The following is a 55785-nucleotide window of genomic DNA, read 5'->3' on the forward strand; positions in this document are numbered from 1 at the left end:
TGCTGGATATGGGCTATGATTGGGTGGCGAAGAATCGATTATTTTGGGGTAAATCGGTGGACGATTGTGCCATTTAGGGCTTTTGGCCTATCTTTGTAAAAATTAAAATATCAAAAACTCTTTATGAAAGCATATATTTTCCCAGGTCAAGGTTCTCAGTTTCCAGGAATGGCAAAGGATCTTTACACGAATTTTCCAGTAGCGAAACAAATCATCGATGAGGCGGATGCCATCTTAGGCTTTTCTTTATCGTCTGTGATGTTCGAGGGGACGGATGAGGAATTGAAACAAACGAAAGTAACACAACCTGCGATCTATTTGCATTCTATTTTGATTCCCAAATTAGGGAAAGACTTCGCTCCCTCAATGGTTGCAGGTCACTCTTTAGGAGAATTTTCTGCGCTAGTTGCGGCAGGCGGCTTAAGCTGGCAAGATGGATTACGATTAGTGTACCAAAGAGCGCTAGCCATGCAAAAGGCTTGCGAAATCGAGCCAAGCACCATGGCTGCCGTTTTAGGTTTGCCCGATGCAACAATTGAAGAAATTTGCCAGGCTTACGGTCCATCCGTAGTCGCAGCAAACTATAACTGCCCTGGCCAAGTCGTGATCTCTGGATCAGTAGAAGGAATCGAAGCGGTAGGCGTTCAATTGAAAGAAGCAGGAGCGAAGCGCGTATTGCCATTGCCAGTAGGTGGAGCCTTCCACTCACCCTTTATGGAACCAGCACGTGTAGAATTAGCCGCGGCTATTGAAGCAACGGAAATCGTTCGCCCTATTTGCCCGATCTTCCAAAACGTGAATGCTAAACCATCACAAGACCCAGCTGAAATCAAAGCGAACTTAATCTCTCAATTAACGGGTGCCGTTCGTTGGACACAGTCAGTTGAAGCGATGGTAGGCGCAGGTGCGACAGAATTTATCGAATGTGGACCAGGCAAAGTATTGCAAGGACTTGTGCGCAAGATTCACGCGGAGGCGGTTGTTTCTTCTATGGAGTTAGCATAAGAATAATCGAATTTGATGCACTGATTGTGAGCGCTTAAGCGGAAAACGACGGAAATAATTCAATTATTTTTTCGGTAACGTTTGATAATTTGGGCTCAAGCCCTTACTTTTGCATCAGATTTTGGAATTGACCTATGGTGTAATGGTAACACACCAGTTTTTGGTTCTGGTTTTCTAGGTTCGAGTCCTGGTAGGTCAACAGAATTTTAAGAAGCGCATCGAAAGGTGCGCTTCTTTTGTTTCATGCCTAGATCATCTTCTTCATCTTCTCCAGTCCCGTCTTCGCCACCTTCAGTGGATCTTGTGACCAAAGTTCCTTGTTGAATAATTCCAACGAAAGAATAACCGGCTTTTCAGATGGTTTTAAGCGCTTAATGATTTCCTTGATGGGAGCTTCCCCATCGCCTGCATAGATGCGGTCGCCGTCCGTAATGGAGGTAGGTTTAATGGAAGTGACGTAGTCATTAACGTGGAAGACGTCAATCGAGTTTTCTCCCACTAGGTGGAGGCAGTCGATAGAGGATTCGCCTTTGTAGATATGGAATACGTCTAATAGCAGTTTGGCGTTGGGTTGACCAGCTTCGGCAGCTACGAAAAGGACGTCCGCGACACGGTTTAGGTTTTTTGAGTGTCCCCACATTTCCAGTTGTGGAGTGACACCAGTGCTGACCCCTAAGTCGAGGATGGCGCGGTAGCGTTCTGCCGCGCGACGAAGGTCGAGGCCGGCTTCTTTGGTGGCGCCCATGGGAGGAGCGGCGGTGCGGAAACAGCCTAATTGGGCTAGCATATCCATCTCGCGTTTCATTTGTTCCAAACCTTGTTTGCGCGTCGCCTCATCATCTACGATCCACTGGGCGAAGCCAATGGCGTTTTGGATTTTAATTCCTAGATCATCGATGCGCTTCTTCGCTTCTAAAAGGGTTCCGCCTGATTTCAAATAGGCCTCTAGCGTAGGTACCCAAATCTCACAATGTTGAAAGCCGGCCGCGGAGGCGACTTCGAGTTCTTTGATGAGTCCTAACTTTTGGCCCATAATCGTACTCATATTCAGTGAGAACTCGAATTTATGTGCTTTAGCAACAGGTGCTGCTGAGGCAGAGGAAGGCAAAAAGGCCGCCCCTGCAGCGGTTCCGGATGCAATCAATAAATCGCGGCGACTAATGTTTGTCATAGGTATAGGTTTATTTCGCCTAGCTTCTCATAGGAGAGAATCATTGAGCGAACATTATGGTAATTTATTTTCCAGTTGTGGGCCATGTGTCGCCAAATCGGTTCTCCCTCACGGGTCATCAGCGGCCACCATTCACCGGTATTTCGGTTAATCATTTTATCAAAAACGAAGCGATGCACTTGTTCATACGCTTTCATGAATTGCAAATCTTTCGTTAAAAGATAGGCATCCAGCATTCCAATGAGCATTTCGGCTTGTTGCCAAAATTCCTTCTCTACATCTGTAGGCCCTCCACTGTGCGAACCTTCCACAAAGACTCCGCCATGTTCCCAGTCGACGCCATTTTCCATCGAATGGTAGAAAGCCTTTTTGATGTTGTCCAAATAGGGTGTGGCATCAATCTTGCCCACGTTCAATGCGTGCAACAGCAACCAGCCAAATTCTGAGTTATGGCCGTAAGAGGTATTGTCGACGGCTGAGGCTTTTTGGCCTCCCTCCTGAAAACGATCCCAACCCCACACGATATCGAATTTTATCTGTGGTGCGACACTCCAGTCCGCCCAAAACTGAGGAATACCTGTCCCCGTCTTCGGGTCCATTATTTTATAAATCAAAATATCAATTGACTCCTGCAGCTTTCTGCGGTGTATCTCTTTCCCACTCGCCTCATACAAGGTCGTGAATGCCTCCATCAAATGCATATGAACATCTAAGGTTTTTCGATCCCCGCCCGGCGCACCTGGTCCCATGAGCGACCAATCTTCCGCAAAGAATTCCCAATAACCGCCGTAATGGGTATCTACCGCATATTTTTGGAGTAAATCGAAGACCTTCTCCGCGTATTCTAAACCCACCGGATCCCCCGTCGCCAGAGTATATTCGCTTAGGGAATAAATCGCAAAGCTATGGCCATATCCAATTTTCTGCTTATTCGTCGGTTCTCCCGCCCGGTTCACCATCCAATAGAACCCACCATTTTCAGCGTCCCACATGTTGTCCAGTAAAAACCGAACCCCATGCGCCGCCATCTCTTTCATGATTTCCCCTCCAAAACCGTGGCGATAGGCCTGCGAGTAGGTAAAGACGGAACGGGTCATCGCAATCAGCGACTTCTCGTCATCTCCTGCATCTTCACCAAACTCATTAAAATGCGTTATAAAACCACCTTGTTTTTGATCCACCGTCCGCTGAATCCAGAAGGGCAATAATGCTCCCTCGGTATATTCCTTGATTTCCGATCTAAGCGATTGAATGTCCATGGTGTAATTGTCTAATGGCGTCCGGACTCGCGGAGCCGGTTTCGCCGATTTGATGAATACTGATATGTACGGCCAAAGACGCCAATTCACAAGCTTCTTCCACCGTTGCCCCAGCTGCTCTTGCCGCAGAGAATCCTGCCACCACCATATCACCGGCTCCCACCGTATCGATAGAGCCTTTTATTGGGAAAGCAGGCTGGTGATGAAACTCCTGCTCGCTCGCGTAAATCATCCCTTTTTCACCTAAGGTGACTAACACAGGATTTTTTCGCAAGGTGGCCCATGCTTGGATGTTTTCGGGCGTAGCTGGCTTTTGAAGTATTTTTATAAACTCAGCCTCGTTCACCTTTAAGGGTAGGTTTTTCGCCTGGCGGCCTAGTGAACGTAAATCTGCTAGTGCATGTGTAAAGTTTAGCGCTTCGACGTGTTTTGCCTGCAAGAGTGGAGTGTTGAATTGCTCATTGATGATAATCCAGTCGAAAGAGGCTGATTGTAGGGTAGAGATTAACTCGCTGGTTTTATTCTGAAAATTCGAAGACCTCGTTCCAAAATCGATACGATTCAATTCCTCTTGTGTTTGCAGCGGTTTCGAATAGGTAGGGGTGTCGATATTCGTTTCTTTAATGTTTTTAGCATCAATCCCTAAAGCCGTCATCTGGTGCGCCATCTCTCTTCCAAAGAGATCATTTCCACGCACCCCGAAGGCCGAAACATGCGCGCCTAATACCGCTAGATTCTTCGCCACATTACCCGCGCCACCTAAATAAGCACGTGGCTGTGAAGCGAGATGCACTTCTTTTGCAGTTTCTATAGAATATTCACCAGTGGATGTTTGAATGTCAAAATAGAAGTCCAACGCAAAATCCCCCATCACCGCTATACGCAGCTGTTGGATTCGAGCCAAAATGGTCTCTAATCTTTCGGAGTTCATGTCGGATAGGTTTAGCTAAATTTTCATCGAAAAATAGGGATATTTTCTTTAATTTTGATCATCTATTCATTCTAATTCATTTTTGTTTTGGCACTAATCAAATCAATCTCTGGCATACGTGGTACTATCGGTGGAAAACCGGGCGAAGGTTTAAGTCCTATTGACGTCGTAACTTTTGCAGCGGCCTATGGCACCTGGTTAAAGAAAAAAGGACATCCTTCAAACTCTATCGTGTTAGGTCGTGATGCGCGTATCTCCGGAGAAATGGTCAGTTCCTTAGTGGCTAATACCTTAATCGGTTTAGGCTGGAATGTATTGGATATCGGTCTTTCTACGACCCCAACCGTTGAATTAGCGGTGCCGTGGACGAAAGCAGCAGGTGGAATTATCATCACCGCTAGCCACAATCCAGCGCAATGGAATGCCTTGAAATTATTGAATGATCGCGGAGAGTTTATTTCGGATCAGGATGGAAAAGACTTATTGACGATCGCCGAAAATCAAGATTTTGATTTCGCGGACGTGATGAAACTAGGTAAATTGACGCAAGATGATAGCTTTTTACAACAGCACGTGGATCACGTGTTAGGTTTGAGCTGGGTGAATCAACCCGTGATTGCGAAAGCGAACTTCCGTGTATTAGTCGATGCAGTGAATTCGACTGGAGGAATCGTAGTGCCTATGTTGTTGAAAGCCTTGGGGGTTCAACACGTGGATGTGATTTTTGGCGAGGCTACTGGTCATTTTGGCCATAACCCAGAACCACTTCCGGAGAATTTAACGGATATGATCTCCAAAATGAAAGGCGGAAACTACGATTTAGGTATCGTGGTGGATCCAGATGTGGATCGCCTTTGCTTTATTTCGGAGGATGGAACACCATTTGGTGAAGAATATACCTTAGTGGCGGTAGCTGAATATGTGCTTTCTGTGAAGCCTGGCAATACTGTATCCAACCTTTCTTCTACCCGCGCTTTAGCGGATGTAACCCGCAAAGCAGGTGGCGAATACTACGCGGCAGCGGTAGGAGAGGTGAATGTGGTGACTCAGATGAAAGCGGTAAACGCGATCATCGGTGGCGAAGGTAACGGAGGCGTGATCTTCCCTGAGTCGCATTACGGACGTGATTCCCTGGTGGGAATTGGATTGTTCTTGACGCATTTGGCAAACAAAGGCATTAAAGCATCTGAATTACGCGCGAGCTATCCGGCTTATGTGATTTCCAAAAACAAAATTGAATTATCTGCTGACCTGAACGTCGATTTAATCCTCGCGACGGTAGCTGAAAAATACAAGAATGAGCAGGTAAATACGATAGATGGCGTGAAAATTGACTTCCCAGATCGCTGGGTTCATTTGCGCAAATCGAATACGGAACCGATCATTCGCATTTACGCGGAGGCATCTTCGGAGGCTGATGCAGATACACTCGCTCAACAAATTATACACGTGATTGAAGAAATCGCGCAAGTTTAAATGTCAGAAAAAACACCTATTTACCTAGATAACGCGGCGACCACTCCGGTAGATCCGGCGGTTTGGGCTGAAATGCAGCCCTATTTCGAGAATTTCACCGCGAATCCCTCGTCGATTCACTCCCATGGGCGTCAAGCGAAAGTGGCCGTAGAAAAGGCGCGCAAAACGATCGCTACTTTACTTAACGCTTCGCCCTCTGAGATACTATTTACTTCTGGAGGAACGGAAGCAGATAATACCGTATTGCAATCGGCCGTTTTGCACGGTGGATGCAAAGTGATTATCACCTCCCCTTTAGAACACCACGCGGTTTTGCATACGGCGGAGGCCTGGGCGAAACTGGGTTTAGCTGAATTGAAATTAGTTCGCGTAAATCCGGATGGAGCGATTGATTTAGCGCATTTGGAAGAATTATTAGCCTCGTCTGATAAGGCGATTGTGAGTTTGATGCATGGGAACAATGAGATTGGTAATTTATTAGATTTACACGCAGTGGGAGACCTTTGCGAGCAATATGGAGCCTTATTTCATTCGGATACCGTCCAAACCATGGGCCACTACAAGCACGACGCCTCAGCCTTGAAAGTCCATTTTATGGTGGGCGCAGCGCATAAATTCCATGGCCCTAAAGGGATTGGTTTCTTGTATGCAAAGGCCGGAACGAAGTTCAGTCCGCTAATGCACGGTGGAGCGCAAGAGCGTAACCAGCGTGGAGGCACGGAAAACGTGTATGGGATGATTGGTATTGCTAAAGCCCTAGAAATGGCCTACTCCGCCATGGACGAGCATGCAACCTATATCAAAGGCTTAAAATCCTATTTCATCGAAGGTTTACAAAAACAATTCCCAGGTATTTCCTTTAATGGAGCCTCAGGGGATGTCGAAAATAGTTTGTATACGGTATTGAGCGTGCGTTTCCCATCAGTGGCAGACGGCGATATGTTGTTATTCCAATTAGATATAGAGAAGATTTCAGCTTCAGGTGGTAGCGCCTGTTCAAGCGGTACGTCTGTGGGTTCTCACGTATTGTCGGCCTTGAACCCGACAGCGACGGGTGCTGCCGTTCGTTTCTCGTTTAGCAAAAATAATACCCGAGCGGAGATCGATCGGGTATTAGAAGTATTGAAAAAAATCGTGGCCTAGTAGGCGCGAGCAAAGATCACTCTGCGGCTGGAAGGTGCTCCCGATAGGATGCATTTTCCAGCTTCTTCTTTTGCATCCAATGGAATACATCTGATAGTCGCTTTCGTTAATTCTTTGATTTTCTCTTCCGTCTCAGACGAACCATCCCAATGCGCAGAAAGGAATCCGCCGTCTTCAATTTTAGCGGTGAACTCGTCCCAGCTATTCACCTCGAACGTATTCGCTGTTCTGAAATCAAGTGCTTTTTGATAAATGCTTTTTTGGATGTCTTCCAAAGTGTCCACGATCACTTCTTCGATTCCCTCGAATGGCATACTCGTTTTCTCTCTTGTATCACGACGAGCTAATTCAATCGTCCCGTTTTCCATATCGCGGTTACCGATTGCTAAACGTACCGGAACTCCTTTTAACTCATATTCAGCGAATTTAAAGCCTGGGCTTTGATTGTCTGCGAAGTCAAACTTTACGGATACACCGCGGGATTTTAGCGCCTTCACTAAAGGATTGATGCGCGCTTTGATATTTTCTAATTGCTCTTCCCCTTTGTAGATCGGTACGATCACTACTTGAATAGGTGCTAATTTAGGAGGCAATACTAAACCTTGGTCATCTGAGTGCGCCATAATCAAGGCACCCATTAATCGGGTGGAAACACCCCAAGAGGTTCCCCACACATAATCCAATTGATTTTCCTTGTTGACAAATTTTACGTCGAAAGCTTTGGCAAAGTTTTGGCCTAAAAAGTGCGACGTTCCCGCCTGCAACGCCTTTCCATCCTGCATCATCGCTTCGATACAATAGGTTTCATCCGCTCCCGCAAAACGCTCATTCGCTGTTTTAATCCCTTTCAATACCGGCATCGCCATGAAAGTCTCTGCGAATTCTGCATACACTTCTAACATCTGCTCGGTCTCTTCGATTGCCTCTTGTTTCGTTGCATGTGCCGTGTGGCCTTCTTGCCACAAGAACTCTGCCGTACGTAAGAACAATCGCGTACGCATTTCCCAGCGCACCACGTTCGCCCATTGATTAATCAAAAGAGGCAAATCACGGTAGGATTGAATCCAGTTTTTATAAGTGGACCAAATCACCGTTTCCGACGTAGGTCTCACAATTAATTCTTCTTCTAGTTTTGCGTCTGGATCGACGATCACTCCGCCGCCATTCGGATCATTTTTTAGACGGTAGTGCGTTACGACGGCACATTCTTTAGCAAAACCCTCTACGTGTGAAGCCTCCTTCGAAAGGAACGATTTAGGGATGAAAAGGGGAAAATAGGCGTTCGTGTGGCCTGTTTCCTTAAACATATCATCTAATGCGCGCTGCATTTTTTCCCAAATGGAATAGCCATAAGGTTTAATGATCATGCAGCCTCTCACCGCAGAATTTTCGGCTAAATCTGCTCTCTTCACTAATTCGTTGTACCACTCAGAATAATTGTCTGCGCGGCTTGGTAGGGATTTACTCATAAATTATGTTAAAATCGTCATGTAATGTTCGTTTTTTCGTTTACTTTACGTTTGAAAAATGGAACGTTACAAAGATACGTTTTGTTAGGCTTTTAATTGACATCATCCGCTAAAAACCATGAAAAATCAATCCTTTGCTTACTTATTGCTTGTAGGATTTGGAATCCTTTCCAGCTGTGTGAATGTGACGAATAATTCGTATGCATCAGATGATTTATACGATGAAGCAAATCGTTCCGTTCAGATTGCCAAAGTTCAGGCCGCTAAAGCCGCTAAAGAAAAGAAATACCTCGATTTTCAAGATTTAGAGGAGGATGATGTAGAAGTGATTGAGGAAGAGGAAGGTCTAGCTCAACAATCAACCTCGCGAATTAATCCTAATTTATACGAATCAGCCTATCAACGTGGACTTTCAGATGGGTTATTTAATAGTCCTTATTTAGGATATGGCTACCGATATACACCATTCTCTTATTGGAGTCCTTCTTATTCCTTCTTCGGAAGTCCATTTAGAACATTTGGCTTAGGCATCGGGGTGTCCGCATTCAACCCATATTCATTTTACAGTCCGTTCAATGATCCGTTTAATCCGTTTTTTGATCCATTCTATCGCTCGTTCTACAGTCCTTTCTATGGTGCATTTTACAATCCTTATGGGTTTAATAATTTCTACAGAACGTATAATTACTATGGTCCTGGTGGAAATTACACAGGATATAGTGGGCAATACCAAACAGGAGATTTGAGAGAGCGTAAGAGCTTTGGGCCTCGTGAAGATCGTTCAACTAACCGAAATTCAGGTGGAAATTATACCAATTCTCCTCGCGGAGGGAATAATTCCTATAACACACAGGGAAACAATCTTCCACGTGTAAATACCCAACAAACGGAAGGTTCAGGTTCTAGCTCTCAACAATATGTGGCACCGCGCCGTAATTCAAATTACGAGTACCGTTCTGCTCCTGTAGATGGAGGTGCTCAACGTAATTATTCAACTTCTACACCATCCTACAGTAGTCCAAGCTCCGGTGGAGGATCTAGTTCCGGCGGTGGCGGAGGTGGTTCAAGTCGCGGTCCTCGTTAATTTACGATCATGAAAAAAGCTCTTTTCTTATTTTTCAGCGTACTTACGCTGAACACGGCTGTGGCCCAAATCTATACTTATCCCAGTTTAGCGAAACAGTTTTCCACTAGCTATTCCTTGGGCACGGCGCGTATGCAGGCCTTAGGTGGTGCGAATACGGCGTTAGGGGCTGACTTGAGTTCCATTACTGGAAACCCAGCTGGTCTAGGTTTGTATACTCGTTCTGAGGTAAATATGAGTTTGGCCTATACCGGGGTTCAAACCAAGTCGACCTATTTAAGTACTTCCAATGTGGCATCAGAAAATCAAATCCAAATGCCTACGCTAGGAATGGTTATTTCTAGTAATAACTTAAGTGGAGGGGATTGGCATGGATCATTGGGGTTTGGTTATTCTCGTCAAGCTATTTTTATTCAACCCATTCAAATTTCTGGTACAAATAACCGTAGTTCTTTGTTAGATAACTTTATCGAAAAGGCGAATGATAAAGGAGCCACAGGTGCGAGTTTAGATGACGAATATGATTCCTATTCTGGGACGGCTTCATCTGCTGAGGCTTTGGCCTATCAAACCTATCTAATCAATCCGAATGCTGCTTCTGGAGGTGCTCCATTTGAGCGTTTTCAGCCTTTATTACCCACAAATCAATATGGATCAGCTACTAACACGGGCGCATTAACATCCTGGGATTTTGCCTATGGCGCGTCCTATCGAGATAAGTTCTACTTAGGAGCGGGTTTGCATTTTTCTAAAATAACGGCCAGTTCTTCGACTACTTGGGAAGATGAATTTGTAGGGGCTAAAAATGTGGCAGGATTTCAATATGCAGAGACCTTATTAACTTCTGGATCTGGTATTGCCATCAGCTTAGGTGGAATTTATAAAGTCAATCCTTCGCTTCGTTTGTCTCTAGCTTTTAGAAGTCCAACTTATTATGACCAAATGAATGAGACATACGATGCACGTTTGTCCCCAAACGTCATTGGAATTCCGGCTATTGGTTCCACCGGAAATCCAATAACGATCACCAAGGTGAATCCGATGCGCTTAACGACAAATGAATTCACCTATCAATTATTAAGCCCAATGAAAGTTTCAGGTGGTTTCGCCTTTTTCTTTTTGAAGAAAGGATTCTTAACAGCGGATGTGGAATATGTGGGATACGGTGGAATGAAAGTTTATTCTGCAGAATTAGGTGGTTCAGCTAATCAAGCTTTTCAGTCGAAGTACAATGGTCAAATCTCCCGCAATTTTGAAGGTGCTTTGAATCTTAAAGTAGGATTTGAAATTCGTGTTTCTCCCTCTTTAAGTATTAGAAGTGGCGCGGCGATGTTTGGAAGTGGATATGCCCAAAGCTATGACACCATCGATCGCAATGCTTTTCAATTCTCTGGAGGAATTGGCTACCGTAAATCGAACTTCTACTTGGATTTAACAGCTATTCAGCGTACGCAAAAGGATGCTTATACGCCATATACCCTAAAAAATACAGCTGATTATAGTTCGGCTACGGTAGATCTAACGTCCACACAATTGATGCTGGGAGGAGGAATCTACTTCTAAACGGGTAAGTATTGGTCTAACAGCCAAAGTAGCTGGCTAACGGTGATTTCTCCGTCTACTTGAACATCAGCTTGCTGATAAAAAGGTAAGCGCTCCTCGAAGGTTTTTTTGATGGAGGCGATCACCACTTCTTCACTTTGGGTCTTATCTAACAAAGGACGGTTGTTACCTTGTGCTTTGTATAAACGCTTCGCTAAATCATTTACATCTACGTTTAGGAATACACTGACGCCATTTTGCTTAATGAAGTCCATATTGTCATGAAAGCAAGGTACCCCGCCACCCGTTGCAATCACCATCGATTGATCCGGTTGAAAACCTCGAAGGGTCTTTTTTTCTATTTCGCGGAAATGCGCCTCACCAAAATTCGAAAAAATCTCAGACACTGTCTTCTGTTCACGGGTCTCAATCAACTTATCCATGTCCATGAAGGAGTAACCAATATTCTTTGCTAATTCTTTCCCTAAGGTACTTTTACCCGAGGAGGGCATTCCTACTAAATAGATATTCTTCATTCTGGTTTTATTCTAGGCTTTGTTGAATCTCATCCGCGGAGGGTAGGGCATAGGAAGACCATTTTCCTTTGACCGTTCCATCTTTTACTAGCCACAATCCTGGACTAGAGCGAACGATTGTTTTGAGTATTTTCGTATCGGCAGAAAGCGCCGGGAACGCTAATTGGTATTTATGACGTAACGCGTTGACCTCCGCATCTGGTGAGGCTGAAACTAACCAAACGGTGATGTTTTTCAAACCTTTCGTTAGCTGTTCAATTTGCGGTAAAGCTCCCTCATTCATGTGGTGAATGTTTGGGATAATGACCATCAATTTCGCCCTTTTAAAGCTTTCTTGCGTATAATTAGTCGTATCTCCCTCAGCCCACAATTGATAATCAGTAATTAGTGGTCTAGCCTCTTTTTCATTCGTCGCCTGCATCGAGATGAATTGGGCTGTCGTGTCAGTAGGCATCTCGGTTAGAGATGTCTCAACACCTTTGATTTTGTACACGTAGGAGAATTTTAAAGGCTCCCGTTCTTTCATATTCGTGGGAATATGATCGCCTACCGCATACGGTAATCCATCGCTGATAGGGAGGTGGAAATAGCAGAAGGTACCTAGTGCAAAGCTAGCGATGGCTGTTATTGCTACCCATTTACCCGTTTTTCGATCTTCCGGTTTCTTTGCAATCAGTAAGATGGCCGTCAAGACAAGCAAGAAAATATCTTTTCCGAAAGACGTCCAGGGAGTTAATTTGATCGTTTCTCCAAAACATCCACAGTCCGTTACCTTGTTGAAATAGGCCGAATAGAAAGTCAGGAATCCAAAGAAAGCGAGGATTCCTACAAAGGCATATAAGGTCTGTTTGATGCGGTAATTTAGGGCAAGTGCTACCGCTAAAACGATTTCTAAGCTACTTAATAGGATGGATAGTATGAGCGCATAGGGAATCCAAAACTTCCAAAAGCCCGCCATAAACGCGAAGTCTACCGAGAATACCTCGAAGTATTCTTCTAGCTTTAGTTGGGTTCCGATTGGGTCGTTCAATTTAATGAGACCTGAGAAGATGAAAATCCCCACCAATAAAATCTTCGCGATTTTGGTCATTATTGCTGTTGTTGCTGCTGTTGCTCGCCTTTCAATGTGATCAAGCAGAACACGGCGTAATTAAGCATGTCTTGGTAATTAGCTTCCACGCCCTCTGAAACCAATGTTTTACCATCATTGTTTTCGATTTGTTTTGTACGGAAAATCTTCATCAGAATTAAATCCGTCATACTGCTGATGCGCATATCCCGCCAAGCCTCGCCGTAATCGTGGTTTTTATTGCGCAATAATTCTAAGGTGATTTCTACTTGCTCATCGTATATACGGCCTAGTTCCTCTGGTGCAAATTCCATTTGGTCAGATCCTTCAAGCGATTTTTGAATCAGCGCGATGATGCAATAGTTGATGATTCCAATGAATTCTCCTTCGATGCCATCCTCGATTTTTTGCGCACCTTTTTCTTGGATACTGCGAATGCGTTGAGCTTTGATGAAGATTTGGTCAGTTAAGCTAGGTAGTCGTAAAATTCTCCATGAAGTACCGTAATCTTTGTTTTTTTTATCAAACAAGGCTTTGCAGAATGAAATTACTTGGCGATATTCGATTTCGGTTTGGGAAGGCGTTGAGTCCCTATTCATAGATACAGTTTTTAGACGATGCTCACGTTTTTATAGCCTACAAAATTATTTAAATTATCCTAAATTCACTCGATTTGGACGCTCTTTTTTCCACAAGTCAAACAATCCGTTTAAATGGGCAATTGCTTGATTTTTCGAAGCCGCAAATCATGGGAATTTTAAACATCACCCCCGACTCCTTTTTTGAAGGTAGTCGTGTATCGTCTGTAGAATTAGCCTTGAAACAGGCATCTTCCATGATCGCTGCCGGTGCTTTGATTTTGGATATCGGCGGACATTCGACTAGGCCTGGAGCAGCACCAGTGAGTCCAGAGGAAGAAATAGATCGGGTTTGTCCTATAATTTCTGCTATTTCCGCGGCATATCCATCTGTTATAATTTCAATAGATACTTACCGTGTTGCGGTTGCGAAGGCAGCTATGGCGGCTGGTGCCCATCTGTTTAATGATATTGGTGCTGGTCAAATGGACGAAGGAGTGTTCGATTACATCGTTGAAAATCAAGTTCCCTATATTCTCAGTCATAGTGTAGGGCGTTTCGAGCAAGTGCACGAAGTGCCAAACTATCAAAATGTCGTGGCAGAAGTATTACACGATTTATTGCCCAAAGTCCAAGAGCTACGTTCGCGCGGCTTCAAGGATTTGATTGTGGATCCCGGTTTTGGATTCTCTAAATCATTGGATCATAATTATAAACTTTTGGCTCATCTCCGCTCATTCAAATTACTAGGCGCTCCCATCTTAGCAGGCTTGTCGCGTAAGACGATGATTTGGAAAGAATTAGGCATTTCTGCGGATGAGGCTTTGAATGGATCATCGGTATTGCATACGGTTGCCTTATTGCAAGGTGCTTCCATTTTGCGCGTGCACGATGTAAAGGAGGCCAAAGAAACCATACAATTAGTTCACAAACTTCAACAAAATGGCATATCCCATTTATTATAAAGGTGCTTGGCAAGATCCTGAACAGGTGACTGTGTCGGTTAAGGATGTCGGTTTCTTACGTGGTTTTGGCATCTTCGATTTCTTCCGTATTATGGATGGGCATCCCATCTTTATGTCCGATCATTTGGATCGTTTTTTGAGTTCGGCTTCGAAAATGGGTTTGTCACATAGTTACTCGAAGGAATCGCTGGCTGCGTTAATTAATGAGATCGCGGCGCTTTCCGTCGATCCTTGTCTAGGAGTGAAATTGGTTTTAACGGCCGGCTTCAGTTTAAATGGATTTGATCCGATAGGGGAATCTGAATTGTATATTTTTCCTGGGGTTTTCTCTTTTGCAGAGCCTACCGCCGGTATGCGTTTAATGAGTCGAGAATACAAGCGTGAAATGGCGGATATCAAATCACTGAATTATGCCTACGCTTTAAGGGAAATGCCAGCGGTTCGTGCCGCCGGAGGCGATGATTTGATTTACCATACTCCTGAGTTTGGTGTCTCAGAGTCCTCGCGGTCTAATTTGTTTTACGTCAAAGACGGAGTCATTCATACGCCTGCAGATCATATTTTAGAGGGTATTACCCGTAAAATGGTGATTGCCTTAGCTTCCTCGGTTTACGAAGTTCGAGTGGGTAAATGTACTTTAGCAGATTTTATGAACGCTGATGAAGTCTTCACCACCGGGAGTACAAAGCGCGTCTTGCCTATTTTCTCCATTGATGGAAAACAGATAGGAGATGGGAAAAGGGGTGAGGTGACGGAGAGGCTGTATCAGCTTTTGCTAGTAAATGAGAAATGATGGTAAATGGTAAGTGGTAAATGGTGAATGATCATTTACCATTCACCATTCATCATTCACCATTTATTTTGGCCTAAAAGCCTTCATATTCTCCTCCCTACACACTAAAAAAGGTCCACCAATTAGATCGATGCAATAAGGAATCGCTGGGAAAACAGCCTCTAAGCATTGTCTAATGGCTTTTGGTTTTCCTGGTAAATTCAAGATTAAGGTTTGGTTGCGAATGCCCGCTGTTTGACGGCTAAGGATCGCGGTAGGAACGTATTGCAAGCTTACAGAGCGCATTAATTCCCCGAAACCTGGCATCATCTTTTGACATACTGCCTCAGTTGCTTCAGGAGTGACATCGCGTAAAGCGGGGCCAGTTCCACCTGTTGTTACCAATAGGCAAACTTCCTCAGACATTTCGATCATCTTGGCCTCGAGTTGATCTTGTTCGTCAGGTACGACGGCGTATACTACCTCAAAATCGGATTCCAGGTATTCTTTTAATAATTCCACTACGGCCTTGCCTGGAATATCTTCGTAGATACCCGCGCTAGCCCGGTCAGACACATTAATTACGCCTATTTTGATCATTCTTTTTAGGTAATTTAAGTTTTTTCTCCATCGGGATCGGCTCGTCTAATAGATCACGAATGACGATGGATGCGACTACACCTCCAAAGGCAGCTGGTAAATAAGAGATAGTTCCGTAAGCAGACTTTTTGAAGTTGCTTCCGTCTGTTAGGATAAGCGATTCGTCTTTGACTTTTTCCAAAGAAAAAACGGTCTTAATCCCTTTGCCTACACCCATTTTACGAATGCGTTTGCGGACTAAAGAAGCTAAATAGCATTCACGGGTATCAAATAAATCAGCTGTTCTGATTTTAGTAGGATCCATTTTGCCCCCAGCCCCCATAGAGCTAGCGATTTTAAATCCTAGGTCGTAAGCCGTTTTTAGTAAAGTGACTTTAGGCGTTACAGAGTCGATACAGTCCATGACGTAATCGAATTTATTTGTCTCAAGCAAGTTCTTCGCTTCTTCTGGGCTTAAAAATTGCTCGATGGCCGTTAGTTCGAGTGCGGGGTTGATGGCTCGTAAGCGTTCGGCCATAATTTGGGCTTTGGAAACCCCATGGTTAGTCGCTAAAGCAGGTAATTGTCTATTGCGATTCGTTGGATCTACCACGTCTCCATCGACAATCGTCATTCGGCCTACGCCAGAACGTGCGATGAATTCTGCGGCAAAGGAGCCTACGCCCCCTAATCCGACTACTAAAACGTGTGATTTTTGTAATTTATCGATCCCTTCCGGTCCGATCAAGAGTTCAGAGCGGCTTAGCCAGCTTAGATCATTGTTTGGCATAATTAGGATATTTCTTCCTTGATTTGATAATTCGTCGTCTTATCTGAGTTCGTAATCAATAACTCCCCGATAAATCCCGCTAAAAAGAGCTGTACGCCCAATATGATAGCAACAAGTGCTAAAAAGAATAGTGGATTATCTGTGACGTTGCGGTACTTTAAATTATAAGCAATGTTATACAATTTAACACCGATTAGATAAATCGTTAAGCATGACCCCGTTAAAAAAGATAGGATACCGAGGCTTCCAAATAAGTGCATCGGGCGTTTCCCAAAAATCTGCACAAATGAAATCGATAATAGATCCAAGAAACCATACAGGAAGCGCTCTAAACCAAATTTAGTCACACCATACTTGCGCGCCTGGTGTTGAACTACCTTCTCGCCAATCTTCGTAAATCCGTTCCATTTCGCTTGAACGGGTATGTAGCGGTGCATTTCACCATACAGACGTAAGGTTTTCACCACCTCAATTTTATAAGCTTTTAAGCCGCAATTGAAGTCGTGCAAATGTACGCCAGACAATTTACGGGTTGCTGCATTGTATAATTTAGTGGGAATTGTCTTAGAAATAGGATCGAATCGCTTCTGCTTCCAGCCTGAAATGAGGTCGTAGTTTTCTTCAGTAATTAAGCGATACAATTCAGGAATTTCGTCTGGTGAATCCTGTAAATCAGCATCCATGGTGATCACTACTTGACCGGATGCCTTGCTGAATCCTTCGTGAAGAGCTGCCGATTTACCATAATTACGCGCAAAAGAGATAGCTAAAATCGTGCTGTATTGCGTGGATAATTGCTTTAAAACCTCCCAAGAATTGTCGTTGCTGCCATCGTTTACGAAGATCATCTCGTAAGAAAACGCATTTTCTTTCATCACTCGATCGATCCAAGAACATAGTTCTGGAAGCGATTCGGCTTCGTTATAAAGAGGTACTACGATGGATAGCTGTAACATACGAGCAAAAATACAAAATAATTATGAAGGAAAGATGATATAATAGGGTCTTAATAATTCGATGAATGCTGGGCTGTATTCGCCTAGGTCAGTTTTGATATTTATTCTCTTGTGATTAATGGGACTTTTTTCTCTCGAACCGCAGGCCATTACGCGTAATACGGGACTAGAGGGGTTGGAATGGATGGTTACTTTTTCATGGATGAAGAGCCCATTTGCCTGTAGCGATTGTTCGAATAAGGCCAAAACATCAGCCGGATACAGCACGGCAAATTCTCCCTCTTTAGTAAGTAATCGATCAATCGAGGCAGCTAAATCAGCCGGGCTCAAATGATCCGCGTGAATCGCCATATGTTTTGCTTCATCGGAAGCTGCGAGATGATTCGTGAAAAAGGGAGGGTTGGAGCAGATAAAGTCGAATTTTTCTTCAGGATTATAATTGCTGACATCTGTGAGGATTACCTGCAGGCGCTCTTTGAATGGACTATTATTGAAATTTTCAGCCGCCACATTGGCCACTTCTGGATGAATTTCGAGAGCTTTCACAGTACAGTTGCGATTTGTTTGTGTTAGCATTGAGGCTAGCAAGCCGCAACCCGTTCCAATATCAAGGCAATGGCCTCGTGCCTTCAGAGAAGACCAAGCGCCAAAAAGACAAGCCTCCGTACTAATCTTCAATCCCGGATTACCGTGATTTAGCGAAAATTGTTTGAACTCAAATGTGGATCTATTTTCGGCCATAATCTGCCGGATTTTCGCCCCAGTCCTCGGTTTCCCACTTCAGGACTTTGGTCGAATAATGATTGCTTTTTAACCAAGCGATAGCATTATCCACCATTTGGAATAATTCTTCAGTCCTGGCATTGCGCTCAAGGTTGGTTTTGATGGCTCGATTTCTAACCCAAGCAATGGCCGTTCTCGAATCTGAATACAAAGGGTAAGGACAATCTAATTTCTTTAGATACGCTAGGCCATGCACAATCGCTAAAAACTCACCTAAGTTAACGGTGCCTTTAGGGAAAGGACCACGCGCAAATAAGACTTCTTTTGTTTCAGTGTTTACTCCTTGGTATTCCAGTTTACCTGGATTTCCAGCGCAGGCGGCATCTACCGAGATGCTGGGTGTAATAATTTTAGCCGCGTTTAAACGAGGTGTTTTCGTCTTAGAAGCAGGAGATACGCTGGCCCAATAATTCTTTTTCGCCGCGCTTTCAGCTTCGGATTTGGACTCAAAAGATTTGTATTGTGCCCCCGCGAAGCCTTTGATATTCTTCTCGGTCTCCGCCCAGGAATCAAAGATTCCGGTTTGATGACCTGCCCAAATCACATAATATTTTTGTTTTTTGGCCATCTACATCAAACGTGATTTAAAGATTTTAATCGCGATTGCAATCAAAATTACCCCGAAAATCTTGCGCAAAATCTGCGTTCCTGCATTGCCTAATTTTTTCTCAATCCAGACACTAGAACGCAAAACGATGTAAATGAAAACGAGGTTAATGAAGATACTGATAATGATGTTTTCCTCTTCGAATTGTGACTTCAAGGAAATCAAAGTCGTCATCGTACCCGCTCCAGCGATGATAGGGAAGGCTAATGGTACGATGGAATGCGTATTAGTCTCGATTTCTTCACTCTTAAAGATGTTGCGCCCTAAGGTCATTTCCATACCGATCAAGAAAATGATCAAGGCTCCCGCCATTGCGAAGGAATTCGTGTCTACTCCCAATAAATGCAATATGAATTTGCCCGCATAAAAGAATCCCACCATAATTATGCCGGATGCTAAAGTCGCCTGTCCAGGATGGATGTCTCCATTCTTTTTGCGCAATTCGATGATGATAGGGATTGAACCTAAAATATCAATGACAGAAAAAAGAATTAAGGAAGCCGAGAGGATCTCTTTGGAGTTAAAGTTCATATTTTATGGTTTGGATGAGTGTTTCAATATCTTCAAACGTATGGCTAGGGAAGTTCGCGATGCGGAAACTAGTTTCTTTCCATTTTCCATAGCCTTTTCCTAGTTCTATGTCTTTAATTAGGCATAGCTGGTGTAATTGTTTAATCTTTTCAGGTGCTCCTGTTAACGCCAAAACCGTTGGTAAACGCAAGGCTGGGTTTTCAATTAAATAGCTAAACTCCGTTTCATTATCCCAGAAATCTGTCCATACTTTCATTTTTGCCAAAGTCGCACTATGCGTTTCTGATAGGGATGGCAGCTGCTGAGTCAATCGGTAAATTAGGTAAATGCTCAACACATTAGGTGTCATTTGCGTTTGAAACAAACGTCTGTTTTCTTCCAAAAACAAAACGTCATTATAATGCGTCGCACGATTTAATTCTTTTGCTCTAGCTAATGCCTTAGGAGAACAAATCAGCATACCCATTCCAGCTGGAATTCCAATGCATTTCTGTACCGATGCTAACCAAACATCAGCCTCATTCCATGGTAATTCGATGCCGCCCATCGAAGAAGTGGCATCCACAGCAATGAGAGCATCATCAGCTAGTTGATAATCTGCACGGCGTATTTGTTGACCGGTTCCGTTTGACGTTTCACTTTGGACTAAACATAGTGTGTCCCCTTGAATTGGTCCTATCTGAAGGCTTATTTCAGCAAGGCTTTGGTCTAGGGAGAATTCAATAGATTCCGCTACCGAAGAAGCATAATGGGCCCATTTTTTGCCAAAAGCACCATTATAGAGGTGGGTAGACTTTTCTCTTACGAGGGACTGAATGACGATTTCCCAGGCCTCTGTGGCGGATGAAACGAAATAGATGTTATAATTTGAAGGAATATTCCATTTCTGATGAAGCACTTCAAATGTAGCTTCGAGTAGCTTTTCGAAACGCTCACTTCGGTGATTGATACTGACAATACCCTGCTCAAAAGCCTCTTGAATGTATCCAAGGGCCTCTGGATGAACCTTAGAGGGGCCAGGGTAGAAGGATAACATCGGTTAAATGAAGGAATAAAGGCCTAATTCATAACCTCTAAGTCCGAAACCCACAATGATTCCCTTTGCTTTAGGGCTTAAATAACTGTGGTGTCGGAAATCTTCCCTTGCGTGAACATTCGATATATGAATCTCAATGACGGGTGTTTTGATGGCTGCCACGGCATCGCCTAAAGCTACTGAAGTGTGCGTATAACCACCCGCATTGAATAAAATACCGTCGTAGCTAAAGCCTACTTCGTGTAATTTATTAATTAATGCACCTTCTTCATTGGATTGAAAATAAGAGATGTCTAATTGATCGCCGAATTTATCTTGTAAGATTTCCAAAAACTGTTCGAACGTCTGTGCACCATATATTTCTGGTTCACGTGTGCCTAATAAATTCAAATTAGGACCATTCAGGATCAATATTTTCTTTCTTACCATATTAATAAGGGGACATGCGGTGTAAAAATACGTAATTACTTTAAATTTACGGGATTCATAGCATAAAATGTATATGTGGGAGACAGAAATCCAGTCTTTTGGTGATTACTTAAAAATAGAGCGTGGACTGTCTAAGCATTCCCACGAAGCCTATTTGCGAGATATCCAAAAGCTGGCGACCTATCTATCCGTTTCTCCCATTTTGATTAGTGAGGTTGATGAATCCCATATTTTGGCTTTCCTAAAAGACCTACACTCCTTAGGCATCGAGGCAAGTACACAATCGCGTACCTTATCTGGTATCCGTGCCTTTTTTCAATTTCTCGTGTTCGATGGCACGCTAAAAGCGGACCCCACCTTTCACGTGAAAAATCCCCAAATGGGACGCAAATTACCTGACACCCTTTCTTTCGACGAGATCACAGCCATTCTCGATGAAGCAGACTTGTCTAGTCCAGAGGGAGTTCGCAATCGGGCCATGCTTGAATTTTTGTATGGAGCGGGATTACGTGTTTCGGAACTGATTGGCCTAAAAAGAGAAGATATATACGAAGATCAAGGCTTCATCAAAGTCCGTGGAAAGGGTGACAAAGAACGCCTAGTCCCAGCAGGTCGCGATGCATTTAAGTATTTGAATCTGTATTTGGAATCAGTTAGACCTTCTGTACCTGTCAAAAAAGACGCCACTCATTTAGTCTTCCTAAATCGCCGTGGTTCCGGCTTGAGTCGTGTGATGGTTTTCTTGATTTGTAAAGACCTTGCCGCGAAAGCAGGCATCACTAAAGTGATTAGTCCCCATACTTTTCGACACTCATTTGCAACGCATTTAATTGAAGGCGGAGCAGATTTACGTGCCGTTCAAGAGATGTTAGGGCACGAATCGATTTTAACGACGGAGATTTATACGCACTTAGATCGGGCTTATTTGACGCAGATGGTGCAGGATTTTCATCCTTTTTCCAAAATAGATAAGAGATTATAGAGTGTAGAGTAGAGATAAATAACCCTATCTATACTCTCTACTCTATTATCTAGAATCTTTACTCTCTAATCTCCGACCCCTCCTCTGGAAAAGGGATAAACACAAAATTCGTAAACTGTCCATCTACAACAAAAAGACACGCGAATTCTTCGATGTCTTTGAAGTTTTGGACAAATAGTTCCATATTTTCTTCTGCGATGAGTTTGCGCTGCACAAATTCTTCCATCATGGAGGCGTGGTAATTCCACTTGTTTTCGTGCAATTCGCCTACGCCAATCAGTTTTTGGCCGATTTCGATGGGGCGTTGGGAAGTTACAAAGATGGGGAAATCGGAGAAGCCACGCTTTTTGATTTGGTAAGCTGCTTCTTTCAAGGCATCCGCTACTTTGATGAAATCAGAAGAGATTAGGCCTAAATATTTCCCGTTTAAGTCCGGGGAATTAGGTGCATTGGAAAGGGCTGTGTAATCTTCGATCATGTTAACTCTTACTTAGTAATAATAATTGGATGTCTTTAACTGGTTTGTTGAATAATTTTCCAGTGCTTGGTTGCGTAACGAAGCCTTTATAGCAGAATACACCTTTCATAAAGGATTTTCCTTGCCAAAGCATTTCTTCCACTCCCCCTGTCTTTCCCGCTTTCAAGATGAAGGAAGTCATCAGGTTGCTCATGGCTAAACTAGCGGTGTGAGCCACCAGGGAGGGTATATTGGGTACACAGAAATGAGTTACGCCATATTTCTCGAATGTTGGCTTTTGAATCGTGCAAGGCTCTGAAGTCTCAAAACAGCCGCCTTGGTCAATACATACATCCAGGATTAATGTTCCCGGATTCAGTTTACTGACCATTTCCTCTGTCACGATGCAAGGAGTAATTCCACTATCTGAACGCAAGGCTCCTACAATAATTTGGGCTTCTTGCAAAGCTTTTGCCAGATTTTCTGAGTCAATTACCTGCGTGACGATAGGAAAACCAAGCGCCGCTTTTAGGCGTTGCAACTTATAAATGTCTTTATCGAATACTTGGAACTGAATACCAGCGCTCGCTGCCGCTCGCGCCACTTGCTCCACCACCTGACCCGCACCTAAAAGCACCAGATTGCATGGTGGGACGCCTGTTACATGTCCTAACAGCAAACCTTTTTTCTTTTGAATCAAATCGGTGGCAATTGGCAAAATCAATTGGCCAGCAATTTCAGCCATGATTTTAATGAAAGGAAAGCCGCCGCCATTGTCTTCGACGAATTCGAGGCCGATGGCCAAAAGTTTTTTTGCATTCATCGCATCGATTAACTCGGAGGATAAATGCTGGTAAGAGGCACTAGAAATAAAGGCCTGACCTTCTTTCATTCGCGCGATTTCAGCGATGGTAGGAGGGGTAATCTTTAACGTCAACGCACTTTGCCAAATCATCGCCACATCCTCACTCACACTTGCTCCGGCTAATAAATAGTCTGAATCGCTGAAACCTGCACGTTCTCCCGCGCCTTTTTCAATCACAATTTCGTGGCCATTATTGGTTAATAATGCAACGGCTTGCGGGCTCAGAGATATACGGTTTTCGTTCGGGTCGGATTCCTTAGGTAGACTGATGCGGATGCTTTGGGCATTCTGCTTCGTCCAGGCCATCGCCTCTAAAGGGGCAATTCCTTGCTTCGAAAGTAAGTCCTGAAAGGGATTGTGCTCTAATATCTTCGCCATACAACTTCTAATTTACGGTGCGCGTCATCGACGTGGGAGACGTTTAGTTCCAAATGTTCAAAGGTCCAAAACTCCTCCGCCTGCTCCGGCCACTCCACCAGACACAAGTGTCCAGAGTCTAAATATTCTTCTAATCCGATGTCAAAAGCTTCTTGTGCGTTCTTCAATCGGTATAAATCAAAATGGTACACGGGATTTCCTTTGCCATCCACATATTCATTTACTAATGAAAAAGTGGGGCTTTGGACAGATTGTGCGACCCCTAATTGCTGGCAAATTTCCTTAATTAAAGTCGTTTTTCCTGCCCCCATTTCTCCTCGAAACAACCACACATTCGGGTAGTCTTTTGTCTCGCGAATGAGGCTAGCGGCTATTTCAGGCAGTTCCGTGATGCTGTATTTATCCCAGGGTCTCATAGTTCGATGTCCCCTAATTGTGGTCTGATGAGTATTTCTTCTAAAACAGTCGATGGATTCATCGTATATGCCGAGTAAATCGTCGATGCGACATCGTCCGCGGGTATAAAGCGCGACTCTGGCAATTCCACTCCATCCCAAGCTGGTGTTAAAGTGGCTCCAGGTAAAATGGCTGTTACTTTAATTCCTTGCAATTTCGTTTCCTCACGCAAAACCTTAGTGAAGCCCAACAAGGCAAACTTACTAATGCAATACGATCCACCCGCAGTATAAGCCGTGATGGATGCCGTAGAGCAGATGGTGAAAATGTGACCTGATTTTTGGGCCTGTAAAGTAGGTAAAAAGGCACGTGTCAAATGATACGCACTGTATAAATTAGCCTCGATTTGACGCTCTAAAACGCCATCTTCTTCGTTCTGGATTTGACCCGGCATAAAAAATCCGGCATTATTGATTAGGACATCGATGGTTTTGGTTTGGCCTAAAACCCATTCTGCAAAATTCTGGCACTGCTTTTTGTCGCTTAAATCTGCGACGAAGGTGTGTAATAAAGGCGAATTGAACTCAGCAGATAGCTCCTTTAATTTCTCTCCCGTTCGCGAACACGTATACACGGTAAATCCTTCCAAAAGGAATTTTTTCACTAACGCTTTGCCAATTCCTTGGCTACCCCCACTAATTATTGCCGTTTTGTTCATTATCTTTGATAAATATCGATGTGTAATATACCAATCAGATGTCAAAATTAGGCAAATATTTAATCTTCCTGGGAAAGCTTTTTACAAATCCAGAAAAATTTCGGGTTTATCTCGCCTTGACGTTTCAGGAATGTGTGGACATCGGTATTAATTCGATCTTGATTGTAGCGATTGTCTCCTCCTTTTTAGGAGCTGTGACTTGCGTGCAAACCGCAGCAAATATGGATAATCCCTTCGTTCCTCAATACATTATCAGCTTAATTGTTCGGGATTCGACCATTTTAGAGATGGGGCCTACAATTACTTGTGTCGTATTAGCTGGTAAAATTGGTTCTAACATTGCTGGTCAATTAGGGACGATGCGCATTACAGAACAAATTGATGCTCTAGAAGTGATGGGGATTAACTCTCGGTCTTATTTAGTATTACCTAAAATCATTGCCGCAATGATTACTTTCCCCATGTTGGTGACCCTAGCTTGTTTTTTGGCCATCTACGGAGGCTATTTAGCCGGTTGGTTAACAGGATCGATTTCTCCACAGGAATACATCAAAGGATTACAATTCCAATTCAAAGGAAACTATATGATTTTTGCATTGACGAAATCAGTGGTATTTGCCTTTTTAATTGTAACGATTTCGGCGTTTAAAGGATTCTACACGAAAGGTGGTGCTTACGAAGTAGGGACAGCAAGTACCGCTGCGGTAACCAATTCGTGTATTGCGATTTTGATTGCAGATTATCTTTTGGCCCAATTATTAGTCGGCTAAATTCTCTCAATAAATACGTTGGTAGTTAATAGCGAGCTTGCAGAGCCTCTGTAGGATCCGTAAACGGGTGTGATTTCCTCAGGCAAACAAGACGCGGCTAATGGAATATGGTTTCCTGAAACGACCTCGTGCTGCGTCGGATCATAGCCCCTCCAGCCACCACCTGGCAAATAAACCTCCACCCAGGCATGTAAATGATGTGTCTGATTAGGCACATCAACAGGTGCGACTCCAATATAATAACCCGAAACAAATCTTGTAGCTAAGCCCATCGCGCGACACAGCGCGGAAAACAAGACCGCATAATCCCGGCAAGAACCCTTGCGGTTAATCAGGGTGAATTCGGGAGTATTCGGATTTCCTTCTTCTCGAATCTCATAAGCAAAATTCGTAAAGATGAATTCATTTAAGGCAGAAAGATAGGCTGAGGTGCTGTATTTTACGCCTGAGGCAATTTGGCGTGCCATTTGTTCTACATTCGGAGTAACACCCTCTAAACCTAAATAGGGGCTGAGCGTTTTTTGGTAGGAACGAGAATAAGTGATGGGTAATGTTTTACTCTCGAAAGGGAAGTAGACGAAGTCAAATGGATTGAACTCGGTTGTCTCTACCGTCGCCTTCATTTCTATTTCTAGAAAATTTGTCGGCTCCTTGAAGAATAGGATATTTTGAATGTTACCTTCTGGATCCAAGTTTTTTGAAATTTGAACCGGGCTAGGATGAATGTCTAATTGGAAATCTTGAACTGTTAATAGGGCACTTTTACGCGGATGTAAATAGAGGACGTGCGGGTCTAAGGTGACCGATTCACTATATTCATACCGAAGTTTATGCTGAATGCGCGCGATCATTTCGTAGGCGAAATTAAATCTTTCATCCAACCTTCTTCGATTCCTTCGAGGGATTTACGCAATGCTTCATTCCAATCGTCGGAAATCTTTTGCATATCTTCCTTGTAGAGTCTGATTTCTTTGGCCTTGAAACTATTCTTTTCGTAAACGACCACATCAATAGGGAAGTCCACATCATTGGCACTTACTTGGGTAGCATCAAAGGACAAGAAGCCCATTTTTAAGGCGTCTTTTAGCGAAGTTTCGTTGGTTAAATTGCGGTTTAATAAGGGCTTGCCGTAATTGGAGTTACCAATTATCTGGTATTTTAGACCATCATTAATTTCAATCCAATTGCCTTCTGGGAAGATTAAAAAAAGTTTGTGTTCGTTGTCTTTGGGCATTTGTCCACCTACAATCGCGTGTAAATTAAAAGCGTAGCCTTCTTTTTCTAGGGTTTCGCGATCTTCAGCAGCTACTTGTTTTAGTTTTTGGCCAAAGGAAGTAGCCGCCTGAAACATATAATCGTAGCTTTCTTCCTCATCCTCAATGGCTTGATTGAAATAGGTGACGGCTTTATCGCGTACAGAGCGCAATCCTGCTGTCATAATGAAAAGCGAATGATCTTTAATCTCGTGAATGGAGATTTTCTTATTCGAATATACTTCATTACCTGCAGTAATACGCGTGTCTGCAATCGCAATCAATCCTTCTTTAACGGTAATTCCTAAACAATAAGTCATATGATGATGGTGGCAAATGGGAGCGCAATATTACATTAATTTTAACAAATAGCCGGCCTAGTTGACCGGCTTTAAGTCAAAATAAGTGTTGTGTATTGTTTGTCCGATGTCGTTGTTCGAGGTTTGAAAAGCATCTAAAAACTGGTGCAATCCCGTAGTAAGTATGTCGTCAATCTCTGTGAATTGTACTTCAGAAAGGATCTTGGATAGTTTTTTCTCCGCTAAATTCGAGTAGCCGTGGTCAAAAGAAGTTCCGGAAATAGCATAAAGCGATTGTTCTGCTTCGGTTAAACAATGGACCACCGATCGCGGAAACCCTTTGTCCAAGATCAAAAATTCCACAATATTCGTGGGATTCACCACTTTGTATTGCTGGCGGAACATATTGTAGGCAGAAACCGATTTCAAAACCGAAGACCATAATAACAGATCTAAAGGAGAACCCACTGCGTCCACATTAGGTAAAAGGGTAAAATATTTAACATCTAAAAAACGTGTCGTTTTGTCTGCCCGTTCGAGTAATTTTCCTAACTGACCAAAATGCCAGCCTTCGCCACGGGTAATCGTCGAATCGACAATGCCATAAAACAACTGACTTCCGGATTTGATTTCCTCTAAAAATCCTTGGTAGCGGGCTAATTCCCAGCTTTTGCTTCCTTCTACGCGGTCCTTTACTTTCCAGTAGATTTGGTTTACATATTCCCACATTTCCTTCGAAATACTTTCGCGAATGGTGCGGGCATTCTCACGTGCTGAATACAGACAAGAAAGAATCGAGTTCGGATTATTGACATCGAAGGTCATGAAATACAAAACGTTCTCACGGTTTGCTTCGGGGTAATGTTCGAAGAAATTGTAATGATCGGCCGTGGCCACGATCAAGGGCTCCCATTGTTCCGGGACATTCGGGGGTAAATCGAGGGCAAGATTAAAATTCACCGAGATGAAGCGGGCATAATTGTCAGCTCTCTCGATGTACCGATTCATCCAATAAATGGAATTGGCTACACGACTTAACATAGGCTATAAATTTTTCTAAAATGCTTGATATCTTAAAATTAGGATTTTTTTTCAGAGTGCGGCATCAGCCCGTCCTTTTTTGTATTTTTGCCTATTAATTCGTCCAAAAAATCCATATGTTTTATCAAATTTTCATAAAACCACTTTTCTTTCTATTCAATCCAGAGCGTGCGCATTACCTAGCCGCAGATTTAATTCGCTTGACCTTACGTATTCCAGGGATGTCATTGCTTTTCAAAGCTTTGTTTCAGGTGGAGGATAAACGATTAGAACGGACAGTTTTTGGACTTCATTTTCCTAATCCGGTGGGTTTAGCGGCTGGATTTGATAAGAATGCGATGCTGATTGATGAATTTGCCGAATTGGGTTTTGGATTTATTGAGGTAGGTACGGTTACTCCCAAACCGCAGGACGGCAATCCTAAGCCTCGTTTATTTCGATTGCTCGAAGATGAAGCAATAATTAACCGAATGGGATTTAATAATGAAGGCTTGGCCGCGATGAAAACGCGCCTCGAAAAACGTCGTTCTAAGGTTATTGTAGGTGGAAATTTGGGAAAGAACAAAGTAACACCGAATGAATTAGCGGATGACGATTACCGCCAAGGATTCGAAGCTTTATATGATGTAGTGGATTATTTTGTAGTGAACGTTAGTTCGCCGAACACCCCTAATCTGCGAGCACTTCAAGAGAAAGAGCCCCTTAAGCAATTGTTGCAGACCTTGCAAGATTTGAATGCCTTGAAACCGGTACAGAAACCGATTTTATTGAAAATTGCGCCGGATTTGAGTAATGATCAATTAGACGACGTGATTGAAATTGTGTTAGAAACTCGCTTAGCCGGCGTCATTGCTACGAATACGACCCTGTCTCGCGAAGGTTTGCAATCTGCTCACAAAGGGGAAATGGGCGGATTAAGTGGTAAGCCTTTGACCAAAAGATCAACTGAGGTAGTGGCTTATTTACACCAAAAATCAAACGGCCAATTCCCCATCATAGGGGTAGGTGGAATCCATTCTGGAGCTGATGCTATAGAGAAATTAAAAGCAGGAGCTTCCTTAGTTCAGATCTATTCCGGCTTCATCTACGAGGGTCCGGGATTGATTAAAGAAATTAACCAAGAAATACTCGCGGCTGGACTGTAAATTGATTTTGTAAATCGGATCAAAAAAGCGAAATTTATAAGATTATAACCTTGGTTCCCACAATGGCAAAAAAGATTAGTAACACTACAAGTACCTTACAACTTAATTTTGAGCAAGATAAGCCCAAAAGAAAAATGGACGGTGCCGTTCTATACCGCATTCAATTAATTATAGCCGCCTTTTTGTTTCTGATTGGTACCCTTTTGTTGGTATCGTTTGGTTCGAGTTTTTTCGTAGGTGTTTCTGACCAAAGTGAGGTAGAGCGAGGCGTAGTGGATACCATCAAGGGTTCTGATATTCCGATTAAAAACTTTGCAGGACTTTTAGGTGCTAAAATCGCACACTTCTTTTTATTCAAGACTTTTGGGTGGTCGACCTTATTATTAATCCCCTTATTCTATTTATCGGCGTTAAAAGTGGGTTTCAAAAAAGAGATTTACTCGTTAGAGCGCCTATCTTGGCAGGTATTGTTCTATATCCTTTGGTTTAGTTTATTAGCAGGATTTTTTGTTTTCTCTCTTGATTTGCCCCATTCAATTGGTGGTGGAGTAGGGTATTTTGTGAACGAGAAACTGTATCAATTATTAGGTTACCTATCCATTTTTGTGATTGGTTTTGGTGGATTTATCTTTTTGGTTTTATTCTATCAATTAAATCCTAAAAAGGCAGTTGTTGCAGCTCCTTTGGCCACTGAAGAAGAGGACGAAGAAGAGGAGGAAAGTCTATTTATTGATGAGGATGGTCCTTCAGTTCACGTGGATAATGATGATCTACAAGAATTTAGACCAATTGTTCCGCCAGTAGTGGAAGAGGTTGTTCCAGAAATGGAAGCGCCTGTTGAAGTGCCAGAAGAAGTCATTCCTGAGCCAGAAGTTGCGGAGGAAAAGAAAGAAGATGATTTAGACTTTACCTATAAAGTGGCGGATGTAGCGGATGAAGTAATTGAAGAAGAACCTACTCCGGTGTCTCGTGAGATCAAAGCAAACGATTTAGTGGAGCAATTTGGCCTTTATGATCCTACCGCTGATTTGCCTAAATACCAGTTTCCTACGATCGATTTATTGAAAGAATACGATCAAAAGAACCAAACATCGCAAGTGACGATGGATGAGTTGAAGGCGAATAAGGAGAAGATTGTAGAGACTTTATTGAATTATGGTATCGGGATTCAGAAGATTGAAGCTACGATTGGGCCCACTGTTACCTTGTATGAGATTGTCCCTAAGGCAGGAGTTCGCGTCAGCAAAATCACTTCTCTTGAAGATGATTTATCCCTTTCATTGGCTGCTATGGGAGTTCGTATTATCGGCCAAATGCCTGGTAAAGACACCATCGGTATCGAGGTAGCTAACAAGAACCGCGAGATGGTTCCAGTTCGTGCGGTAATCGGTTCTGAAAAGTTCCAAAAATCCACCTACGATCTTCCTATCACATTAGGTAAGACGATTTCGAATGAGATTTTTGTTGCGGATTTGGCCAAAATGCCTCACCTCTTAATGGCCGGAGCAACAGGTCAAGGTAAGTCGGTAGGTTTAAATATGCTCTTGACTTCTTTGATTTACAAGAAGCACCCGGCGACATTGAAGTTTGTTTTGGTCGATCCGAAGAAAGTGGAATTATCGCTTTTCAACAAGTTAGAGCGTCACTTCTTGGCTTGTCTTCCTGATTCAGCAGAGGCGATTATTACAGACACGAAAAAGGTAGTAAGCACGTTGAACTCGCTTTGTAAGGAGATGGACTTGCGTTATGATAAGTTGAAAGACGCTGGTTGCCGAAACATTAAGGAATACAACCAGAAGTTCATCAACCGTCGCTTGAATCCAAACGAGCACGACTTTATGCCATACATCGTCTTAGTGATTGATGAGTTAGCCGATTTAATGTTAACGGCGGGTAAAGAGGTAGAACATCCGATTGCGCGTCTTGCTCAATTAGCGCGCGCCATCGGTATTCACTTGGTTGTGGCGACACAACGTCCTTCGGTGAACGTCATCACCGGTACGATTAAGGCGAATTTCCCAGCTCGTCTATCGTTTAAGGTAATGTCCAAAATTGACTCCCGCACCATTCTCGACGCCGGTGGCGCTGATCAGTTAGTAGGTATGGGAGATATGTTATTGTCGATGGGCTCAGAAGTGATTCGTTTGCAATGTGCCTTCGTAGACACCCCAGAAGTGGAAGACATCTGTGATTTCATTGGAAACCAACAAGGGTATACTTCTGCTTATTTATTGCCTGAGCCTGATTCAGAGGAAATGGGTGGCCAAGATCGCGGGGATTTCGATCCAAGTGACCGAGATTCGTTCTTCGATGAAGCAGCTCGCTTAGTCGTGATGCACCAGCAGGGAAGTACATCGCTAATCCAACGTAAGTTGAAATTAGGCTATAACCGTGCTGGTCGTTTAATTGATCAGTTAGAAGCTGCAGGAATCGTAGGTTCATTCGGTGGTTCCAAAGCCAGAGAAGTACTCGTGAAATCAGAAACTGAATTAGAAGAGATTTTGAAAAATTTATAAGATGAAAAAAGGACTATTATTACTATGCTTGAGTTTTAGCGTATTTGCTCAGTCGAACAAGGCGGTAAGCCTGATTGATGGAATGCAGAAGAAGTACAAGACGATGGGCTCATTCTCCGCTAATTTTACCTATCAAACAGAAGGAGCAGCCACCATGTCTGGATCTATTACAGTGAAAGGGATGAAGTTTCGTTTAAAAACGGCTGGCCAAGAGATCTTTAATAATGGGAAAGAAGTAGCCACCTATATCAAAGAAATCAATGAGGTGAACATCTCTAGCTTTGATCCTTCAGAAGGTGATTTGAATCCGGCTAAAATCTATTCATTCGACAAGAAGGCCTACAAGATCTCTTTTAAAGGCGAATCAGCTGGCGTCTCGACGGTGGAGTTAGCTCCTGTGGCAAAAGGTACTCAGGTGAAGAGTATCGCCCTTAAAATTTCAAATGCGGATCTATCTGTAAGTGAATGGACAATCATTAATAAGGCGGGAAAGAAACAGCACTTTAAAGTGGCTAAATTAAACCCAAAAGCAAACGCTGACGATAAATTTTTCAGCTTTGACAAGAAAGCCTTTCCAGGTGTTGAAGTGAACGATTTACGTTAATCTATTTACCGGATTGCACATAAAAAAAGGCCTCTCGAAAGAAAGGCCTTTTTTTATGTGTACTGTAGAGGATTAAAAAGTCTGCAAAATTAATTGCTTCATAATCTCTAATCCATCCGTATTATTCAAATCTGGATCTGCCGCTCTTTCTGGGTGAGGCATCATTCCAAATACGTTTCTGCCTTCATTACAGATACCTGCTATGTTTAAAAGACTACCATTCGGGTTTGACTCTTCTGTTACTTCCCCATTCTCGTTGCAGTAGTAGAACAAGATTTGGTCATTTGCTTTCAAAGAGGCTAAAGTCTTCTCATCTGTGAAATAACGTCCCTCTGCGTGAGCGATAGGTATTTTGTAGGCTTTATTCGTATCTAATTCTTGAGTTAACAATGAATTATTCGTAGCTGCTTTTAAGTAGATATTCTTAGAAATGAATTTCTGAGAATTATTTCTTAATAAAACGCCAGGCAATAAATGCGCTTCAACTAATACTTGGAAACCATTGCAAATTCCCATTAAATAACCGCCATTTTTTGCGTGCTCGATAACGTGCTCCATAATAGGGGAGAAACGAGCAATAGCACCAGAACGCAAGTAATCTCCGTAAGAGAAACCACCTGGAACGATGATGAAATCACAGTTTTGTAGATCAGTCTCTTTGTGCCAAAGTTTAACAGCTTCATAGCCTAAACTTTGAATGACTCCGACGGTATCGTCGTCACAATTGGATCCTGGGAATACTACTACGCCAAATTTCATATTTTCTTTGCTATTATTTTGTGCAAAAATACGGTTTTTGAATGAAAAATGCAGACCCTCCGGAGCTTTTATTTTAACCAAAATCCGAGTCTCAACCCTGCCTTGGTTTCAAAACCATTTTGTCCAATCCCCGCATTTACCGATAGATCAAGATGGAAATGGCTGTTGTAGTTTCGTTGAATACCCCAAACACCTCCAGCGTACATATGGGTTGCTTCCTCCGCTTTCTTAAAAACAAAAGAAGGCTCCGCAAATAATCCAATGTAGTTTCCAGAATAATTTGTGGAGAGACGTCCTTCGTCTCTCCGTTTTTCTAGGTTATAATAGTGTCGGTATTCGCCTCTCAGCATGAATAATTTAGACTGTAAACCATTTGTACTGCCATATCCGATGGAGTTTCCTATAGATAATTTAAGCGAGTTATTTTCTTGTATGCTCTTCTCCAAGCCGATGGAAGGCGATAAAATAGAGATGGAATACAAAGGCTTAGTTTCTTGTGCACTCAGTTGAATTGCAACAAAAAGCAGCAACATAGTGATCGGGTATTTCATAAGAATGAGTTTAAAAATTTAATGAATAAGTAAAGCCATTTCGTCCACGGCAGATGGCTGTTCCTACATTCGTTGCCCAATTTAAAGGGACATAATTGAAGGTTTCATCGATGACCGTTTCGATTTTATAATCGTCTTGGGTAGTTGCTGAATAGTGTTTAGAAAAAGGAGTGTAATATTCGAGGAAGTTAATATCACCTTCCATAGACATAGCTGCACTACTATTACCCCAATAATAAGTGAACCAAAAGCGTTGTCGCCACTCGTGTTTTACTCGCACGGCGAGTTTACGGTAGAAGCCTAAGTCAAGCAGATAAACTTCTGCGGTAAAGCGACAGGTCCCTTGTCCTGGGTTTTCGTAGGTGACAGAATTGCTTTCGACTTTATTCAGTACTTTACTAGTTGTATTTTTAAGAGCAGTTGCAGGCTGACTTTGGTAAACTGTTGCATGTGCCACTTTCTCAGGTGAGGCGCGGAAAGTCGCTTTGTTCTGTTCGAAATCAACGATTCTAATTTGAAAGACTTTGGTAGGATTGACCTGGTATACTAGTTCGCCTATTTGTATCAGACCATCTTTGTTAATCAACCGGCTTAAAATGGTGTCATCCACGATGGGCTGAAGTGATTTATCCTCTCCATCACCCACGAGTTTTAGCATGTGTTCAAATCCAGTTAGGTCTCCGGTTTCTGCTATTTGCGTCAAGGTAAGTGAATCTAATTTGCGCAATTCCGTGCTTTGTGATTCCAAAAATTGAATGTCGCGCAAAATGGAAGGGTCGGAGGGATTCTTTTGGAATTTTTCGACATAAGCCTGAAAAGTGACTTGATCTTCGAAAGCCAGAAAGCCATTTGAATTGAGTAGCGTGTAAGTAGTGTTTACTGGAACGATGGTCGCTGCTGGGTCTTTCGTGCAGGACGTAAAAAATAAAGTGCAGGCAAATAGGATTGCCACGACATACGTCGTGTAGTGATTTTTCATTGTATTAGTGGTTAAATGTGAGTACTAGGATAAAGGTAGACTAAACTTTGAGAGTTCGGTACCCACCTATTGAGATTACCAAGAAACTGATAATGAGTTAAAAAGATAATGAGGGAAACAAAAAGGCCGCGACTCGTAGAGTCGCGGCCTTTCAAAACCTAACAGGAAATAAATCCTAGTATCTGTAGTGCTCAGGCTTGTATGGTCCCGCTTGAGGTACACCAATGTAGTCAGCTTGCTCTTTTTCTAACTTCTCTAATTTAGCACCAATGTGCGCTAAGTGTAAAAAAGCTACTTTCTCATCTAAGTGCTTAGGAAGAATGTACACTTTGTTCTCGTAGTTCGCTGAGTTCGCCCAAAGTTCTAATTGAGCCAATGTTTGGTTACAGAACGAGTTCGACATCACGAATGAAGGGTGACCCATCGCACAACCTAAGTTCACTAAACGACCTTCCGCTAAAACGATTACGTTTTTACCATCGATCGTGTACATATCTACTTGTGGTTTGATTTGATCTTTCGATGCACCGTAGTTGTTGTTCAACCACTCCATATCGATTTCGTTATCGAAGTGACCGATGTTACAAACGATTGCTTTGTCCTTCATCGCTTTGAAGTGACGATCACGGATAATCTTCACGTTACCAGTCGCCGTTACAAAGATGTTTGCGCGTGTCGCTGCTTCGTCCATTGGAACTACTTCGTAGCCATCCATTGCTGCTTGTAAAGCACAAATTGGATCGATTTCAGTTACTAACACACGGCAACCTGCACCACGTAATGAATCAGCAGAACCTTTTCCTACGTCACCGTAACCAGCTACTACTGCTACTTTACCCGCTAACATTAAGTCTGTCGCACGACGAATCGCATCTACTAATGACTCTTTGCAACCGTATTTGTTATCAAATTTAGACTTAGTTACCGAGTCATTTACGTTGATCGCTGGCAAGAATAACGTGCCATTCTTCATACGCTCATATAAACGGTGAACACCTGTCGTAGTTTCTTCTGATAAGCCTTTGATGCCTTCGATTAACTCAGGATATTCATCAAAAACCATATTAGTTAAATCACCACCATCATCTAAGATCATGTTTAATGGTTGACGATCTTCTCCAAAGAATAAAGTCTGCTCAATACACCAGTTGAATTCTTCTTCGTTCATGCCTTTCCAAGCATAAACCGGAATGCCTGCTGCTGCGATAGCCGCTGCTGCGTGATCTTGTGTAGAGAAAATGTTACAAGAGGACCAAGTAACGTCAGCTCCTAAAGCTGTTAATGTTTCAATTAAAACCGCTGTTTGAATTGTCATGTGAAGACAACCTGCGATACGCGCACCTTTTAAAGGTTGTGCAGCACCGAATTCTTCACGTAATGCCATCAAACCTGGCATTTCTGCTTCTGCTAATTGAATTTCTTTGCGACCCCAGTCCGCTAATGCAATGTCTTTAACTTTGAATGGTACATAAGTACCCGATTGTGATGCCATTGTGTGTATTTTTTGAAAGGTATTTTCTTACTAAAGTGCAAATTTAATGCAATTATTTGGAATTTTCTAAAAATGCCAAAACACTTTCGAGTTGAATTCCTCGAGAACCTTTAACTAAAAGAAAACTGTCCTGAATCGGATGATCTTGAAGCCAAGTATGTAGGCCAAATTTGTCTGGGAAATAATAAGCCGAAGGCAAATTGATTAAGGCGTGCTGCATATGTTGCCCTACTAATAGCACTTTTTCAAAGGATAATCCAGCAATAAGCTTTCCTAATGAGGCATGTTCTTCAATGGAGGAATCTCCTAATTCAAACATATCCCCTAAAATAAGTAGCTTGGGCGTTCCTTCCGTTTCTGCGAAATGTGAAATTGCAGCAGACATCGACGATGGATTGGCGTTATAGGCATCCATCAAAACTTGGTTTGATCCTATTTTGATGAATTGAGAACGATGATTATTTGGGATATAGGTGCTTATTCCCGTATTGCATTGCTCGTCGCTTAATTCGAAATATTTACCCACCGCAATGGCTAATTGAATATTCTCAAAATTATAGATGCCTGGTAAATGGGAATCGATAATTTCACCATTGGCTAGGGCAAAGCGCACCATCGGTTTCGCCTCAACCAGGGTCGTAGGCATCGCTTCGTTCGTATAAACTCCATTTTGCATACCTCTTTCGCAGAACATTTCTTGAACCGGGCCTGCTTGCTGAGGTAAAAAGGTGACACCTTTAGAAGCTTGCAAAAAGTCAAAAAGTTCCCCTTTCCCTTTACGGACCCCTTCGATTCCCCCAAAGCCTTCTAAATGGGCTTTACCGATATTGGTGATCAAACCGTGGGTGGGTTGAGCGATGTCGACGAGTTCTTTAATGTCTCCTTGCTTGTTCGCACCCATTTCGATCACTGCAATTTCGTGTTCCTTTTTAATGGATAATACGGAAAGCGGAACTCCGATATGGTTGTTTAGGTTGCCGGTGGTTGCAAAGCAATGGTATTTTTGGGATAATACTGAGAAGATTAATTCCTTCGTAGTGGTCTTTCCGTTCGAACCAGTTAAACCGACGATGGGAATCGTTAAGGTTTGGCGGTAGGCGGTTGCCAAGGCTTGAAGGGCCAACAATCCATCTTCTACCAATAAAGTCCGTTCTCCTGCTAAATAATCCGCATCATCAATGATAGCATACTGAGCGCCTTTTTCTAAAGCTTCCGTTGCCATCGCATTCGCATTAAAATTAGGTCCTTTTAAGGCGAAGAATAAATTTCCTGCTTGGATTTTTCGGGTATCGGTAGATACACCAGTGGAGGATAAAAACTTTTCTAGAAGTGTTTGTGTATTGACAATCATTAGCCTGTTATGACAATTGACTGCAAATATCTACAAAAATTTTGGAACCCCTAAGATAATCTGACGTAGACTGACGATGATTATGACGATTCCTACGAGAATCATCATCGATTTTACCGGTAATTTATTGGCTAATCGAGCCGCAATTGGGGCCGCAATGACACCACCTAAAATTAAACCGATGATCACATGTAAATATCCTAGACCGATGACAGCAAAAAAGGTTAGCGATGAAGCAAGTGAGACGAAGAACTCAGTCAAGTTCACACTTCCGATCGTGTACTTTGGATGACGCCCCGAGGCAATCAGGGTAGAGGATACAATCGGCCCCCAACCGCCGCCACCAATGGAATCTAAATAGCCACCAAAGAGTGCTAGCCAGCCTACTCGTTTCAATTGACGTTTTTCTTGACGTTTAATTAGGGCCTTACGAATGATAATGGCACCTAAGAATAAAGTATAAACGGAAACAATCGGTTTGATGTATCCAGCATAATCTTCTAAACTCGATAAGACATAAGCTCCTAAGATAGCTCCAATCACTCCTGGAATCACGAGTGTCTTAAATAATTTGGAATTCACATTGCCAAACTTCAAGTGCATATACCCTGAAACTCCAGATGTAAACACCTCGGAGGCGTGAACGCTCGCTGAGGCGGCGGCAGGGGTGATACCTACGGACAATAAAAAGGTCGTTGCCGTTACGCCATAGGCCATTCCCAAAGCCCCGTCAATCATTTGGGCAATAAATCCTCCTAAAACATAATATAAAATGGAAGAATCAACCGTATTAAACACGGCGATGACTTTTTCTGCAGTAAGGTACGTGAATAAAAGATGCCCCACGATCATCAATGCCAGCGCATTGCTAATGTGAATAATTACTTCAGTGATGCTACGATCACGCATCCAGATGGTTTGGATGGCATTAAAAATACTCGGAAAATTTCTTTTAGGAGGCATAGACTTTTTAATTCCCTACAAAGCTAATAGACTTTACTTAATCTACCAACAAAGTAGAGTAAATATTTTTTCATAAAAAAGCCGTAATTTGCATCTCCTTTTACAATAAATACATTTTATGCGTACAGAGTATCAGTTTAGAGAGATCGAGAAAGCTTGGCAATCGTTTTGGGAAGCCAATAAAACATTCCAGGCTCAGGTAAATCCAGCGAAGCCCAAATATTATGTCTTAGACATGTTCCCGTATCCATCGGGTGCAGGATTACACGTGGGTCATCCGCTGGGGTATATTGCCTCTGATATTATGGCGCGCTACAAGCGTTTACAGGGTTATGAGGTGTTGCACCCGATGGGGTTCGACTCTTTTGGCTTACCTGCTGAGCAATATGCAATCCAAACAGGTCAGCATCCTGCCATTACGACAGAACAAAATATCGCTCGTTACATTGAGCAATTAAAGAATATGGGCTTCTCTTTCGATTGGTCGAGAGAGGTCAGAACTTCTGATGCATCTTATTACAAGTGGACTCAGTGGATTTTTATGCAATTATTCAATTCTTGGTATAACCAGGAATCAGATAAAGCGGAGTCTATTGAAACCTTGAAGACTATTTTAGGGGCCAAAGGTTCGATCGGATTAAAAGCAGTTTGCGATGAAGAGGTCACTCGAATCACCGCGGAGCAATGGAATGCGATGTCTGCGGACGAGCAATATGCGTATTTATTGAGCTTCCGTCTAGCTTATTTGGATGACTCAGTGGTAAACTGGTGTCCACAATTAGGGACGGTTTTAGCGAATGATGAAGTCAAAGACGGAGTTTCAGAGCGCGGCGGTTACCCAGTGGAGCAGAAGAAAATGCGCCAATGGTCGATGCGCATCACAGCCTATGCTGATCGTTTATTAAGAGGATTAGACGAGGTGGATTGGGCTGATTCTTTGAAAGAGCAGCAACGCAATTGGATTGGAAAATCGATCGGAACGGATGTGGAATTTGCCATTGAAAACGTTTCAGATAAGAAAATAAAAGTATTTACTACACGTGTGGATACCATTTATGGGGTTTCCTTTATGGTGTTAGCGCCAGAGCACGAGTGGGTTTCAGAATTGACGACACCTGGGCAGAAAGAAGAGGTGGAAGAATATGTGAATTGGGCCAAAACCCGTTCAGAACTTGACCGCGTCTCGGAAGTAAAAACCGTTTCAGGAGTATTTACTGGAACTTATGTCATTAACCCAGTGAACCAAGAACGTGTTCCTTTATTCCTTGCAGACTATGTGTTAGCCGGTTATGGAACAGGTGCAGTGATGGGCGTGCCATCGGGAGATCAGCGTGACTGGAATTTTGCGAAGCATTTTGACTTGCCTATTCCGGCTATTTTAGATGGCCAAAAAGACATCGACAAACAAGCAGATCCTACGAAAGAGGGGAAATACATTCATTCCGGAATGATTAATGGAATGGAATATAAGGAAGCGACGAATACCTTAATCGCTTGGTTAGAGGAGAACGGAATTGGAAAAGGAAAGGTACAATATCGAATGCGCAACGCGGTGTTTAGCCGTCAACGCTATTGGGGCGAACCTGTTCCGGTGTATTTCAAACCAACGGCCTCAGGCGATTTATTGCCTTATTTAATCGAGGAGTCTGAATTGCCCTTGGAACTACCTAAAATAGATAAATACCTGCCTACTGAGACGGGAGAACCTCCTTTAGGACGGGCGGCAGCTGATTGGAAATACAAAGGACAATACGATTACGAATGGTCTACGATGCCAGGATGGGCAGGCTCTTCATGGTATTGGTATCGCTATATGGATGCCACGAATTCAGGCGAATTCGCTTCGAAAGAAGCGATTAACTACTGGAAAGCGGTGGATTTGTACATCGGTGGATCGGAGCACGCGACGGGTCACTTGTTGTATTCTCGTTTTTGGAACAAATTCTTAAAAGATTTAGGCTATGTACCGGAAGAGGAATTTGCGAAGAAATTGATCAACCAAGGGATGATTCAAGGGCGTTCGAACTTTGTTTATCGCTTAAAGGATTCTGCCAAAGTCACTTTTGTCTCTCACGGCTTGAAAGATCAATATGATGTCGCGGCACTTCACGTGGACGTAAATATCGTAGAAAATGATGTGTTAGACCTAGAGGCCTTCAAAAAATCCAGAAATGACGTGCCTGCGGATGCGGAATTTATTTTAGAAGACGGCAAATATGTGTGCGGTTGGGAAGTGGAGAAGATGTCGAAATCGAAGTTTAACGTCGTTAATCCGGATGATTTAATTGCCAAATACGGCGCAGACACCCTTCGTGTCTACGAGATGTTCCTTGGACCTTTAGAGCAATTTAAGCCTTGGAACACGAACAGTATTTCGGGATCGCATAATTTCTTGCGCAAGGTTTGGCGTTTATTCTTTGATGACAACACGAACACTTCGAAAATTGTGGACATACCTGCGACTCCGGAAGAATTGAAAGTATTGCACACGGCGATTCGCAAAGTGCAAGATGATTTAGATCGCTTCTCGTTCAATACGGTCGTTTCGACTTTGATGATTTGCGTGAATGATTTGGGAGCCTTAAAATGTCACAAGAAATCAGTATTACGCGAATTAGTGATCTTGCTGTCTCCTTACGCTCCGCACATTGCAGAAGAATTGTGGGCCGCTTTAGGCGAGCAGGAGGGAAGTATATCCTATGCTTCATTCCCTGCATTCAACGCTGCTTTCTTAGAGGAAAATGATTTCAATTACCCGATTTCATTCAATGGTAAAGTGAAGTTAACGCTTGCTTTCCCAGTGACGGCAACGCCAGCGGAAATTGAGGCTGCTGTTTTAGCGAATGAGCAAGTAACAAAGCATTTAGAAGGCAAGACCCCATCGAAAGTGATTGTCGTACCGAAACGGATTGTGAATATCGTCTTAGGTAAATAAAAAAAAGGCTCCTCGATCTGAGGAGCCTTTTTTAGGTTGATTATTCTCTTGGAGGTCCACCTTGACGCGTTTGGCTTTGCATCGTTTTGTATTTCTCCAATTGTTCTGGAGTTAAGATCGCTTTGAATTGCTCTGCTTGCGCATCGTTTGCTTTTTTCATCTCAGCCATCATCTCTTCTCTTTCCATTCCTTGCTCGCGCAATTCCATCATCTTTTTCATACGAGCTGCAATTAAGGGTTCCACTTTGGCAACTTGATCTTTCGATAAACTTAATTCTGTCGTCATGCGATCTACCTGACGTTGTACCATCGCTTGAGGATCCATTCCTTGTGCATGGATACTTGTACTGAATGCCATCATTGCTACAACGAAGGCGAAAATTGTGCTAATCTTTTTCATATTATGTTGGAAAAATAGTTTCCCAAATATATTGATATACTTGAGTTGCTGTTATCTGTTTGTCGATATTTTGCGACGAAATGAAAACAGGATAATAGGCCTCATCGCAGAAAGGACTTCCGTGAGAGCCTTTTACTAGGCTAGCATCGAGCGGAATTACGTCCATTCTGTAACGGAAACCTAAGAGCTTACGCGCTAATTTATACGCCGCTCTGAGCTTTATAAAAGGGTTTTTAGGATCCATGAACATTTCCACTGGGTCGTAACCTGGTTTTTTGAAGATGTCCACACAGCGAGCGAAGTCCGGCGCTTTCGCATCGTCTAACCAATAATAATAGGTAAACCATTTGTCAGAATCTGCGACCAAAACCAGATCGCCGCAACGGTCGTGTGCAATCTGGTAGTCTTCGAGTTCTTTTCCACTGAGGATTTTAGTGATGCCCGGAACCTTTTCGAAGATGGCTCTGATTTCGGATGGATTCTTACAATAAATATGCGCAATCTGATGGTCTGAAACGGCGAAAGCTTCGCTCGCACCTGGATCCAATAATTCCAAACCTTGTTCTTCTCGAATGGCGATTTTACCTGCCTCGCGTAATACGCGATTTAAATGAATCGGTGTATGGACATCGTTGATACCGTATTCGGATAACAAGATGATCTCAGCGTTTTTAGCCTCGAAATGAGTAATTAACTGTTCTAATACCTGATCTATTTCTTTTAACTCTTTTGCAATAGCTGGTAAATCCACCCCAAACTTCTGGAGACAATAGTCTAAATGCGGCAGGTAAATCAAGTTCAGCGTAGGATCGTACTTTTCATCTACATAGATGGACGCATCCGCAATCCATTGGGTGGATTTAATATTCGCATTCGGACCCCAAAAATTAAACAAAGGGAATGTACCCAGTTTAGCCTGTAATTCATCTCGTAGTGTGGCAGGAAACGAATAGCAATCCGGCGCCTTCACTCCATCCGAATGGTATTGGGGACGGGGAGTTACCGAATAATCCGCAGACGAATACATGTTGTACCACCAGAACATTTTGGCGCAAGTGAAATTCGAATCTTTCCTCTTCGCTGCCTCCCAGATTTTTTCAGCCCCCACTAAAGAATTCGACTGTTTCCAAAACTTCACTTCCGAATCCGTCTTATCATACCAACCATTCCCCACGATACCGTGCTCTGATGGGTTTTTGCCCGTCAAATATACGGTCTGGGAGGTAGTTGTTACCGCCGGAAAAGGAGGCTGGATTTTTTGAATTTGCTTCTTTTGGATATAGGCATACAAAAAGGGAGTGTACTCAGCGGAAATGACACTTTCGCTGAGCCCTACCACGTCGATAACGGCAGTCTTTTTCATCATCCTAATAAGTCTGTGATGGTTTTTATTTCGCGGCTAATCGATTCAGCCATCGGTACTTGGAAGGCAGGAGGTAATACGCCCCAGGTATAGGTTTCGATTTCCAAATGATTCGTAAACGGGCTAGCCTTTTGGATAGCGAGCGTTTCTCGGATTTCTTTTTGAGTGGATCCTAATAAACCATAGGTTTCTAAAAAGAGGGGCACGTGGAAATGCACCCGCCATTCATCGTATGTATTAGGCTTATAGGCCGCAAAGGCCTCATCCAGATCCTTAAATTCTTGGTACGAACCGTCTTTGCGCAAGGCTTTGACCTGATGCAAATAAACGGGTTCCTGGTATTTCTGTAATTCTGCGATCTTTTCTACTTCCTGTTCTCTTAAATCGACGCGTAGGGCAGAACTAATTTGAATCTTTCCAATAGGTATGTTTTTAGCTTTCAGTTCCTGAATACTTGCCTCAGGTGCATCAAAGCTTACTCCATAATGGCAGATGTCAAAGCACAATTGGATGTGTTTTCTGATCAAATCTGGATTTCCTGAAGGCAACAATACCTGCTCGTACCAAGCCACAAAATCGCTGTGATTGCTCAATAAGCCATCCGGCTCCGGTTCGATATCAAGGTGGATGATTTTACCCGTGTTTTTCTCAATCTTAGCTAATACATCAACTACTTCCAATAGATGTTGAGTCGATGCCCGCATCGCTTGCTGGCGCTCTTCTGCTGTATTCCACCAGTATTTATAAGACAGGGGAGAGGTAGAAATACCTCCCTCATTTTCTGTTAAAAGTGCAGCTAAAATATGCGCTAAACGAATTGTATAATCCCTTCTATCCGTCGTAGTCCAATCGGGTGCGTGCACTTGATCTTTTACGATGGTGTTGTGAAAACCTCCGTAAGGGAATCCGTTGAGAGTAAAAACGTAGAGATTTTGCTCAGAAAGCCACGTTTGTAAATCCTTTAAAGCCGCATGCTCTTGCAAATCAATACTCGCTTGATTGGCAAATCGCAAACCTAAACCCATCGGCTGGTCTGGCGAAACCTGTGTCTTTACCGCAGGAACGTGCTGCTTTAATTGCGCAAAATGTTCTGACCAAATCTCTCCGGTATGAATATTACTGCAATAACTCAGGTGTCCGTAAGGCGTTTTCATATTAGGCGATTTGTTCCAAGTAATCGACTGATTTTTTGATGAGATCGAAATCCATCTCGTGCACTTCCACGCCTTTGCCTACATGTTCTAGCAAGGTGATGGTTAATTGCCCGCCTAAGTGTTCTCTGAACTCATTTAAGCCGTTCGTTAAATTGATTTTGTCATTTTCTGCCAAAGCAGGGTGAAATATCGCAAAACCTAGTTTTTTCAACAAGTGGATGATGCGATCTACGTCTTCTTTCGTCAAATGACCGATCAAGTGCGAATAGACGCTATCTAACGCTATTCCAATCGCCACCGCTTCTCCGTGACGGATCTTGAAATCGCTTAAGTATTCTAATTTATGTGCTGCCCAATGGCCAAAATCCAAGGGTCTAGCCGAACCAAGCTCAAAAGGATCACCACTCGCAATATGTTGCATATGCAGCGAAGCGCAGCGGTAAATCTGCTCAATCATCACAGACTTGTCTCGCTGGTTCATTGCATCCGCATTTTCTTCTAACCAGGTAAAAAAGCTGATGTCTTTAATCAGGGAAACTTTAACAGCTTCCGCAATTCCCGAACGCCAATCGCGCTCACCTAAACTCTCTAGGAACGAATAATCGTTAAATACGGCTACAGGAGGCGCGAACGTACCTAGGAAATTCTTCTTGCCTAGGTAATTGACGCTGTTTTTTACCCCTACACCCGAATCGTTTTGGGATAATACAGTCGTCGGTATCCGGATGAATTTCACGCCTCTATGGGAAATGGCAGCGGCATAGCCGGCCATATCTAAGAAAGCCCCACCACCGATGCAGGCCACAAACGAGTGGCGATCGATTCCGTGTTCATCTAATGCGCGAATTACTTCTTCGTAAAAGCGTGGGTCGTTTTTACACACTTCTCCACCTGGAAGAACCAGAATTTCTGGGGCTAAATCAGCAGGAGAATGCGCTTGAAAATAACTGACAATCTCTGCGGTTAATTGAGTCTGAATATCCGTTATCCCTTTATCGAGTACAAAAAGAATCTTTTTACGAAAGCTAGGGTTGCCAAAGTTTTGGACAAAATCAGCAAAAACGCGATTTTCAGGCGCAAATAAACGCTCCGTGAAGAATACCTCGTAAGAATAGGGTACCTGAAAATGTTGTTTTAAAGATTGCATAGGTTTACGTAACGGCGAATTTTTTAGCTAAACCCAAAGATACGGGTAATAAGGCTAAAACAAAGAGGGCGACCATCCATTGTCCACTCGAGGCTACCCACGCTGCATTCATCAATATAAGCGTTAAAACACCTGTTTTTACTGTTAATCCAATGTTTTTGCCCATCGGATTCTTAATAGCAACGCTTAGTTTTCTGAAAATCAGGATAAAGTGGGCCAAGACAAATACCAAGGCAAATTCTACTTTCTCCGCGAAAAATAGCTGCGAAGCGTGTACTATCAGAAACAAAAAGCCAGCAAAATAAAGCGTAATCGCCTTGCCTCCGTGTACTTCTCCTCGGCTTACTAACGTAATGGCTGCAATGTAAATCAACGGTATAGCGATCACTGGGAAGTGTTCTAAAACCCCTAATTCATAAACACTCATCCCTAAAAGTAAATTGAATGCTCTGCACAAACCCATATTGATAGGGCCAAAAATCCGCATATGCTTTCCTTTCCAATCATAAAAAAGTGCTAAGGCAGTAATGAAAATGGCTACAAATCCACTCAGTCTACTTTGCCAAAAGGCCAAAAATATGCCTAGTGCTAATAACAAGATTCCCCCGAAAATGGCCTCCGATCGTTTAATTCGTCCGCTAGGCAATGCTCTTTCAGGTCTTTCAATGCGATCTAATTCATGGTCAAACACATCATTAAACACCACGCCACCTGCGTATAAACACATGCTGGAAAGGCCTAGGAATAGGGCAGGGTAGAACTGGTAGTCTAATCGACCAAAAACAAAGCCCACAATAGCTAAACCTGCCATGATATCAGACAGGGCGGTGACTACATTCGCAGGCCGAGTAAGCTCAGCAAAAGCTCTAATTTTAGACATTAGCGAATGAAGATTGAGTTTTTATCTATGCGAGGAGCTTGTCCGCCACGCAACACCGTATTGCCATTAAACTTCAAAGATTGATCGATTTCTAATCCGTCAATGAAGTCTTTCTCATTGATTTGTCCGCTTTGCGCGAAAGAATCGAGGGCATTTTGGTAAGTCACCTTTTGGATATCTGCATCTGATATGCCTTTGATTTTCATCAAGGCCGCCGTTTTAGGAATCGCCAAAGGATCAGAAATCCCCCAATCCGCAGCCGAATTCACCATAATGCGTTCCGATCCATATTGCTTCACAATCTCCACCATTCGCTCATTGCCCATCTTTGTAAACGGATAAATAGTAAAGGCAGCATAGAAACCTTGGTCCAAAACTGATTTAACTGTCTCTTCATTATTGTGGTCAATCACCACCATATGGGGCGCTAAACCGTGCTCTAAGGCAATAGCCATACTGCGTTCAGTTCCCTTTTTCTTATCTCGATGAGGTGTGTGCACTTGTACAGGCAAGCCCATCTCTTTTGCAAGCTCTAATTGAGCTCTATAGTATTTTTCCTCTGCTGCCGTTTGGTCATCAAATCCAATTTCGCCCACGCCCACGACGCCCTCTTTCTGTAAAAACAAGGGCAAAATCTCCATTACCTCTTCCGCTAGCGCTTCGTTATTCGCCTCTCTTGAGTTTAAGCCGATCGTGCAATAATGCTTTATGCCAAACTGAGACGATCTAAAACGTTCCCAACCTACTAAACTCGCGAAATAATCCTTGAACGAAGCTAATCCCGTGCGCGGTTGCCCTAACCAAAAAGCTGGTTCAATGATGGCTACCACCCCTGCATCTGCCAGCGCCTGGTAATCATCGGTGGTACGGGAAGTCATGTGAACGTGAGGGTCGAAAAACTTCATCCCTTGTGTGTAGGCCGCAAAACCTCCTTCCACTTCTTGGGCAGTTTGTTTTTCCTCGGTGGATCCTTCGAAATGGGAGGGATTTAATTTGTGTTCGTTGGGGTTTTGGCACATATTAATAGGCTGTTTCTTCTTTTTCTAAGACCCTCCAGGCTTCTAGAGGACTATTTTCTAGGATCAGTTCAGCGGCTTTTTGATCGTTCGGATCAGCGCTTTCTGCAAGTCGTTTTATATCTTGTTCTTTTGTTTCTGTCTGGAAGTTTCGGATTAATCGCCAAACTTGCGACGGCACTCGTCTTCCCGCTGCCCATCTTTCGTGTGCAAAGTCTGCCAGGGTATTAGCCAAAGCTTGATTTGCACGCTCATCCAATCCTTCAATTAAATGAATAGGTTTATCGTTGAAAATGCATTTTAAGACTAATTGGTTCCAGGCTAATTCTGAGAAATAGGTTGTAGGATAAGGATTCCCAAAAGCAATGGCATCAAAAACCGGCCCCATATTAGATCTAACTGCATCAGTAGCCCGATGTAACCAGATTTCCGGCGTAGGTAAAACGGGCAAAGCGCGGTAAAGTGCGACTAATTCATTCATTTCCGCGGTATCAAATAGCGTTTCTATTCTCGATTTTCCGTCTTCTTTTTCTGCTAGATGAATGAGTAGATATACGCGAACAAGCTGATCTAGCGTGCCATTTTGCCAATTCCAACCGGGAATAATACCAACTCGTGTTTTAGCCACCTGGCGTGGAGCCATCACAAAGGCCAAAGACAAACCTTTAGAATCAGCTATCAATTTATCCTCTAACCAAGCTAGTTCAGTTGTACTAGCCAATGACTGAATGGATTGATATAGAAGTTCGGCGGTATTCAAATTGTAGAAATAGGTTTAATTCATCACTATGAACGAATTTACTAAAAAAATGTCAATTCATTCCTGATTTTTGGCAGGATATTCAATAGGTTAAGCCCCCAAATTCCCCTAATTTTACATTATGGAAGAAAGACCGATAACTGACTGGCTGCCCCTCACGAAAAAAGAGGTAGAAAAACGTGGCTGGGATGAACTGGACGTGATTTTAATTTCTGGTGATGCCTATGTGGATCACCCGGCATTTGGTACGGCTGTCATCGGTCGAATCATGGAAAGTGAAGGTTTGAAAGTGGGTATCGTCGCTCAGCCAAACTGGAAAGATGATTTACGTGATTTCAAGAAATTAGGTAAGCCTAAATACTTTTTCGGCGTAACAGCTGGATGTATGGATTCCATGGTGAATCATTATACAGCAAACAAGCGTTTGCGTTCGAATGATTCCTATACTCCTGGTGGAGAAGCAGGATTTAGACCAGATTATGCGACCACCGTTTACACGAAGATTTTAAAAGAAATTTACCCAGATGTACCTGTTTTAATCGGTGGCATCGAGGCTTCTCTGCGTCGAGTAACCCATTATGATTACTGGGCAGATAAATTATTCCCCTCTATTTTAGTGGATTCTGGTGCCGACATGTTGGTATATGGAATGGGGGAGCAGCCTTTGCGCGAGATTATGCGAGGGGTGAAAGAAGGTAAGAAATTGGGTGATTTGACCCATATTAATCAAGTCGCGTTCTTGCAAAAAACGGCTCCTGCCTGTGATTGGGAAACTGTTGAGTTAGCGAGTCACGAAGTTTGTTTAGAAGATAAGATCAAGTACGCCGCTAACTTTAAGATTGTGGAAGTTGAATCAAATAAGTGGCAGGCAAATCGTATCATTCAAAAAGTAGGAGAGGACGTATTAGTTATTAATCCTCCTTTTAAAACGATGGAGGAGGTTGAAATGGACAAATCATTTGATCTTCCTTATACGCGTTTGCCGCATCCGAAATACAGAAAGCGTGGACCAATTCCTGCTTTTGAGATGATTAAATTCTCGGTCAACATGCACCGCGGATGTTTCGGAGGATGTAGTTTCTGTACGATTTCTGCCCACCAAGGCAAGTTTATTGCTTCTCGTAGTGAAAAGTCGATCATGAAAGAGGTCGAGCAAATCACGAAAGCACCTGATTTCAAAGGCTATATTTCTGACTTAGGAGGTCCTTCTGCGAACATGTATAGAATGAAGGGGAAAGATGAGGAGATTTGTGCACGTTGTGTCAGCCCTTCTTGTATCCACCCAGTCATTTGCAATAACTTAGATACTTCACACAAACCTTTGACGGATATTTACCGCAAAGTGGATAAGCATCCAGCCATCAAAAAGGCTTTTGTTGGATCTGGGGTTCGTTATGATCTCTTAGTGGACGATTTCAATAAGAATAACCAGGATGGGAATCACGACGAATATATGGAGCAATTGATTACGCGCCATGTATCTGGTCGTTTGAAAGTGGCCCCGGAGCATACTTCTGATGCAACATTACGTATTATGCGTAAGCCCTCTTTCAAGTATTTCCATGCGTTTAAGAAGAAATATGATGAGATTTCTGCCAAATTTGGTCTAAAACAACCCCTCATCCCGTATTTCATTTCTTCTCACCCTGGTTGTGAAGAGGAAGATATGGCAAATCTTGCTGCAGAAACGAAGGATTTAGGCTTCCATTTAGAGCAGGTTCAGGATTTTACACCTACACCTATGACAGTGGCGGAAGTGATTTATTATTCTGGTGTTCACCCATACACTTTGCAACCCGTTAAAACGGCCAAAACAAGGGAGGAGAAACAGAATCAAAACAAATATTTCTTTTGGTATAAACCAGAATACAAAGATTGGATTCGTAATCGCTTGACGCAATTAAAACGTCCTGATTTAGCACAGCGTTTATTAGGATTCAGAAATAACAAAAATGGCTGGACTAAATAATCCAGCTTTTCATTAATTAACCAAAAAACAATAATACAATGGATGAGAATGAAGAATTAATCGTTCGTGATAGCAATGGTGCTGTTTTGAAAGATGGCGATTCGGTTACCGTAATTAAAGATTTAAAGGTTCGAGGATCATCCAGTGTGATCAAGCGTGGAACGATGGTGAAAAATATTCGTTTAACGGACGATGCTGACGAAGTAGAAGGTAAAGTAGAGAAATCGATGATGGTTTTACGTACGGAGTTTTTGAAGAAAGCATAAATCAGTGGACAGTTGTCAGTCGTCGGTAGTCAGTAAAACTTAAATTTCAGGATATGAAAGCAAATGTATATGTGTTTTTTTTGTCACTTGTCGTAGTTGGGGTATTGTTATACAATAATTATGATTCATTAAGTGGAACAACAGCTAAATCAGCCCCCAAGCCTTTAACTGCTGCAGAGAGTAAAGCAGCTTTAAATAAGTGGGAAACTAGCCCAGATGGCGTTCAATTTAAAAATTGGGAGTCATCTCCAGCAGGCAAAAAAGTGCATGCAGGTGCTGTAAAAATAAATAAGTTTATACGCAGCAATGCCAAAATAGAGGGAGTAGTATCTTCTCTTTCTCTTCCAGAGGGAGCGAGATTGGGTTTTGGAGTAATGGTTAATATCGAAGGAGAAGAATATATCCTTTCAATGGGTCCAGTTTCCAAAGCCGAAATGCAACAATTGAAAAGCCTGAAGGTGAACGATAAAATTGTTATCAAAAGCCGCGGTGTTTCGAAAGCTCCTAAATATGCCTTTGCCATCGTTTCAGGCGACTATCTTGAAAGAGATAGTAAAGTGATTTATAAGCGCATACCTAACAAAGGCGGTTGTTAAACAGAGTAGAGATTATAGAGTAGAGAGTATAGATTGTTTCTCTCTTCTCTCTAATCTCTAATCTCTAATCTAATTCTTCCGGTTCCTCATCTTGAACCAATCCCTGATTCAGTTTTTTCGTCGACTTTATGCCCAATTTATGTAGGTTTTGGGCTCTATTAATAAGGTTTCCTTTCCCGGTACTTAGTTTGTTGATGGCATCACTGTGGGCATCTTCTGCTTTCTTGATATGTTTTCCCACATCTTCCATATCCTTCGTGAAACCGACAAATTTATCATATAAATCGCCTGCCTGGCGAGCAATTTCAATGGCATTTCTAGTTTGATACTCTGTCTTCCAAACCGAAGCAATGGTACGTAACGTAGCTAATAGGGTAGAAGGGGAGACTAAGACAATTTTTCGATCCCATGCATAATTGAATAAGCTTGTGTCCTGACTAATAGTAGCTACGAATCCCGATTCAATAGGGATGAATAGCAAGGTAAAATCTGGGCTAGTTAAATCTAATGCGGTGTGGTAATCTTTCGAAGATAGCTCCTTGATATGTGTTTTTAGGGATTCAATATGTGCTTTTAGTGCCAAATCTTTCTCAATTGTACCTTCCTCCGCACTTGTGTAACGTTCATAAGCCACTAATGAAACCTTACTGTCAATGATAAGGTTTTTATTGTCAGGCAAGAAGATGACAGCATCTGGTTTAATCGTATCATGATCCTGGTTTTTCGTTACAAATTGAGTTTGGTATTCCATCCCATTTTTCAATCCAGAACTTTCTAATACACGTTCCAAAATCATTTCGCCCCAGTTTCCTTGTGACTTATTCGATCCCTTAAGGGCGTTCGTTAAATCTTCTGTTTTCTGTGTTACGGTTTGATTTAAACTTGTTAGGTTTTTAATCTGCTCCATGAGCACCGTACTTTGTTCTAAGCTATTCTTTTGACCTAGATTAACCTTCTCTTCAAACTCACGTAATTTCTCTTTCAGAGGGTTCAAAACGTCGTTTAATTTAACCTGCTGTTGATCGCTTAGCATCTTTCCTTGTCTAAGAACAGATTCATTACTGATATCTACTAACATTTTGCGTAGCTTTTCCTCATCAGATTTCTGATTCTCCACCGTCATCTTTAAAGTCTCATTCTGACCTTCTAATTGGGATAATTTTCCAAATAATGTCCGATTTTCAGCCTCTAATGAAGCCAGTTTAGTTTGATCTTGGCTAGCTTGGGTTAATTGACTTTGTAATAAGGCAATTTTACCTTGAAATAGGAGAAAGGTAGCACCTGCGCCGGCTACTAGGGCTAGAATGATGTAGAGAATTGTCATGTAGCAAATGTAAATAATAAAGCACAAAGCATAAAGAATAAAACAGATAATAGATTATAGAGTAGAGATGGTGAGTGGTGAATGGTAAATGCAGTAATCAAGAGTCCGGAGGTAGGGAGTCCGAAGGAAATATTTCATACATGAATAAAAAACGAGGCGGCAGCCTCTTTTTTATGCCACATCTCTACTCTATACTCTATACTCTCTACTCTTTCCCTTCGGACTGATTTTAGGGCATAAAAAAAGACCCACACTTTCGGTGCAGGTCTTTTATAATAACTTGGAGCTTACTTACTTTCCCGGGTTTGATCCCAGTATCATCAGCGGTGCGGGGCTTAACTTCTCTGTTCGAGATGGGAAGAGGTGAACACCCGTCCTATCGGCTCCATACTTTTTGCAAGGTTTTAGCCTTTAGCCATATTGTGAGATAAAATAAACAGCAGTGTATAAATTAATAAAAGGTAAGCTTTCGGGTAATTAGTACTACTCGACTTTGACATTACTGTCTTTACATCTGTAGCCTATCGACCGTGTCGTCTACACGGACCCTTCATGGAATACTCATCTTCAGGTCAGTTTCGCACTTAGATGCTTTCAGCGCTTATCTGGTCCCGACGTGGCTACTCAGCTATGCCCTTGGCAGAACAACTGATATACCAGCGGTCAGTCCAACTCGGTCCTCTCGTACTAAAGTCAGAACCTGTCAATATTCCTACGCCCACAACAGATAGGGACCGAACTGTCTCACGACGTTCTGAACCCAGCTCGCGTGCCACTTTAATCGGCGAACAGCCGAACCCTTGGGACCTTCTCCAGCCCCAGGATGTGACGAGCCGACATCGAGGTGCCAAACCTCCCCGTCGATGTGAGCTCTTGGGGGAGATCAGCCTGTTATCCCCAGAGTACCTTTTATCCTTTGAGCGATGGCTGTTCCATACTAAACCACCGGATCACTATATCCTACTTTCGTACCTGATCGACTTGTCGGTCTCACAGTCAAGCTCCCTTTTGCTATTGCACTCTACGCACGGTTACCAAGCGTGCTGAGGGAACCTTTGAAAGCCTCCGTTACTCTTTTGGAGGCGACCACCCCAGTCAAACTACCCACCAAGCAATGTCTCCCCTTTGGGGATTAGAATTCCAGTACAAGAAGGGTGGTATTTCAACGTTGGCTCCCCGATGCCTAGCGACACCGGCTCACAGCCTCCCACCTATCCTACACATCCAGTACCAAAACTCAATGCTAAGCTATAGTAAAGGTTCATGGGGTCTTTCCGTCCCGTTGCGGGTAAACGGCATCTTCACCGTTACTACAATTTCACCGAGCTCACGGCTGAGACAGTGCCCAGATCGTTACACCATTCGTGCAGGTCGGAACTTACCCGACAAGGAATTTCGCTACCTTAGGACCGTTATAGTTACGGCCGCCGTTTACTGGGGCTTCAGTTCAATGCTTCGTGTTGCCACTAACATCCCCCCTTAACCTTCCAGCACCGGGCAGGTGTCAGGCCTTATACGTCATCTTTCGATTTAGCAAAGCCATGTGTTTTTGTTAAACAGTCGCCTGGGCCATTTCTCTGCGGCCACGATTGCTCGTGGCTCCCTTTATCCCGAAGTTACAGGGTTAATTTGCCGAGTTCCTTAGCCGTGATTCACTCGAGCGCCTTAGAATATTCTTCTCGACCACCTGTGTCGGTTTACGGTACGGGTTACTTATTAGTTATACACGCCTAGACTTTTCTTGGAAGTTTACTCACTACACTCGTTTTGGCATTGCTGCCGCCTCTCAAAGACACTATTCCGTCAGTATCTGGTAACCTGTAATCTCCGTCATCTATTTGCCCAATAAGTAAGTACAGGAATATTAACCTGTTGTGCATTAGGTTGTCGCCTTCGCTAGACCCTTAGCCCCCGACTAACCCTCAGTTGATTAGCATAGCTGAGGAAACCTTAGTCTTTCGGCGTGAGGGTTTCTCGCCCTCATTATCGTTACTCATGCCTACATTTGCTTTTCTGAACGCTCCAGCAAAGCTCGTCGCTTCACCTTCACCGCAGATCAGAATGCTCCCCTACCAGTATATAAATATAATCCAAAGCTTCGGTACTTTACTTGATGCCCGTTTATTATCGATGCCCGCCTCGCTCGACCAGTGAGCTGTTACGCACTCTTTAAATGAATAGCTGCTTCCAAGCTAACATCCTGGCTGTCACTGCAATCAGACTTCCTTAGTTCAACTTAGTAAAGATTTTGGGACCTTAGCTGTTGGTCTGGGTTCTTTCCCTCTCGGACTGGGACCTTAGCACCCCAGCCCTCACTCCCGGGTATATTTTAAGCCATTCAGAGTTCGTCAGGATTTGGTAGGATTTGACTCCCCCTAGTCCTATCGGTAGCTTTACCTGCTTAAAACTTAACCCCGAGGCTGTTCCTAAAAACATTTCGGGGAGTACGAGCTATTTCTCAGTTTGATTGGCCTTTCACCCCTACCCACAAGTCATCCAAATACTTTTCAACGTAAACTGGTTCGGTCCTCCACTCCGTGTTATCGGAGCTTCAACCTGCTCATGGGTAGATCACAAAGTTTCGCGTCTACTCCCACTGACTAAGCGCCCTATTCAGACTCGCTTTCGCTCCGGCTGCTCACGTCAACGTGATTAACCTCGCCAGTGAAAGTAACTCGTAGGCTCATTATGCAAAAGGCACGCCGTCACCCCACGAAAGGGCTCCGACCGCTTGTAAGCGTATGGTTTCAGGGTCTTTTCACCCCCTTACTCAGGGTACTTTTCACCTTTCCTTCACAGTACTCGTTCACTATCGGTCTCTTGGTAGTATTTAGCCTTACCGGATGGTGCCGGCAGATTCAAAGGGGATTTCTCCAGTCCCCCCCTACTCAGGATACCACTACAATTACATAAACTTACCAATACAGGGCTCTCACCTTCTATGGCCTGCCTTCCCAGACAGTTCTCGTTGATTTACATAATCGATGACGTGGTCCTACAACCCCAGTCTTGCCGCAACAACACTGGTTTGGGCTAATCCGCGTTCGCTCGCCACTACTTACGGAATCACTTTTGTTTTCTCTTCCTCTGCTTACTTAGATGTTTCAGTTCAGCAGGTTCGCCTCCTATCTTAAATAGGATAATAGATCTTCAATCTACTGGGTTGCCCCATTCGGAAATCTTCGGATCGAAGGTCTTGTGCACCTCCCCGAAGCTTATCGCAGCTTAACACGTCCTTCATCGCCTCCAAGAGCCTAGGCATCCCCCATACGCCCTTAATTCACTTACTCTTTTAAAATATCTTCATCCCGAAGGATTCAAATTCTAATTTGCTCTTACTCTTTACTTTATTCTCACAATATGTCAAAGAACCTTGTGTGAAATTCAATCAGCTTGCGCTTATCTCATTCACATCGTTCCCATGCTCTCTCTCCACATTTGGAAAGGGTAGGGGTGGTGTAATCTTTCAATCTAATATCAGACTCGTTTGTCTGATCGTACTCTGGTGGAGAATAACGGATTCGAACCGTTGACCCCCTGCGTGCAAGGCAGGTGCTCTAGCCAGCTGAGCTAATCCCCCAGGGATTATTTGCTTAATTACTTAGGCATTTTTTGCTTTTAGCGGCTTGGCCTCGTCTCACTTGCTTTTACAGCTTGCAAGCCTTTTTCTTGTGGGCCTGCGTGGACTCGAACCACGGACCTCTACATTATCAGTGTAGCGCTCTAACCACCTGAGCTACAAGCC

The 55785-nt window shown here is 43.0% G+C and carries 53 protein-coding genes, 3 tRNA genes and 2 rRNA genes (2 of these 58 only partly in view); 18 read left to right on the top strand and 40 right to left on the bottom strand.

What is annotated here, in order from left to right; genetic code table 11:
- From G9X62_RS03635 to G9X62_RS03645, 3 genes are all read left to right on the top strand, one after another.
- Positions 1–77, top strand: partial view of a thiol-disulfide oxidoreductase DCC family protein gene (locus G9X62_RS03635; protein WP_223131446.1) — the final stretch only. 259 nt of this gene lie to the left of the window's left edge; 77 of the gene's 336 nt are visible here — the last part of the coding sequence; its start codon lies off the left edge, out of view; the stop codon is at positions 75–77.
- A gap of 46 nt (positions 78–123) precedes the next feature.
- A complete protein-coding gene (gene fabD, locus G9X62_RS03640) occupies positions 124–1005 on the top strand; it encodes an ACP S-malonyltransferase (RefSeq protein WP_223131447.1) in 882 nt (293 codons plus the stop codon).
- A 128-nt stretch (positions 1006–1133) separates the two neighbouring features.
- Positions 1134–1204 (top strand) — tRNA-Gln (locus G9X62_RS03645).
- Between the two features lie 48 nt (positions 1205–1252).
- Here the strand turns inward: G9X62_RS03645 and G9X62_RS03650 are convergent.
- The 3 genes from G9X62_RS03650 to G9X62_RS03660 are packed head-to-tail and all read right to left on the bottom strand — an operon-like array spanning position 1253 to position 4366.
- Positions 1253–2176 (bottom strand): sugar phosphate isomerase/epimerase family protein, encoded by a 924-nt coding sequence (locus tag G9X62_RS03650; protein ID WP_223131448.1) that lies wholly within the window; start codon positions 2174–2176, stop codon positions 1253–1255.
- On the bottom strand, positions 2173–3435 hold the full coding sequence (locus G9X62_RS03655; protein ID WP_223131449.1) for an AGE family epimerase/isomerase: 1263 nt from the start codon (positions 3433–3435) through the stop codon (positions 2173–2175). Before G9X62_RS03655 ends, G9X62_RS03650 begins: the two co-directional genes overlap by 4 nt.
- Positions 3416–4366: a bifunctional heptose 7-phosphate kinase/heptose 1-phosphate adenyltransferase gene (locus G9X62_RS03660; RefSeq protein WP_223131450.1), complete on the bottom strand. Its 951-nt coding sequence runs from the start codon at positions 4364–4366 to the stop codon at positions 3416–3418. The genes G9X62_RS03655 and G9X62_RS03660 overlap by 20 nt, the downstream gene beginning before the upstream one ends.
- A gap of 87 nt (positions 4367–4453) precedes the next feature.
- On the opposite strand from G9X62_RS03660, the gene glmM reads away from it, so the two are divergent.
- Positions 4454–5842, top strand: a complete 1389-nt coding sequence (glmM, locus tag G9X62_RS03665) for a phosphoglucosamine mutase (RefSeq protein ID WP_223131451.1) — start codon at positions 4454–4456, stop codon at positions 5840–5842.
- Positions 5843–6985 carry a cysteine desulfurase family protein gene (locus tag G9X62_RS03670; RefSeq protein WP_223131452.1) on the top strand — a complete coding sequence of 381 codons (1143 nt, stop codon included), beginning with the start codon at positions 5843–5845 and terminating at the stop codon, positions 6983–6985.
- On the opposite strand, the gene proS is transcribed toward G9X62_RS03670, so the two are convergent.
- Positions 6982–8454, bottom strand: a complete 1473-nt coding sequence (gene proS, locus G9X62_RS03675) for a proline--tRNA ligase (protein WP_223131453.1) — start codon at positions 8452–8454, stop codon at positions 6982–6984. The two genes, G9X62_RS03670 and proS, sit on opposite strands and share 4 nt — an antisense overlap.
- Positions 8455–8572: 118 nt before the next feature.
- Between proS and G9X62_RS03680 the strand changes: the two genes are divergently transcribed.
- The gene (locus tag G9X62_RS03680) at positions 8573–9538 is read left to right on the top strand and encodes a hypothetical protein (RefSeq protein WP_223131454.1); all 966 of its coding nucleotides are present in this window, start codon (positions 8573–8575) and stop codon (positions 9536–9538) included.
- A gap of 9 nt (positions 9539–9547) precedes the next feature.
- Positions 9548–11101 (top strand): hypothetical protein, encoded by a 1554-nt coding sequence (locus G9X62_RS03685; protein ID WP_223131455.1) that lies wholly within the window; start codon positions 9548–9550, stop codon positions 11099–11101.
- On the opposite strand, the gene G9X62_RS03690 is transcribed toward G9X62_RS03685, so the two are convergent.
- The 3 genes from G9X62_RS03690 to G9X62_RS03700 are packed head-to-tail and all read right to left on the bottom strand — an operon-like array spanning position 11098 to position 13284.
- Positions 11098–11616, bottom strand: coding sequence for a shikimate kinase (locus G9X62_RS03690; protein ID WP_223131456.1), 519 nt, complete (start codon positions 11614–11616; stop codon positions 11098–11100). The genes G9X62_RS03685 and G9X62_RS03690 overlap by 4 nt on opposite strands.
- A gap of 7 nt (positions 11617–11623) precedes the next feature.
- Positions 11624–12706 (bottom strand): BT_3928 family protein, encoded by a 1083-nt coding sequence (locus tag G9X62_RS03695; protein ID WP_223131457.1) that lies wholly within the window; start codon positions 12704–12706, stop codon positions 11624–11626.
- Positions 12706–13284 (bottom strand): DUF1599 domain-containing protein, encoded by a 579-nt coding sequence (locus tag G9X62_RS03700; protein ID WP_223131458.1) that lies wholly within the window; start codon positions 13282–13284, stop codon positions 12706–12708. Before G9X62_RS03700 ends, G9X62_RS03695 begins: the two co-directional genes overlap by 1 nt.
- Positions 13285–13433: 149 nt before the next feature.
- Between G9X62_RS03700 and folP the strand changes: the two genes are divergently transcribed.
- Positions 13434–14228: a dihydropteroate synthase gene (folP, locus tag G9X62_RS03705; protein WP_223131459.1), complete on the top strand. Its 795-nt coding sequence runs from the start codon at positions 13434–13436 to the stop codon at positions 14226–14228.
- On the top strand, positions 14206–15021 hold the full coding sequence (locus G9X62_RS03710) for an aminotransferase class IV (protein WP_223131460.1): 816 nt from the start codon (positions 14206–14208) through the stop codon (positions 15019–15021). Before folP ends, G9X62_RS03710 begins: the two co-directional genes overlap by 23 nt.
- 63 nt (positions 15022–15084) lie before the next feature.
- Here G9X62_RS03710 and mog read toward each other — a convergent pair whose 3' ends face one another.
- From mog to aroQ, 8 genes are read right to left on the bottom strand one after another with little or no spacing between them, the layout of a single operon-like run.
- A complete protein-coding gene (mog, locus tag G9X62_RS03715; RefSeq protein ID WP_223131461.1) occupies positions 15085–15600 on the bottom strand; it encodes a molybdopterin adenylyltransferase in 516 nt (171 codons plus the stop codon).
- Positions 15578–16369, bottom strand: a complete 792-nt coding sequence (locus tag G9X62_RS03720; RefSeq protein ID WP_223131462.1) for a tRNA threonylcarbamoyladenosine dehydratase — start codon at positions 16367–16369, stop codon at positions 15578–15580. Before G9X62_RS03720 ends, mog begins: the two co-directional genes overlap by 23 nt.
- Before the next feature lie 2 nt (positions 16370–16371).
- Complete coding sequence (locus G9X62_RS03725) at positions 16372–17325, bottom strand: glycosyltransferase family 2 protein (protein WP_223131463.1); 954 nt, start codon at positions 17323–17325, stop codon at positions 16372–16374.
- Positions 17326–17346: 21 nt separating this feature from the next.
- Positions 17347–18066 carry a tRNA1(Val) (adenine(37)-N6)-methyltransferase gene (locus G9X62_RS03730; protein ID WP_223131464.1) on the bottom strand — a complete coding sequence of 240 codons (720 nt, stop codon included), beginning with the start codon at positions 18064–18066 and terminating at the stop codon, positions 17347–17349.
- The gene (locus G9X62_RS03735; protein ID WP_223131465.1) at positions 18053–18676 is read right to left on the bottom strand and encodes a ribonuclease H1 domain-containing protein; all 624 of its coding nucleotides are present in this window, start codon (positions 18674–18676) and stop codon (positions 18053–18055) included. Before G9X62_RS03735 ends, G9X62_RS03730 begins: the two co-directional genes overlap by 14 nt.
- A complete protein-coding gene (locus tag G9X62_RS03740; protein ID WP_223131466.1) occupies positions 18677–19246 on the bottom strand; it encodes a MarC family protein in 570 nt (189 codons plus the stop codon).
- Positions 19236–20282, bottom strand: coding sequence for an aminotransferase class V-fold PLP-dependent enzyme (locus G9X62_RS03745; protein WP_223131467.1), 1047 nt, complete (start codon positions 20280–20282; stop codon positions 19236–19238). The genes G9X62_RS03740 and G9X62_RS03745 overlap by 11 nt, the downstream gene beginning before the upstream one ends.
- 3 nt (positions 20283–20285) lie before the next feature.
- Positions 20286–20711: a type II 3-dehydroquinate dehydratase gene (gene aroQ, locus G9X62_RS03750; RefSeq protein WP_223131468.1), complete on the bottom strand. Its 426-nt coding sequence runs from the start codon at positions 20709–20711 to the stop codon at positions 20286–20288.
- A 73-nt stretch (positions 20712–20784) separates the two neighbouring features.
- On the opposite strand from aroQ, the gene xerD reads away from it, so the two are divergent.
- Positions 20785–21693 carry a site-specific tyrosine recombinase XerD gene (xerD, locus tag G9X62_RS03755; RefSeq protein WP_223131469.1) on the top strand — a complete coding sequence of 303 codons (909 nt, stop codon included), beginning with the start codon at positions 20785–20787 and terminating at the stop codon, positions 21691–21693.
- 58 nt (positions 21694–21751) lie between these two features.
- On the opposite strand, the gene G9X62_RS03760 is transcribed toward xerD, so the two are convergent.
- Genes G9X62_RS03760 through G9X62_RS03775 form a run of 4 tightly spaced genes read right to left on the bottom strand, consistent with a single transcriptional unit; the run spans position 21752 to position 24507 of the window.
- Positions 21752–22171, bottom strand: a complete 420-nt coding sequence (locus tag G9X62_RS03760; protein ID WP_223131470.1) for a hypothetical protein — start codon at positions 22169–22171, stop codon at positions 21752–21754.
- Position 22172: 1 nt separating this feature from the next.
- Positions 22173–23393: an alanine dehydrogenase gene (locus tag G9X62_RS03765; RefSeq protein ID WP_223131471.1), complete on the bottom strand. Its 1221-nt coding sequence runs from the start codon at positions 23391–23393 to the stop codon at positions 22173–22175.
- Positions 23378–23809: a tRNA (adenosine(37)-N6)-threonylcarbamoyltransferase complex ATPase subunit type 1 TsaE gene (gene tsaE / locus G9X62_RS03770; RefSeq protein ID WP_223131472.1), complete on the bottom strand. Its 432-nt coding sequence runs from the start codon at positions 23807–23809 to the stop codon at positions 23378–23380. Before tsaE ends, G9X62_RS03765 begins: the two co-directional genes overlap by 16 nt.
- Positions 23806–24507 carry an SDR family oxidoreductase gene (locus G9X62_RS03775; RefSeq protein ID WP_223131473.1) on the bottom strand — a complete coding sequence of 234 codons (702 nt, stop codon included), beginning with the start codon at positions 24505–24507 and terminating at the stop codon, positions 23806–23808. The genes tsaE and G9X62_RS03775 overlap by 4 nt, the downstream gene beginning before the upstream one ends.
- Before the next feature lie 38 nt (positions 24508–24545).
- On the opposite strand from G9X62_RS03775, the gene G9X62_RS03780 reads away from it, so the two are divergent.
- Positions 24546–25277 (top strand): MlaE family ABC transporter permease, encoded by a 732-nt coding sequence (locus tag G9X62_RS03780; protein WP_223131474.1) that lies wholly within the window; start codon positions 24546–24548, stop codon positions 25275–25277.
- Here the strand turns inward: G9X62_RS03780 and G9X62_RS03785 are convergent.
- From G9X62_RS03785 to G9X62_RS03795, 3 genes are read right to left on the bottom strand one after another with little or no spacing between them, the layout of a single operon-like run.
- Positions 25274–26128 (bottom strand): transglutaminase family protein, encoded by an 855-nt coding sequence (locus G9X62_RS03785; RefSeq protein ID WP_223131475.1) that lies wholly within the window; start codon positions 26126–26128, stop codon positions 25274–25276. The genes G9X62_RS03780 and G9X62_RS03785 overlap by 4 nt on opposite strands.
- Complete coding sequence (locus G9X62_RS03790; protein ID WP_223131476.1) at positions 26125–26850, bottom strand: peptidase; 726 nt, start codon at positions 26848–26850, stop codon at positions 26125–26127. The genes G9X62_RS03785 and G9X62_RS03790 overlap by 4 nt, the downstream gene beginning before the upstream one ends.
- A 57-nt stretch (positions 26851–26907) precedes the next feature.
- Positions 26908–27870 (bottom strand): alpha-E domain-containing protein, encoded by a 963-nt coding sequence (locus tag G9X62_RS03795; RefSeq protein WP_223131477.1) that lies wholly within the window; start codon positions 27868–27870, stop codon positions 26908–26910.
- Positions 27871–27986: 116 nt separating this feature from the next.
- Here G9X62_RS03795 and G9X62_RS03800 point away from each other — a divergent pair, with 116 nt between their 5' ends.
- The 3 genes from G9X62_RS03800 (at position 27987) to G9X62_RS03810 (ending at position 32135) form a co-directional block, all read left to right on the top strand.
- Positions 27987–29015: a quinone-dependent dihydroorotate dehydrogenase gene (locus tag G9X62_RS03800; protein WP_223131478.1), complete on the top strand. Its 1029-nt coding sequence runs from the start codon at positions 27987–27989 to the stop codon at positions 29013–29015.
- A gap of 62 nt (positions 29016–29077) precedes the next feature.
- Positions 29078–31531 (top strand): FtsK/SpoIIIE family DNA translocase, encoded by a 2454-nt coding sequence (locus tag G9X62_RS03805; RefSeq protein WP_223131479.1) that lies wholly within the window; start codon positions 29078–29080, stop codon positions 31529–31531.
- A gap of 1 nt (position 31532) precedes the next feature.
- Positions 31533–32135, top strand: coding sequence for a LolA family protein (locus G9X62_RS03810; RefSeq protein WP_223131480.1), 603 nt, complete (start codon positions 31533–31535; stop codon positions 32133–32135).
- A 72-nt stretch (positions 32136–32207) separates the two neighbouring features.
- Here G9X62_RS03810 and purQ read toward each other — a convergent pair whose 3' ends face one another.
- From purQ to G9X62_RS03840, 6 genes are all read right to left on the bottom strand, one after another.
- A complete protein-coding gene (gene purQ / locus G9X62_RS03815) occupies positions 32208–32894 on the bottom strand; it encodes a phosphoribosylformylglycinamidine synthase I (protein WP_223131481.1) in 687 nt (228 codons plus the stop codon).
- Positions 32895–32962: 68 nt separating this feature from the next.
- Complete coding sequence (locus tag G9X62_RS03820; RefSeq protein WP_223131482.1) at positions 32963–33445, bottom strand: hypothetical protein; 483 nt, start codon at positions 33443–33445, stop codon at positions 32963–32965.
- Positions 33446–33455: 10 nt separating this feature from the next.
- Positions 33456–34424: a hypothetical protein gene (locus G9X62_RS03825; protein WP_223131483.1), complete on the bottom strand. Its 969-nt coding sequence runs from the start codon at positions 34422–34424 to the stop codon at positions 33456–33458.
- Positions 34425–34599: 175 nt separating this feature from the next.
- Positions 34600–35916: an adenosylhomocysteinase gene (gene ahcY, locus G9X62_RS03830; RefSeq protein WP_223131484.1), complete on the bottom strand. Its 1317-nt coding sequence runs from the start codon at positions 35914–35916 to the stop codon at positions 34600–34602.
- Positions 35917–35968: 52 nt separating this feature from the next.
- Complete coding sequence (locus G9X62_RS03835) at positions 35969–37267, bottom strand: UDP-N-acetylmuramoyl-tripeptide--D-alanyl-D-alanine ligase (protein ID WP_223131485.1); 1299 nt, start codon at positions 37265–37267, stop codon at positions 35969–35971.
- Positions 37268–37297: 30 nt separating this feature from the next.
- Positions 37298–38230, bottom strand: a complete 933-nt coding sequence (locus G9X62_RS03840) for a sulfite exporter TauE/SafE family protein (RefSeq protein ID WP_130923062.1) — start codon at positions 38228–38230, stop codon at positions 37298–37300.
- A gap of 118 nt (positions 38231–38348) precedes the next feature.
- Here G9X62_RS03840 and leuS point away from each other — a divergent pair, with 118 nt between their 5' ends.
- Positions 38349–41165 carry a leucine--tRNA ligase gene (gene leuS / locus G9X62_RS03845; protein ID WP_223131486.1) on the top strand — a complete coding sequence of 939 codons (2817 nt, stop codon included), beginning with the start codon at positions 38349–38351 and terminating at the stop codon, positions 41163–41165.
- A gap of 40 nt (positions 41166–41205) precedes the next feature.
- Here the strand turns inward: leuS and G9X62_RS03850 are convergent, their stop codons facing one another.
- From G9X62_RS03850 to G9X62_RS03880, 7 genes are read right to left on the bottom strand one after another with little or no spacing between them, the layout of a single operon-like run.
- Positions 41206–41565 carry a hypothetical protein gene (locus G9X62_RS03850; protein ID WP_223131487.1) on the bottom strand — a complete coding sequence of 120 codons (360 nt, stop codon included), beginning with the start codon at positions 41563–41565 and terminating at the stop codon, positions 41206–41208.
- Between the two features lies 1 nt (position 41566).
- The gene (locus G9X62_RS03855) at positions 41567–42928 is read right to left on the bottom strand and encodes an alkaline phosphatase family protein (RefSeq protein ID WP_223131488.1); all 1362 of its coding nucleotides are present in this window, start codon (positions 42926–42928) and stop codon (positions 41567–41569) included.
- Complete coding sequence (gene eboE, locus G9X62_RS03860) at positions 42928–44082, bottom strand: metabolite traffic protein EboE (protein ID WP_223131489.1); 1155 nt, start codon at positions 44080–44082, stop codon at positions 42928–42930. The genes G9X62_RS03855 and eboE overlap by 1 nt, the downstream gene beginning before the upstream one ends.
- A 1-nt stretch (position 44083) precedes the next feature.
- Positions 44084–45229, bottom strand: a complete 1146-nt coding sequence (locus tag G9X62_RS03865; protein WP_223131490.1) for a 3-dehydroquinate synthase — start codon at positions 45227–45229, stop codon at positions 44084–44086.
- A 4-nt stretch (positions 45230–45233) separates the two neighbouring features.
- A complete protein-coding gene (gene eboC, locus G9X62_RS03870; protein WP_223131491.1) occupies positions 45234–46109 on the bottom strand; it encodes a UbiA-like protein EboC in 876 nt (291 codons plus the stop codon).
- Positions 46109–47128 carry a TatD family hydrolase gene (locus G9X62_RS03875; RefSeq protein WP_223131492.1) on the bottom strand — a complete coding sequence of 340 codons (1020 nt, stop codon included), beginning with the start codon at positions 47126–47128 and terminating at the stop codon, positions 46109–46111. Before G9X62_RS03875 ends, eboC begins: the two co-directional genes overlap by 1 nt.
- A gap of 1 nt (position 47129) precedes the next feature.
- Positions 47130–47885, bottom strand: a complete 756-nt coding sequence (locus G9X62_RS03880; RefSeq protein WP_261345547.1) for an EboA domain-containing protein — start codon at positions 47883–47885, stop codon at positions 47130–47132.
- Between the two features lie 121 nt (positions 47886–48006).
- Between G9X62_RS03880 and G9X62_RS03885 the strand changes: the two genes are divergently transcribed.
- Genes G9X62_RS03885 through G9X62_RS03895 form a run of 3 tightly spaced genes read left to right on the top strand, consistent with a single transcriptional unit; the run spans position 48007 to position 50716 of the window.
- A complete protein-coding gene (locus tag G9X62_RS03885; RefSeq protein ID WP_223131493.1) occupies positions 48007–49854 on the top strand; it encodes a YgiQ family radical SAM protein in 1848 nt (615 codons plus the stop codon).
- A 38-nt stretch (positions 49855–49892) separates the two neighbouring features.
- Positions 49893–50120, top strand: a complete 228-nt coding sequence (locus tag G9X62_RS03890; RefSeq protein WP_130895301.1) for a zinc ribbon domain-containing protein YjdM — start codon at positions 49893–49895, stop codon at positions 50118–50120.
- 53 nt (positions 50121–50173) lie between these two features.
- Positions 50174–50716 carry a hypothetical protein gene (locus G9X62_RS03895; protein ID WP_223131494.1) on the top strand — a complete coding sequence of 181 codons (543 nt, stop codon included), beginning with the start codon at positions 50174–50176 and terminating at the stop codon, positions 50714–50716.
- Positions 50717–50780: 64 nt separating this feature from the next.
- Here G9X62_RS03895 and rmuC read toward each other — a convergent pair whose 3' ends face one another.
- The 5 genes from rmuC to G9X62_RS03920 form a co-directional block, all read right to left on the bottom strand.
- Positions 50781–52040, bottom strand: coding sequence for a DNA recombination protein RmuC (rmuC, locus tag G9X62_RS03900; protein ID WP_223131495.1), 1260 nt, complete (start codon positions 52038–52040; stop codon positions 50781–50783).
- 278 nt (positions 52041–52318) lie between these two features.
- Positions 52319–52430 (bottom strand): 5S ribosomal RNA (gene rrf / locus G9X62_RS03905).
- Positions 52431–52497: 67 nt separating this feature from the next.
- Positions 52498–55330 (bottom strand): 23S ribosomal RNA (locus tag G9X62_RS03910).
- Between the two features lie 213 nt (positions 55331–55543).
- Positions 55544–55620 (bottom strand) — tRNA-Ala (locus G9X62_RS03915).
- Positions 55621–55712: 92 nt separating this feature from the next.
- Positions 55713–55785: transfer RNA gene (locus tag G9X62_RS03920), tRNA-Ile, on the bottom strand; it runs 1 nt beyond the window's last position.

The sequence above is a fragment of the Aquirufa lenticrescens genome (assembly GCF_019916085.1).
Taxonomy (GTDB): Bacteria; Bacteroidota; Bacteroidia; order Cytophagales; family Spirosomataceae; genus Aquirufa; species Aquirufa lenticrescens.

Coding starts and splice junctions, on each gene's coding strand:
- G9X62_RS03670 (WP_223131452.1), top strand. CDS start 5,843: ATGTCAGAAAAAACACCTATTTACCTAGATAACGCGGCGACCACTCCG.
- proS (WP_223131453.1), bottom strand. CDS start 8,454: ATGAGTAAATCCCTACCAAGCCGCGCAGACAATTATTCTGAGTGGTAC.
- G9X62_RS03650 (WP_223131448.1), bottom strand. CDS start 2,176: ATGACAAACATTAGTCGCCGCGATTTATTGATTGCATCCGGAACCGCT.
- G9X62_RS03660 (WP_223131450.1), bottom strand. CDS start 4,366: ATGAACTCCGAAAGATTAGAGACCATTTTGGCTCGAATCCAACAGCTG.
- G9X62_RS03780 (WP_223131474.1), top strand. CDS start 24,546: ATGTCAAAATTAGGCAAATATTTAATCTTCCTGGGAAAGCTTTTTACA.
- ahcY (WP_223131484.1), bottom strand. CDS start 35,916: ATGGCATCACAATCGGGTACTTATGTACCATTCAAAGTTAAAGACATT.
- G9X62_RS03740 (WP_223131466.1), bottom strand. CDS start 19,246: ATGAACTTTAACTCCAAAGAGATCCTCTCGGCTTCCTTAATTCTTTTT.
- G9X62_RS03655 (WP_223131449.1), bottom strand. CDS start 3,435: ATGGACATTCAATCGCTTAGATCGGAAATCAAGGAATATACCGAGGGA.
- rmuC (WP_223131495.1), bottom strand. CDS start 52,040: ATGACAATTCTCTACATCATTCTAGCCCTAGTAGCCGGCGCAGGTGCT.
- G9X62_RS03865 (WP_223131490.1), bottom strand. CDS start 45,229: ATGCAATCTTTAAAACAACATTTTCAGGTACCCTATTCTTACGAGGTA.
- G9X62_RS03685 (WP_223131455.1), top strand. CDS start 9,548: ATGAAAAAAGCTCTTTTCTTATTTTTCAGCGTACTTACGCTGAACACG.
- G9X62_RS03890 (WP_130895301.1), top strand. CDS start 49,893: ATGGATGAGAATGAAGAATTAATCGTTCGTGATAGCAATGGTGCTGTT.
- mog (WP_223131461.1), bottom strand. CDS start 15,600: ATGATCAAAATAGGCGTAATTAATGTGTCTGACCGGGCTAGCGCGGGT.
- G9X62_RS03760 (WP_223131470.1), bottom strand. CDS start 22,171: ATGATCGAAGATTACACAGCCCTTTCCAATGCACCTAATTCCCCGGAC.
- G9X62_RS03785 (WP_223131475.1), bottom strand. CDS start 26,128: ATGATCGCGCGCATTCAGCATAAACTTCGGTATGAATATAGTGAATCG.
- G9X62_RS03790 (WP_223131476.1), bottom strand. CDS start 26,850: ATGACTTATTGTTTAGGAATTACCGTTAAAGAAGGATTGATTGCGATT.
- G9X62_RS03680 (WP_223131454.1), top strand. CDS start 8,573: ATGAAAAATCAATCCTTTGCTTACTTATTGCTTGTAGGATTTGGAATC.
- eboC (WP_223131491.1), bottom strand. CDS start 46,109: ATGTCTAAAATTAGAGCTTTTGCTGAGCTTACTCGGCCTGCGAATGTA.
- eboE (WP_223131489.1), bottom strand. CDS start 44,082: ATGAAAACGCCTTACGGACACCTGAGTTATTGCAGTAATATTCATACC.
- G9X62_RS03810 (WP_223131480.1), top strand. CDS start 31,533: ATGAAAAAAGGACTATTATTACTATGCTTGAGTTTTAGCGTATTTGCT.
- G9X62_RS03805 (WP_223131479.1), top strand. CDS start 29,078: ATGGCAAAAAAGATTAGTAACACTACAAGTACCTTACAACTTAATTTT.
- G9X62_RS03895 (WP_223131494.1), top strand. CDS start 50,174: ATGAAAGCAAATGTATATGTGTTTTTTTTGTCACTTGTCGTAGTTGGG.
- G9X62_RS03820 (WP_223131482.1), bottom strand. CDS start 33,445: ATGAAATACCCGATCACTATGTTGCTGCTTTTTGTTGCAATTCAACTG.
- tsaE (WP_223131472.1), bottom strand. CDS start 23,809: ATGAGACCCTGGGATAAATACAGCATCACGGAACTGCCTGAAATAGCC.
- folP (WP_223131459.1), top strand. CDS start 13,434: ATGGGAATTTTAAACATCACCCCCGACTCCTTTTTTGAAGGTAGTCGT.
- purQ (WP_223131481.1), bottom strand. CDS start 32,894: ATGAAATTTGGCGTAGTAGTATTCCCAGGATCCAATTGTGACGACGAT.
- G9X62_RS03775 (WP_223131473.1), bottom strand. CDS start 24,507: ATGAACAAAACGGCAATAATTAGTGGGGGTAGCCAAGGAATTGGCAAA.
- G9X62_RS03730 (WP_223131464.1), bottom strand. CDS start 18,066: ATGGCCGAAAATAGATCCACATTTGAGTTCAAACAATTTTCGCTAAAT.
- G9X62_RS03885 (WP_223131493.1), top strand. CDS start 48,007: ATGGAAGAAAGACCGATAACTGACTGGCTGCCCCTCACGAAAAAAGAG.
- G9X62_RS03875 (WP_223131492.1), bottom strand. CDS start 47,128: ATGTGCCAAAACCCCAACGAACACAAATTAAATCCCTCCCATTTCGAA.
- G9X62_RS03710 (WP_223131460.1), top strand. CDS start 14,206: ATGGCATATCCCATTTATTATAAAGGTGCTTGGCAAGATCCTGAACAG.
- G9X62_RS03745 (WP_223131467.1), bottom strand. CDS start 20,282: ATGTTATCCTTCTACCCTGGCCCCTCTAAGGTTCATCCAGAGGCCCTT.
- G9X62_RS03735 (WP_223131465.1), bottom strand. CDS start 18,676: ATGGCCAAAAAACAAAAATATTATGTGATTTGGGCAGGTCATCAAACC.
- G9X62_RS03825 (WP_223131483.1), bottom strand. CDS start 34,424: ATGAAAAATCACTACACGACGTATGTCGTGGCAATCCTATTTGCCTGC.
- G9X62_RS03850 (WP_223131487.1), bottom strand. CDS start 41,565: ATGAAAAAGATTAGCACAATTTTCGCCTTCGTTGTAGCAATGATGGCA.
- xerD (WP_223131469.1), top strand. CDS start 20,785: ATGTGGGAGACAGAAATCCAGTCTTTTGGTGATTACTTAAAAATAGAG.
- aroQ (WP_223131468.1), bottom strand. CDS start 20,711: ATGGTAAGAAAGAAAATATTGATCCTGAATGGTCCTAATTTGAATTTA.
- G9X62_RS03720 (WP_223131462.1), bottom strand. CDS start 16,369: ATGCCAAACAATGATCTAAGCTGGCTAAGCCGCTCTGAACTCTTGATC.
- G9X62_RS03855 (WP_223131488.1), bottom strand. CDS start 42,928: ATGAAAAAGACTGCCGTTATCGACGTGGTAGGGCTCAGCGAAAGTGTC.
- fabD (WP_223131447.1), top strand. CDS start 124: ATGAAAGCATATATTTTCCCAGGTCAAGGTTCTCAGTTTCCAGGAATG.
- G9X62_RS03700 (WP_223131458.1), bottom strand. CDS start 13,284: ATGAATAGGGACTCAACGCCTTCCCAAACCGAAATCGAATATCGCCAA.
- G9X62_RS03690 (WP_223131456.1), bottom strand. CDS start 11,616: ATGAAGAATATCTATTTAGTAGGAATGCCCTCCTCGGGTAAAAGTACC.
- G9X62_RS03840 (WP_130923062.1), bottom strand. CDS start 38,230: ATGCCTCCTAAAAGAAATTTTCCGAGTATTTTTAATGCCATCCAAACC.
- G9X62_RS03800 (WP_223131478.1), top strand. CDS start 27,987: ATGTTTTATCAAATTTTCATAAAACCACTTTTCTTTCTATTCAATCCA.
- G9X62_RS03795 (WP_223131477.1), bottom strand. CDS start 27,870: ATGTTAAGTCGTGTAGCCAATTCCATTTATTGGATGAATCGGTACATC.
- leuS (WP_223131486.1), top strand. CDS start 38,349: ATGCGTACAGAGTATCAGTTTAGAGAGATCGAGAAAGCTTGGCAATCG.
- G9X62_RS03765 (WP_223131471.1), bottom strand. CDS start 23,393: ATGGCGAAGATATTAGAGCACAATCCCTTTCAGGACTTACTTTCGAAG.
- G9X62_RS03725 (WP_223131463.1), bottom strand. CDS start 17,325: ATGTTACAGCTATCCATCGTAGTACCTCTTTATAACGAAGCCGAATCG.
- G9X62_RS03835 (WP_223131485.1), bottom strand. CDS start 37,267: ATGATTGTCAATACACAAACACTTCTAGAAAAGTTTTTATCCTCCACT.
- G9X62_RS03695 (WP_223131457.1), bottom strand. CDS start 12,706: ATGACCAAAATCGCGAAGATTTTATTGGTGGGGATTTTCATCTTCTCA.